At 56.6% G+C, this 57,671-nt stretch carries 52 protein-coding genes, 2 tRNA genes and 1 other RNA gene (2 of these 55 cut by a window edge); 41 read left to right on the top strand and 14 right to left on the bottom strand.

The genetic code is table 11. The features are described from left to right. From Q0753_RS08120 to purF, 4 genes are all read left to right on the top strand, one after another. Positions 1-815: the 3' portion of a replication-associated recombination protein A gene (locus Q0753_RS08120; protein WP_298719295.1), read on the top strand. It extends 511 nt beyond the left edge of the window; the window shows 815 of its 1,326 coding nt (coding positions 512-1,326); the start codon falls outside the window, past its left edge; it ends in the stop codon at positions 813-815. A gap of 97 nt (positions 816-912) precedes the next feature. Further along, positions 913-2,211 (top strand): serine--tRNA ligase, encoded by a 1,299-nt coding sequence (serS, locus tag Q0753_RS08115; RefSeq protein ID WP_298719293.1) that lies wholly within the window; start codon positions 913-915, stop codon positions 2,209-2,211. A 168-nt stretch (positions 2,212-2,379) separates the two neighbouring features. Further along, complete coding sequence (locus tag Q0753_RS08110; RefSeq protein ID WP_298719340.1) at positions 2,380-2,868, top strand: CvpA family protein; 489 nt, start codon at positions 2,380-2,382, stop codon at positions 2,866-2,868. Positions 2,869-2,888: 20 nt separating this feature from the next. Beyond that, complete coding sequence (gene purF, locus Q0753_RS08105; RefSeq protein WP_298719291.1) at positions 2,889-4,409, top strand: amidophosphoribosyltransferase; 1,521 nt, start codon at positions 2,889-2,891, stop codon at positions 4,407-4,409. A 68-nt stretch (positions 4,410-4,477) separates the two neighbouring features. Here purF and Q0753_RS08100 read toward each other — a convergent pair whose 3' ends face one another. Then, positions 4,478-5,083, bottom strand: coding sequence for a Yip1 family protein (locus tag Q0753_RS08100; RefSeq protein ID WP_298719289.1), 606 nt, complete (start codon positions 5,081-5,083; stop codon positions 4,478-4,480). Positions 5,084-5,661: 578 nt separating this feature from the next. On the opposite strand from Q0753_RS08100, the gene Q0753_RS08095 reads away from it, so the two are divergent. Continuing rightward, on the top strand, positions 5,662-8,313 hold the full coding sequence (locus tag Q0753_RS08095) for an EAL domain-containing protein (protein ID WP_298719287.1): 2,652 nt from the start codon (positions 5,662-5,664) through the stop codon (positions 8,311-8,313). Between the two features lie 81 nt (positions 8,314-8,394). On the opposite strand, the gene Q0753_RS08090 is transcribed toward Q0753_RS08095, so the two are convergent. The 3 genes from Q0753_RS08090 to smpB form a co-directional block, all read right to left on the bottom strand. Next, positions 8,395-9,966, bottom strand: coding sequence for a sensor domain-containing diguanylate cyclase (locus Q0753_RS08090; RefSeq protein ID WP_298719285.1), 1,572 nt, complete (start codon positions 9,964-9,966; stop codon positions 8,395-8,397). A gap of 192 nt (positions 9,967-10,158) precedes the next feature. Next, positions 10,159-10,518, bottom strand: a transfer-messenger RNA (tmRNA) gene (gene ssrA / locus Q0753_RS08085). A gap of 42 nt (positions 10,519-10,560) precedes the next feature. Further along, positions 10,561-11,046: an SsrA-binding protein SmpB gene (smpB, locus tag Q0753_RS08080; protein WP_298719283.1), complete on the bottom strand. Its 486-nt coding sequence runs from the start codon at positions 11,044-11,046 to the stop codon at positions 10,561-10,563. A 136-nt stretch (positions 11,047-11,182) separates the two neighbouring features. On the opposite strand from smpB, the gene Q0753_RS08075 reads away from it, so the two are divergent. Together Q0753_RS08075 and Q0753_RS08070 are read left to right on the top strand one after the other, a co-directional pair. Next, complete coding sequence (locus Q0753_RS08075; protein WP_298719281.1) at positions 11,183-11,632, top strand: SRPBCC family protein; 450 nt, start codon at positions 11,183-11,185, stop codon at positions 11,630-11,632. Further along, positions 11,607-11,954: an RnfH family protein gene (locus Q0753_RS08070; protein WP_298719279.1), complete on the top strand. Its 348-nt coding sequence runs from the start codon at positions 11,607-11,609 to the stop codon at positions 11,952-11,954. Before Q0753_RS08075 ends, Q0753_RS08070 begins: the two co-directional genes overlap by 26 nt. Before the next feature lie 38 nt (positions 11,955-11,992). On the opposite strand, the gene Q0753_RS08065 is transcribed toward Q0753_RS08070, so the two are convergent. Beyond that, positions 11,993-12,331 (bottom strand): outer membrane protein assembly factor BamE, encoded by a 339-nt coding sequence (locus Q0753_RS08065; protein WP_298719277.1) that lies wholly within the window; start codon positions 12,329-12,331, stop codon positions 11,993-11,995. Positions 12,332-12,529: 198 nt separating this feature from the next. Here Q0753_RS08065 and udp point away from each other — a divergent pair, with 198 nt between their 5' ends. After that, the gene (gene udp, locus Q0753_RS08060) at positions 12,530-13,288 is read left to right on the top strand and encodes a uridine phosphorylase (protein WP_298719275.1); all 759 of its coding nucleotides are present in this window, start codon (positions 12,530-12,532) and stop codon (positions 13,286-13,288) included. 460 nt (positions 13,289-13,748) lie between these two features. Here udp and recN read toward each other — a convergent pair whose 3' ends face one another. Beyond that, positions 13,749-15,413 carry a DNA repair protein RecN gene (gene recN / locus Q0753_RS08055; RefSeq protein WP_298719273.1) on the bottom strand — a complete coding sequence of 555 codons (1,665 nt, stop codon included), beginning with the start codon at positions 15,411-15,413 and terminating at the stop codon, positions 13,749-13,751. A gap of 177 nt (positions 15,414-15,590) precedes the next feature. Continuing rightward, entirely contained in the window at positions 15,591-16,475 is an 885-nt protein-coding gene (nadK, locus tag Q0753_RS08050; RefSeq protein ID WP_298719271.1) for an NAD(+) kinase, read from the bottom strand. Positions 16,476-16,660: 185 nt separating this feature from the next. Here nadK and grpE point away from each other — a divergent pair, with 185 nt between their 5' ends. From grpE to greA, 4 genes are all read left to right on the top strand, one after another. Then, entirely contained in the window at positions 16,661-17,263 is a 603-nt protein-coding gene (gene grpE / locus Q0753_RS08045) for a nucleotide exchange factor GrpE (RefSeq protein ID WP_298719268.1), read from the top strand. 136 nt (positions 17,264-17,399) lie between these two features. After that, entirely contained in the window at positions 17,400-19,331 is a 1,932-nt protein-coding gene (dnaK, locus tag Q0753_RS08040; protein ID WP_298719266.1) for a molecular chaperone DnaK, read from the top strand. A gap of 92 nt (positions 19,332-19,423) precedes the next feature. Beyond that, a complete protein-coding gene (dnaJ, locus tag Q0753_RS08035) occupies positions 19,424-20,557 on the top strand; it encodes a molecular chaperone DnaJ (protein ID WP_298719264.1) in 1,134 nt (377 codons plus the stop codon). A gap of 134 nt (positions 20,558-20,691) precedes the next feature. Further along, a complete protein-coding gene (gene greA, locus Q0753_RS08030; protein ID WP_298719262.1) occupies positions 20,692-21,168 on the top strand; it encodes a transcription elongation factor GreA in 477 nt (158 codons plus the stop codon). Positions 21,169-21,223: 55 nt separating this feature from the next. Here the strand turns inward: greA and Q0753_RS08025 are convergent, their stop codons facing one another. Both Q0753_RS08025 and yhbY read right to left on the bottom strand, forming a co-directional pair. Beyond that, the gene (locus tag Q0753_RS08025) at positions 21,224-21,853 is read right to left on the bottom strand and encodes a PilZ domain-containing protein (protein WP_298719260.1); all 630 of its coding nucleotides are present in this window, start codon (positions 21,851-21,853) and stop codon (positions 21,224-21,226) included. A 106-nt stretch (positions 21,854-21,959) separates the two neighbouring features. Further along, entirely contained in the window at positions 21,960-22,256 is a 297-nt protein-coding gene (gene yhbY / locus Q0753_RS08020; RefSeq protein ID WP_298719258.1) for a ribosome assembly RNA-binding protein YhbY, read from the bottom strand. An 84-nt stretch (positions 22,257-22,340) separates the two neighbouring features. On the opposite strand from yhbY, the gene rlmE reads away from it, so the two are divergent. From rlmE to pnp, 14 genes are all read left to right on the top strand, one after another. Beyond that, on the top strand, positions 22,341-22,970 hold the full coding sequence (gene rlmE, locus Q0753_RS08015) for a 23S rRNA (uridine(2552)-2'-O)-methyltransferase RlmE (RefSeq protein WP_298719257.1): 630 nt from the start codon (positions 22,341-22,343) through the stop codon (positions 22,968-22,970). Positions 22,971-23,014: 44 nt separating this feature from the next. Beyond that, complete coding sequence (gene ftsH / locus Q0753_RS08010; RefSeq protein ID WP_298719255.1) at positions 23,015-24,967, top strand: ATP-dependent zinc metalloprotease FtsH; 1,953 nt, start codon at positions 23,015-23,017, stop codon at positions 24,965-24,967. A gap of 68 nt (positions 24,968-25,035) precedes the next feature. After that, on the top strand, positions 25,036-25,869 hold the full coding sequence (folP, locus tag Q0753_RS08005; protein WP_298719253.1) for a dihydropteroate synthase: 834 nt from the start codon (positions 25,036-25,038) through the stop codon (positions 25,867-25,869). 4 nt (positions 25,870-25,873) lie between these two features. Further along, complete coding sequence (gene glmM, locus Q0753_RS08000) at positions 25,874-27,199, top strand: phosphoglucosamine mutase (protein WP_298719251.1); 1,326 nt, start codon at positions 25,874-25,876, stop codon at positions 27,197-27,199. A gap of 218 nt (positions 27,200-27,417) precedes the next feature. Next, positions 27,418-27,753, top strand: coding sequence for a preprotein translocase subunit SecG (gene secG, locus Q0753_RS07995; RefSeq protein WP_298719249.1), 336 nt, complete (start codon positions 27,418-27,420; stop codon positions 27,751-27,753). A gap of 9 nt (positions 27,754-27,762) precedes the next feature. Further along, positions 27,763-27,849 (top strand) — tRNA-Leu (locus Q0753_RS07990). A gap of 57 nt (positions 27,850-27,906) precedes the next feature. Further along, positions 27,907-27,983 (top strand) — tRNA-Met (locus Q0753_RS07985). Between the two features lie 190 nt (positions 27,984-28,173). After that, a complete protein-coding gene (gene rimP / locus Q0753_RS07980; protein WP_298719247.1) occupies positions 28,174-28,632 on the top strand; it encodes a ribosome maturation factor RimP in 459 nt (152 codons plus the stop codon). Between the two features lie 14 nt (positions 28,633-28,646). Then, a complete protein-coding gene (gene nusA / locus Q0753_RS07975) occupies positions 28,647-30,149 on the top strand; it encodes a transcription termination factor NusA (protein ID WP_298719246.1) in 1,503 nt (500 codons plus the stop codon). Positions 30,150-30,168: 19 nt separating this feature from the next. Then, positions 30,169-32,865 carry a translation initiation factor IF-2 gene (gene infB / locus Q0753_RS07970; RefSeq protein WP_298719244.1) on the top strand — a complete coding sequence of 899 codons (2,697 nt, stop codon included), beginning with the start codon at positions 30,169-30,171 and terminating at the stop codon, positions 32,863-32,865. 83 nt (positions 32,866-32,948) lie between these two features. Further along, entirely contained in the window at positions 32,949-33,377 is a 429-nt protein-coding gene (gene rbfA, locus Q0753_RS07965; RefSeq protein WP_298719242.1) for a 30S ribosome-binding factor RbfA, read from the top strand. 2 nt (positions 33,378-33,379) lie between these two features. Continuing rightward, complete coding sequence (gene truB, locus Q0753_RS07960; protein WP_298719241.1) at positions 33,380-34,315, top strand: tRNA pseudouridine(55) synthase TruB; 936 nt, start codon at positions 33,380-33,382, stop codon at positions 34,313-34,315. 160 nt (positions 34,316-34,475) lie between these two features. Beyond that, complete coding sequence (rpsO, locus tag Q0753_RS07955; protein WP_298719240.1) at positions 34,476-34,745, top strand: 30S ribosomal protein S15; 270 nt, start codon at positions 34,476-34,478, stop codon at positions 34,743-34,745. A gap of 795 nt (positions 34,746-35,540) precedes the next feature. Next, complete coding sequence (gene pnp / locus Q0753_RS07950; RefSeq protein ID WP_298719338.1) at positions 35,541-37,760, top strand: polyribonucleotide nucleotidyltransferase; 2,220 nt, start codon at positions 35,541-35,543, stop codon at positions 37,758-37,760. A gap of 175 nt (positions 37,761-37,935) precedes the next feature. On the opposite strand, the gene Q0753_RS07945 is transcribed toward pnp, so the two are convergent. Further along, positions 37,936-38,886: a LysR family transcriptional regulator gene (locus Q0753_RS07945; protein WP_298719239.1), complete on the bottom strand. Its 951-nt coding sequence runs from the start codon at positions 38,884-38,886 to the stop codon at positions 37,936-37,938. 237 nt (positions 38,887-39,123) lie between these two features. Between Q0753_RS07945 and Q0753_RS07940 the strand changes: the two genes are divergently transcribed. Genes Q0753_RS07940 through Q0753_RS07930 form a run of 3 tightly spaced genes read left to right on the top strand, consistent with a single transcriptional unit; the run spans position 39,124 to position 42,813 of the window. Continuing rightward, positions 39,124-40,281: a M20 family metallopeptidase gene (locus Q0753_RS07940; protein ID WP_298719238.1), complete on the top strand. Its 1,158-nt coding sequence runs from the start codon at positions 39,124-39,126 to the stop codon at positions 40,279-40,281. Positions 40,282-40,295: 14 nt separating this feature from the next. Further along, a complete protein-coding gene (locus tag Q0753_RS07935; RefSeq protein ID WP_298719237.1) occupies positions 40,296-41,693 on the top strand; it encodes a YfcC family protein in 1,398 nt (465 codons plus the stop codon). Positions 41,694-41,706: 13 nt separating this feature from the next. Next, positions 41,707-42,813: a mandelate racemase/muconate lactonizing enzyme family protein gene (locus tag Q0753_RS07930; protein ID WP_298719236.1), complete on the top strand. Its 1,107-nt coding sequence runs from the start codon at positions 41,707-41,709 to the stop codon at positions 42,811-42,813. A gap of 128 nt (positions 42,814-42,941) precedes the next feature. Here Q0753_RS07930 and yegQ read toward each other — a convergent pair whose 3' ends face one another. From yegQ to Q0753_RS07910, 4 genes are all read right to left on the bottom strand, one after another. Next, positions 42,942-44,348, bottom strand: coding sequence for a tRNA 5-hydroxyuridine modification protein YegQ (gene yegQ, locus Q0753_RS07925; RefSeq protein ID WP_298719233.1), 1,407 nt, complete (start codon positions 44,346-44,348; stop codon positions 42,942-42,944). Positions 44,349-44,469: 121 nt separating this feature from the next. Then, on the bottom strand, positions 44,470-44,817 hold the full coding sequence (locus tag Q0753_RS07920) for a NirD/YgiW/YdeI family stress tolerance protein (RefSeq protein WP_298719232.1): 348 nt from the start codon (positions 44,815-44,817) through the stop codon (positions 44,470-44,472). Positions 44,818-45,079: 262 nt separating this feature from the next. Beyond that, the gene (gene gap, locus Q0753_RS07915; protein ID WP_298719231.1) at positions 45,080-46,075 is read right to left on the bottom strand and encodes a type I glyceraldehyde-3-phosphate dehydrogenase; all 996 of its coding nucleotides are present in this window, start codon (positions 46,073-46,075) and stop codon (positions 45,080-45,082) included. 226 nt (positions 46,076-46,301) lie between these two features. After that, positions 46,302-47,096, bottom strand: coding sequence for a DUF2989 domain-containing protein (locus Q0753_RS07910; RefSeq protein WP_298719229.1), 795 nt, complete (start codon positions 47,094-47,096; stop codon positions 46,302-46,304). Positions 47,097-47,239: 143 nt separating this feature from the next. Between Q0753_RS07910 and Q0753_RS07905 the strand changes: the two genes are divergently transcribed. The 12 genes from Q0753_RS07905 to Q0753_RS07850 all read left to right on the top strand — a co-directional run. Continuing rightward, positions 47,240-48,670 (top strand): glyceraldehyde-3-phosphate dehydrogenase, encoded by a 1,431-nt coding sequence (locus Q0753_RS07905; RefSeq protein ID WP_298719227.1) that lies wholly within the window; start codon positions 47,240-47,242, stop codon positions 48,668-48,670. 109 nt (positions 48,671-48,779) lie between these two features. Beyond that, the gene (locus tag Q0753_RS07900) at positions 48,780-49,058 is read left to right on the top strand and encodes a DUF1315 family protein (RefSeq protein WP_298719226.1); all 279 of its coding nucleotides are present in this window, start codon (positions 48,780-48,782) and stop codon (positions 49,056-49,058) included. A 257-nt stretch (positions 49,059-49,315) separates the two neighbouring features. Further along, the gene (locus tag Q0753_RS07895) at positions 49,316-50,269 is read left to right on the top strand and encodes a DUF523 and DUF1722 domain-containing protein (protein ID WP_298719225.1); all 954 of its coding nucleotides are present in this window, start codon (positions 49,316-49,318) and stop codon (positions 50,267-50,269) included. Then, a complete protein-coding gene (locus tag Q0753_RS07890) occupies positions 50,259-51,104 on the top strand; it encodes a MerR family transcriptional regulator (RefSeq protein WP_298719223.1) in 846 nt (281 codons plus the stop codon). The genes Q0753_RS07895 and Q0753_RS07890 overlap by 11 nt, the downstream gene beginning before the upstream one ends. Continuing rightward, a complete protein-coding gene (phrB, locus tag Q0753_RS07885) occupies positions 51,076-52,485 on the top strand; it encodes a deoxyribodipyrimidine photo-lyase (RefSeq protein ID WP_298719336.1) in 1,410 nt (469 codons plus the stop codon). Before Q0753_RS07890 ends, phrB begins: the two co-directional genes overlap by 29 nt. Beyond that, complete coding sequence (locus Q0753_RS07880) at positions 52,482-52,904, top strand: nuclear transport factor 2 family protein (RefSeq protein WP_298719221.1); 423 nt, start codon at positions 52,482-52,484, stop codon at positions 52,902-52,904. The genes phrB and Q0753_RS07880 overlap by 4 nt, the downstream gene beginning before the upstream one ends. After that, the gene (locus Q0753_RS07875) at positions 52,901-53,629 is read left to right on the top strand and encodes an SDR family NAD(P)-dependent oxidoreductase (protein ID WP_298719219.1); all 729 of its coding nucleotides are present in this window, start codon (positions 52,901-52,903) and stop codon (positions 53,627-53,629) included. Before Q0753_RS07880 ends, Q0753_RS07875 begins: the two co-directional genes overlap by 4 nt. Beyond that, positions 53,626-54,873, top strand: a complete 1,248-nt coding sequence (locus Q0753_RS07870) for an FAD-dependent oxidoreductase (protein ID WP_298719217.1) — start codon at positions 53,626-53,628, stop codon at positions 54,871-54,873. The genes Q0753_RS07875 and Q0753_RS07870 overlap by 4 nt, the downstream gene beginning before the upstream one ends. Further along, positions 54,870-55,589, top strand: a complete 720-nt coding sequence (locus Q0753_RS07865) for a DUF1365 domain-containing protein (protein ID WP_298719216.1) — start codon at positions 54,870-54,872, stop codon at positions 55,587-55,589. Before Q0753_RS07870 ends, Q0753_RS07865 begins: the two co-directional genes overlap by 4 nt. An 11-nt stretch (positions 55,590-55,600) precedes the next feature. Continuing rightward, on the top strand, positions 55,601-56,854 hold the full coding sequence (locus Q0753_RS07860) for a cyclopropane-fatty-acyl-phospholipid synthase family protein (protein ID WP_298719215.1): 1,254 nt from the start codon (positions 55,601-55,603) through the stop codon (positions 56,852-56,854). Beyond that, positions 56,824-57,309, top strand: coding sequence for a DUF2878 domain-containing protein (locus Q0753_RS07855; protein ID WP_298719214.1), 486 nt, complete (start codon positions 56,824-56,826; stop codon positions 57,307-57,309). Before Q0753_RS07860 ends, Q0753_RS07855 begins: the two co-directional genes overlap by 31 nt. Continuing rightward, on the top strand, positions 57,306-57,671 hold the 5' portion of the coding sequence (locus Q0753_RS07850) for a chalcone isomerase family protein (RefSeq protein WP_298719212.1). Its footprint extends 126 nt past the window's final position; the window shows 366 of its 492 coding nt (coding positions 1-366); its start codon is at positions 57,306-57,308; its stop codon lies beyond the right edge, outside the window. Before Q0753_RS07855 ends, Q0753_RS07850 begins: the two co-directional genes overlap by 4 nt.

Raw genomic sequence — 57,671 nt, 5'->3', positions numbered from 1 at the left:
AGCAGATGATTGCTCAGGCGTTGTCCGACGAACACGGACTGGCCGGGCAGGGCATAGTACTGGCCGACGGGGTGCAGCGGGCGCTGGCCGAGCTGGTGGACGGCGATGGTCGCAAGGCGCTGAATTATCTGGAGCTGCTGGCAGACATGGCCGAAGACGTCGAGGGTCTTCGCCGTATCGACAAGACGCTGCTGGCGGAGGTGACCGGCGAGCGGCTGGCCCGGTTCGATAACCAGGGCGATCTCTATTACGACCTGATTTCGGCGATACACAAGTCGATTCGCGGCTCCAACCCGGACGCCGGCCTGTACTGGTATGCGCGCATGATTACCGCCGGTTGCGATCCGCTCTATATCGCCCGTCGTCTGCTGGCCATCGCCTCGGAAGATATCGGTCTGGCCGACCCCAAGGCGATGGAGGTGGCGCTGGCCGCCTGGGACTGTTTTACCCGGGTTGGCCCGGCGGAAGGAGAGCGCGCCATCGCCCAGGCCATCGTTTATCTGGCCTGTGCCCCCAAGAGCAATGCGCTCTATACCGCCTGGAAAGCGGCGCTGAAAGATGCCCGCGAACTGCCCGATTATGAGGTGCCGGTACATTTGTGCAACGCGCCGACCAGATTGATGAAAGAGCTGGGTCACGGCGCCGAATATCGATACGCCCACAACGAGCCGGGTGCCTATGCCGCCGGCGAAGTGTATCTGCCGGAGGCGCTGACACAACGGCGTTATTACGAGCCCAGCGAGCGAGGCTTCGAGCAAAAGGTCAGGGCCAAGCTGGACTACCTGAGCAGTCTCGACGAGCAGGCCGGTGGCTAGTTGGCTCCCACCCCGCTAAGCTGATAAACTTGACATCGATTTAGTGACTTCCGACCCTGCGTATGACACGCAGTACAAGCATCAAATAAGGTAACTCATGCTGGACTCCAAATACCTGCGCGGCGATATCGCCGACACGGCGGCGCGGCTGGCAAGCCGTGGTTTTACACTCGACATCGACCTGTTCAACGGCCTCGAAGAAAAGCGGAAGTCTCTGCAATCCCGTACCCAGGAACTGCAGGCCGAGCGCAATGCCCGCTCCAAGGCCATTGGCCAGGCGGCGCGCAGCGGTGAAGACATAGCCCCGTTGAAGGCGGCGGTCACGGCCATCAATGACGAGCTGGACGGCTGCAAGGTTGAGCTGGACCAGTTGCTGAGTGAAATTGAAGCCTTCGGTGCCGCCATTCCCAACCTGCCGCACGAGTCGGTGCCGGTCGGTAAAAGCGAAGATGACAACCAGCAGGTTCGGGTCTGGGGTGAGCCTACCGCCTTCGATTTTGAACCGCGTGACCATGTGGCGCTGGGCGAAGCGCTGTCCGGTCTGGACTTCAAGGGCGCGGTCAAGATCTCAGGCTCCCGCTTCGTGATCATGCAGGGCCAGATTGCCCGCATGCACCGGGCCCTGGCGCAGTACATGCTGGACTTGCACACCAACGAGCACGGTTATATCGAGTGTTATGTGCCTTATCTGGTGAACAGCGACAGTCTATACGGCACCGGTCAGCTGCCCAAGTTTGCCGCCGACCTGTTCCATACCGCCATCGAAGGGGAAGGCGACGAAGCCGGCAAGACCCGCCGTTTCTCGCTGATCCCGACGTCCGAAGTACCGTTGACCAACATCGGTCGGGACGAGATCTTCGATGCCAAGGAGCTGCCGCTGAAATTTACCGCCCATACTCCCTGCTTCCGCTCCGAAGCGGGATCCTATGGCCGCGATACCCGCGGTCTGGTGCGCATGCATCAGTTCGACAAGGTGGAAATGGTACAGCTGGTTCATCCGGATCACTCCTGGGATACCCTGGAAGAAATGGTCGGCCACGCAGAGAAGGTACTGCAGGGCCTGAATCTGCCCTACCGGGTGATGGCCTTGTGTACCGGTGACATGGGCTTTGGCGCCGCCAAAACCTACGATCTGGAAGTGTGGCTGCCGGCCCAGAACACCTACCGTGAAATTTCGTCGGTATCCAACTGTGGTGATTTCCAGGCGCGCCGCATGCAGGCGCGGGTACGGGGTGCCGATGGCAAGCCCCAGTTGCTGCACACCCTGAACGGCTCCGGACTGGCCGTGGGCCGTACCCTGGTGGCGGTACTGGAAAATTACCAGCAGGCAGACGGCCGCATCGCGGTGCCCGAGATCCTGCAGCCTTATATGGGCGGTCTGCAGTACATCGGTTGAGCCTGATGACTTGAGTCAAGCAAGCCGGGGCCATGCTCCGGCTTTTTTACGGGATTTTCAGACAGAATTTAGTTTTATCTTGAATGAAATTTATCCGCTTTTTCTTCGCCTTTTGCCACCCTCCTTTGGTAGAATGCGCGGCATTCAAGAGGTTCCCGGCAATACATGATGGTTTGGATAGACTACGTAATTCTCGGCATTATCGGCCTTTCTGCACTCATCAGCCTGGTCAGGGGATTTGTGAAAGAGGCGATGTCACTCGCTACCTGGTTGGCTGCTTTCTTCGTTGCCAGTCGCTTCTACGCCGATCTGGCCGTTCATCTCGATATCTCCGATCCCTTATTCCGCAACGGCGCAGCCATTGCCATCCTGTTTGTATTAACCCTGATCCTGGGCGCACTGATTAATTACGTTATCGGTGAGCTGGTGACCAAAACCGGGCTTTCTGGTACCGATCGGGTACTGGGCGTCTGTTTCGGGGCAGTGCGGGGCGTGCTTGTCGTAGCGGCCCTGCTGTTATTTATCGATACCATGACCGCCTTTTCACAGAGTCTGTGGTGGCGTGAATCCCGGTTGATTCCGGAGTTCGGTATCGTGATCCAGTGGTTTTTCAGCCTGGTGCAAAATTCATCCAGCTTTTTACCCCCCAAGCCATAGTGAATTGAGGAAATTAGGACATGTGTGGGATTGTCGGTATTCAAGGCACGACCCCGGTAAATCAGGCGCTGTATGACGGCCTGACGGTACTTCAGCACAGAGGTCAGGATGCTGCCGGCATCGTTACCATCTCGGGAAATACCTTCCGCCAGCGCAAGGCCAATGGTCTGGTGCGGGATGTATTCGAAGAGCGTCATATGGAGCGATTGATCGGCAACGTAGGCATTGGCCATGTGCGTTATCCTACCGCCGGCAGCAGCAGCGTTGCCCAGGCGCAGCCCTTCTATGTGAACTCTCCCTTCGGCATTGCCCTGGCGCATAATGGCAATCTGACCAATGCCCGCGAGCTGAAAGAAGAGCAGTTCCGGGTGGCACGCCGTCATATCAACACCACTTCCGACTCCGAAGTGCTGCTGAACGTACTGGCGCATGAGCTGGACCAACAAACACAAACCCTGCACCTCGAGCCGGGCCATGTGTTTGCCGCCGTGAGCAAGGTGCATGAAAAAATTCGCGGTGCCTACGCCACAGTGGCGGTGATTATCGGCCATGGCATGCTGGCATTTCGCGATCCCAACGGCATTCGTCCGCTGGTACTGGGCAAGCGTGACGCCGAAGACGGCAGCACCGAATACATGGTGGCGTCCGAAAGCGTGGCGCTGGATGCGGTCGGTTTCAGCCTGATCCGTGATGTCGCGCCGGGCGAGGCCGTGTATATCACCAAACAGGGTGAGCTGTTCAGCCAGCAATGTGCCGCCGAGCCGCAGCACCACTCCTGTATCTTTGAATATGTGTATTTCGCACGGCCCGATTCCTTTATCGACAAGGTATCGGTTTATGGTGCCCGGGTACGCATGGGTCAGAAGCTGGGTGCCAAAATCGCCCGGGAGTGGGAAGACCTCGACATCGACGTGGTGATCCCGATTCCCGAAACCTCCTGCGACATCGCGCTGGAAATTGCCCACAACCTGCAATTGCCTTATCGCCAGGGGTTCGTGAAGAATCGCTATATCGGCCGTACCTTCATCATGCCCGGCCAGCAGCAGCGTCGGCAATCGGTACGTCGCAAGCTCAATGCTATTCCGTCGGAATTTGCCGGCAAGAATGTACTGCTGGTAGATGACTCTATCGTTCGTGGTACTACCTCCGAGCAGATTATTCAGATGGCACGGGATGCGGGTGCCAAGAAGGTGTATTTTGCTTCCGCCGCCCCCGAAATTCGCTTCCCCAACGTGTATGGCATCGACATGCCTTCCGTGAACGAGCTGATAGCCTACGGCCGTGAAGTGGAAGAAATCTGTCAGCTGATTGGTGCCGACGGCCTGATTTATCAGGAGCTGGAAGATCTGGAAGATGCGGTGCGCCATTTCAATCCGGAGCTGCGCCGCTTCGAGACCTCGGTCTTTACCGGTGAGTACGTGACTCAGGATGTGAACCAGGAATATCTGGATGAGTTGAATGCGTTACGTAACGACAACAGCAAGCAGAATGACAGTATCGACAACAGTCATCTGGAAATCTATAACGAAGGTCAGTCGTAATAACGACCGGCAATAAAGCAAAAAAAAGGGGTCCTCGGACCCCTTTTTCAATGCAGTGGCAACAGGACTCAGTGGGTGTAAATCGGGCCAAAGCCCCAGCTCCAGACGATAACGGAGCCAACCATGATGCACACCAGCAGCACCAGGCCACAGGTCACCACCGAGCTGGCGTAGATAAAGCCGCGCTCTTCGGGAATATGCATGATGATGGGGACGCCGGAATACAGTAAATAGACCGAATAGCTCAGCCCCGCCAACCCGACCATCATCAGAAAGATGGGTTCGGGATAAAACAGGCCCAGCCCGGTCATGAACAGGGGCGTGGCGGTATAGGCGGCGAGTTCCATGCTCTGGGTAAAACTCGGATTGGCGCCAAAGGTTTTTGCCATCCAGAACGTCAGATAGGCGAGGGCAAAGACACCGCCGATCAGGGTGAAGTACATACCGACAGACATCACCAGCGCGCTTTCTGTGGTGAGCATGATGGTACTATTGACGCTGGATCCGAAATTCCAGCCAATCATGCTGGCAGAGATATAGGCACATGCCGAGGGTATCAGGGCGATAAACATCAGGTGTACCAGGCTGTAGCTCAGGCTCTCGTGGTGGTGGTCTATGGTATGCCATTCTTCTTTGGGGTGCGCATAAAGACCCCAGATATGGTTTAAAATCATAGCGTTATCCCCTCAAACGTCTTCATTGCCAGACGGCTCCTGCCAGGTGGCTGACCCAAGAATAAAACGGATTGCGTCCGTCCTTTCCTCTAACTAGTTATTGGCCAGAGTCCCATGAACGTCAAGTTTGTCTACGTATTAACCACAGGTTTGCTGCCTGGTTCAATCTTTGGCGAGGACATTCGGATGTCATCCCGTCAGGCTGCTATGGAAAAAGCTCCGCTGCTCCTGCACGCGGGAAGATCCGGTATTCAGAGATAGCCAGCCCGGCTCCTTGAGTTCGGACCGCATCAAAATGGACGAAGCGCTCCGATATGACAATAAACTTGTTTATCGGCTGCAGTCTGAGTAATAAGGATGACAGCTCGGTACCGGGACAGACTGATGCATTTTGCGAATTAACGGGTGTATCGGTTATTTTTTTGCTTTTATTTGCCATAACGCCATGAGCTTTATATGGGTATTAGGCAGGGCTTCTGTTAAACTTTTATGACTACAACTTAGCAATAGATTAATAATATGACCGAATCTGTTATTTCCCGGTCTCTACCAACGCTTCCCCAGTCATTTTTCTCCTTATGCTGATCTCCGTTATTGAGCAGGCCATTCTCATTCTTGCCTCGGGCTGGCTGCTGACCATGAACATTCGTCGGGGGCAGCAATATCCCCGACTGATGGTGCTGACTACCGCTTTCTGGTTTGCCGCTATCGCCATAGCCTGCATGTCGTTACCCTTTATGCTTGGCCCCGGCGTGCTGCTGGATGTTCGCGATGCGGTGTTTTTTGTCGCCGGTTTATTTGGTGGCCCTCTGGCGGGAGGGTTGGCGTTGCTGATGGCTGGCGGGTTCCGGTTTTGGCTGGATGGTGCGGGTGTGTTCCCCGGTATTGCGGGCATGGTTATTGCACTGACTGCAGGCCTGGGTATGCGCTATGCACTTCAGCAGGGCTGGATACGACTGAATGTGTGGTCATTGTTGCCGGTAACGCTGCTGTTGAATGTAATAAAGATGGGGCTGCTTTATCTGATGGTGGAGCCGCAACAGCAGCCACATATTTTATCCCTGACCCTGCCGTTCCTCATTATCGTGGTTCCACTGACACTGATTCTGGTCTTCATTCTCAAGGATGCAGAGCAGAGAGGACGTGAGCAACAGGCCTTGCGCGAGAGCAAGGCTAGGCTGATAGCCATTACCAGTGCGCTGCCCGATACCATGTGCGTTATCGATGAAGACGGATGCTACCTGGATGTGATGGCAGAAAATACCAACGAGCTTTATGCGACCACCGGCAGCATGGTCGGTAAAACGGTATGGGATATATTCCCTGACGAACAAGCAGAAGCCTTTCTGACCTTTATTCGCCGGACCTTGAAGCTGAACACGGTCAATACCCTGATTTATGACATTGAGACGAGTGGCGGGCCGCGCACCTTTGAATGTGTAGCACAAATACTGAAAAGCCAGCCCGGTGACAAGGCGGCGGTGGTGACATTGAATCGGGATATCAGCGCCCGGATAAAAAATGAAACGGAGCTACGTATCGCGGCGGTGGCTTTTGAAAGTTTTCAGGGCATGCTGGTCACCGATAAAAATAACCGTATCTTGCGAATAAATCGGGCCTTTAGCGAGATCACCGGATACACCCAGGAAGAGCTGATAGGAAAAACGCCGGCGATATTCAGCTCCGGCAAGCATGACGGCGAGTTTTACCGTCAGATGTGGCACAGCATCAATACCCGGGGTCACTGGCAGGGTGAAATTTGTGACAAACGCAAGTCCGGCAAACTGTACCCTCAGTTGTTGTCGATCAGTGAGGTCAAGGATGCTCAGGGACAACGTAGTCATTATGTGGCCCAGATTAACGATATTACCGATCGGAAAAACGATGCCGAAAAAATCAATCACCTGGCATTTTATGACGTATTGACTGGCCTGCCGAATCGCCGCCTGTTGCTTGAGCGTATCACTCAGACGCGGTTAAAAAGTGTTGAATACGGCAGGCTTGGCGCCATGATTTTAATCGATCTTGATAACTTCAAAAATATTAATGATCTCTGGGGACACTCCGTTGGCGACAAGCTTTTGCTGCAGGTCGCAGGTCGGTTGCGAGAAGTGGCAGGCCAACAGGATACACTCGCCCGGTTAGGAAGTGATCAGTTTGCGCTCTTGCTCGATGCCCAATTCGAAAATCAGGCGCAGCTGATGGACAGCCTCGAGCATATCAGTCATGCCTTGCTGGACAGTCTCGATCAGCCTTATGCTCATGAAGAGTTGAAGCTGCGCAGCAGTGGCTGTCTGGGGGTGGTGATGCTGGATGCCGACAGCCTCTTGGCAGAAGAGCTGTTACGCCAGGCCGAACTGGCGATGTATGAGGCCAAAGCGGCCGGCAAGGGGGAAATTCGTTTCTTCGATCCGGAAATGCAGGAAGTGATTTCCCAGCGGTTGTTACTGGAAGAAGACATCGTTCGTGGTCTGAATGCGGGTGAGTTCAATGTCTATTTTCAGCCCCAGTTCAACGATGATGGCGGCATGACCGGCACCGAAGCCCTGGTGCGCTGGCATCATCCCGAGCGGGGTATTCTGGCTCCCGGTGCCTTTATCGAGGTAGCAGAAGCCGCGGGCTTGATGAACCAGATAGACCATGTTGTGCTGCAGCGTTCTTGCGCGCAAATGGCTTCCTGGGCCCGGTTAGAGGCCTTCAGCAACGTCACCGTATCGGTGAATATCAGCTCCATTCAGTTGTATCAGCCCGGTTTTGTACAAGAGGTGCTCAACATTCTGCAACAAACCGGCGCCAATCCGGCATTGCTCAAGCTGGAGCTGACCGAATCGATGCTGCTTACCGACATGCCGCAGGCCATCTCACGTATGAGGCTGCTCAAGCAGTCCGGTATTCGTTTTGCCATTGATGATTTCGGCACCGGCTATTCGTCGCTGCATTATCTACAACAGTTGCCACTGGATCAGCTGAAGATAGATCAGTCTTTTGTGCGAGGACTGCCAGATGACAGCAACAGCCTGGCTATTATCCGGGCGATTATCGCCATGGCCAAGAGCCTGGAGCTGGAAGTGATTGCCGAAGGGGTAGAAACCGAAGCACAACGAGCCATACTGTTGAATAATGGTTGCCGCCTGTATCAAGGATACTTGTTTGCCCGCCCCGGACAGGCATCGGAGGTAGAAGCGCTGGTGTTTGAGGCCGCTGAACATCACTATCATTATGAAGCGTAAGCCACAGCTATGTTTGACCGGGCAGTGAATCAAACAGCCAGACCAAGATAAGATGGTCTGGCTGTTTTTATGGCGTGATGTTTAGACCGATTCTGTTATCAACGAACGGTTGCGACCTTGTTGCTTGGCCAGGTAGAGCGCCTTGTCGGCCTGCTTCAGTGCCTCGTTGATTGTAAGCGCTGGGCCGGGCCAGTGGGCGATGCCCAGCGAGATGGTAATAAAGCCGGCCGTTGGCATTTCAAAACCGGCGACCTGCAATCGCAGGCGCTCGGCGATATCGAGCGCCAAGGTCAAATCGAGGCCGGGCAGAAAAATCATGAACTCTTCCCCTCCGCTACGACACAGGGCATCCCCTTTTCTGGCATGATCTCTCATCAGTCTGGCCAAGGCCTGTATCACCTTGTCACCGATGTCGTGACCATGGGTATCGTTTACCCGTTTGAAATGGTCGATATCCAGGGTAATGATGGCAAATGGTTGCCGTTCTTCCCGATAATCGTCGAGTACCTGTTGCATGCCCCGACGGTTGAGCAAACCGGTCATGGCATCGGTATGACTGTCGTTATGCAACTGGCTGATTTTATCATTGAGCAGGCCCATTCCCTTGAGAATGGCCCGCTTGAGTTGAGCTGCTTCGAAGTACCAGGAAGGGATACCGGAAATACTCTGCTGTATCTCTTTCTTGTCCATCAGCCTGGCGCCTTTGGCCAATTGCCACAGCGGTAGGGAAATAAAGGTAGCAGACAACCAGATACCGGCCAGGGTAAACAGTACCAGCGGCATGCTCTTGATAAACACATTGATGATATGACCGTCGAGTCCGGCCAGCGTCGCTTGTTTTGGCCTTTGCGCCACCACGCCCCAACCGGATCTGGTTACCGGTGCAAAGCCGGCCAGCATCTCTATGCCCCGAGAGTTGATCGCGGTATGCGAATGCTCTGTGCCGGCGGTGACTTCGTCGATGGCCAGATTATTGGCTACCCGCTGGCCGATACGGTGTGCGTCGGGATGGTAAATCAGGGTTTTATGGCGATCGACCACATAAAGGTAGGAGCCATCCTGGTAATAATGCTTGCCGAGGATAGAGCCCAGTATATTGTCCTGCTGCAGATAGATGGTGCCGGCGATGTAGCCGAGATAGTGACCGTTATCGTTAAAAATAGGGTGCGACAGGCTGATAATGTAGTTGCCGGCAGGAGAGATAAAAGGATCGGTGATCAGCGGTTTTTTGGCATCAATGGATTGTTGTGCTCCGGGTGAAGAAAGCGTGAAGCCTTTAACCTGAAGTGTTTCTGGCGAGGTCGCGACAATCACCGCGTTTGCATCGACGATCACCACCGAATTGAAGCTATCGGACTGTTGGTTCAGACGACGAACTTCATCCATCAGGGCGGACTTATTGTGCATCTGCGAGCCAAGCAGACTCGCGCTGTATGCCAGTTGATCCTGTGCCGACTTGAGAAAAGCATCCGTCATTTCGGCCAGCTTGGCCGCATAGACCCGGTTGGCTTCCAGGGTATTGTTGATCAGCAGGGCATGCTGAACCTTGTAGGTAGCATAAAAACTGTTGCCGAGGGTGATCAGCACGCTGAACACCGCCAGAGCCAGAATCAGGCTACGAAGATTGAGCTTCGGAAGGGAAGTAAGGGACATTAGAATGAAAAGCCTGTAAATAAGCAGCCGGACGCGATGATGTTAGTATTTAAAGGGATTCTAATGAAACACATCGTGCAATGCCACCTTGAGCAGCACCGTATTCAGCGATATATGAGAAACGGTGGGCTAAGGCATGGTAACTATTTGATACCCAATAAAAAGGCCCCTTGCGGGGCCTTTCCAATCGATTGGTGGAGCTGGCGGGATTTGAACCCGCGTCCGAAAAACCTACGTCGTCGGTACTACATGCTTAGTCAGTCATTGAATTCGCCACCTGCTGCGGACAGACACGCCACAGAATGACTAGCCTAAATTGGTTTTAACGCTTCACCCGTCAGGCACGGCTTCCACGCGATTCTGTGAAGGATGACCTTCCAATTCCCTAAGTCACAGACAAGCTAGGGCAGAAGGGCTCTACCAGGTTATTAAGCTGCTAGTGCGTAGTTTTCGTCGTTTGCGACTATTTTTTTGCGATTTTTTAACGAGGCCTATCGCACCTCGGCATGCACCTAGGAGTTCGAGAATCTCGTCGAATCCAGAATCAGCCCCAAGTAAACTTATGGTATTGCAATTCTTACCAAATCACAAGGGTTAGCGATTTTTATGCTTCATCATGCGATCTTTTTCTCGCTTCCAGTCACGCTCTTTGACGTCCTGGCGCTTGTCATGGCTCTTTTTACCTTTTACCAGGCCAATTTCGATCTTTACCCACGACTTGGACCAGTACAGTGCCAGCGGCACCAGGGTATAGCCTTCGCGTTCAACCTGACCGGTGAGTCGATCCAGCTCGCGCCGCTTCAGCAGCAGTTTGCGCGAGCGCATGGGGTCGCATACTACGTGAGTAGAGGCAACGTTTAGTGGCGTAATGGTGGCGGCAAACAAGAAGGCTTCACCGTTTCTCATGAACACGTAAGCATCGGCGATGTTGGCTTTGCCCGCCCGCATCGCTTTCACTTCCCATCCTTGTAGTTCCAGCCCAGCTTCGAATTTTTCTTCTACAAAATATTCGTGCCTTGCCTTTTTATTGAGGGCAATGGTGCTGGAACCGACTTTTTTCTTGGCTTTGTTTTTTGTCATAGTGACGCCATTATACGGGTCCGGTTGAAGGTTTGGAATTGCCTACACGGCAACTGCTTGTTTTTTGTGCGGTAATGGTGGTGAGCCGGGCCAGGATTAATGTTAAAATCAGGCCGTTCTGCTGCCAGGAGAGGTTATGCCCAGTATTACCCGCAGTGCGTTGGTGATGTTCAGCGCAAAACAGATGTATGAATTGGTGAACGATATAAACTCGTATCCGCAGTTTTTGCCCGGCTGCGTGGCCAGCCGTATTGTATCCGAGTCGGCCACTTCCATCACGGCGGCATTGGATGTGGCCAAGGTGGGGATCCGCAAGACTTTTACCACGCGCAATGAACTTAAACCTCATCAGCATATCAGTGTGGAACTGGTGGATGGGCCCTTCAAGACGCTCAACGGAGGCTGGACCTTCACGCCGCTGGATGCGGATGCCTGCAAAGTCGAACTCAAGTTACACTTCGAGTTTACCTCCCGTCTGGTGGAGCTTGCTTTTGGAGGCGTATTTAAAGAGTTGGCCAATGCCATGGTGCATTCATTCAGTGAGCGGGCAAGAGAGGTATATGGCCGTGAGTCTTATTCGGGTTGAAATTGTGTATGCGCTGCCACAGCAGCAGACGGTGCTGAGCATGAGAGTATCGGAAGGGGACAGCGTCAGGCAGGTAATAGAACAATCCGGTATTCTGCAGCAATACCCCGAGATTAACCTGGATAGCAACATGGTCGGGGTATTCGGACGACAGGTTAAGCTGGAACACGCTTTGGTTGATGGCGACAGAATCGAGATTTATCGTCCTTTATTGGCCGATCCCAAGGAGATTAGGCGGCGTCGTGCCGAACAGGCGAAGGAAGAGGGGCGGGCGGACAAGGTCACCGGCGGCCGTCCCGACCCCAAGAGAGCCAAAAAGTAACCGGCCATGGTCTGTGAGTCCCATGACCATAGACTTTGTTACAGACCCTGCTCAAAGGTGGCAGGAGCGGGATAATCGCCGCTGACCGAGACAAGCGCATCGTTGGTAAAGTCCAGAATCAGTTGTTTCTGCTCTACGTCACCCCGGCCCGGTTTCAGATAATGAAGGTACACCCAACGATCATGGTTGAAACCGTCCAGGCTCATGGGATTACCCAGCAGAAAGCGAACCTGCTCCTGGCTCATGCCCTGGCGCAGCTGGGCGACCTGTTTGGCTTCAATGTAGTTGCCCTGGGGAATGTCGACCTTGTACACCAGGCCGCAACCGGCCAGAGGAAGAGTGAGTAGCAAGGGTAAAATCAAGGTTTTGAGTTGCATGGCTGCATTATATCCTGTGTGACTTGTTGGGCATGATAGCTGTTGGCGATGAGCTTGTAAAAGCCGACACCCTCTCAATACTCCGACGATGGGAACTGGCCCCTTGTCAGACCATGGTTCCGTGCCGGCAATGATGGTCATCCGGCACCCACTGTCCTATCATCTTCGTTTTTAACGCTTTCTTTCGGGAGTAAGCCAATGGCAAAGCACGTTTTTCACTTAGGGATAACCGATGAGGATCTGCAAGGCGCAACGCTTGCCATTATTCCGGGGGATCCTGAGCGGGTCGCACGTATTGCCGGCCAGTTGGCCAATGCCCGTCATCTGGCCAGCAAGCGGGAGTTCACCTCCTGGCTGGGCGAGCTGGACGGCAAACCGGTGGTGGTCTGCTCTACCGGTATCGGTGGTCCTTCTACTTCCATTGCGGTGGAAGAACTGGCCCAGTTGGGGGTGACCACCTTTCTGCGTATTGGCACCACCGGCGCGATTCAGAGTCATGTGCAGGTCGGCGATATGATAGTGACCCAGGGTTCGGTACGACTCGATGGTGCCAGCAGCCACTTCGCACCCATGGAGTTTCCGGCGGTCGCCGATTTTGACTGTACCTGTGCGCTGGTGGATGCGGCTCGGGAGCTGGGGCTTGAGCCTTATGTCGGTATCACCGCCTCGTCTGATACCTTCTATCCCGGTCAGGAACGTTACGATACCTATTCGGCCCGCATGTTGCGCAAGTTTCAGGGCAGCATGAAAGAATGGCAGAGCATGGGGGTGCTGAACTACGAAATGGAGTCGGCCACCCTCTTTACCATGTGCTCCAGCCAGGGACTGAGGGCCGGTTGCGTGGCCGGGGTTATCGTCAATCGTACCCAGCAGGAAATTCCCGACGATGTCACCTTGCAGCAGGCCGAGCAGCAGGCGATTGATATCGTCATCGGTGCCGCGCGCCGCCTGGTATGACGAAAAACAGCTTTAAGTCGTAAGCCTGTCTCTTAGTCACAAGTCTGTCAGTCCGTAAAGTAGGCTCAGAGGCAACTGGGTAGCCTCTTCCGACACGCTAAACCGCATCCCTGCGACGCTCAGCACATGACGTCCGACCGCCAAGGATGGCGGGAGTGTCAGCATTGCAGGAGCTTTTGTTGACCTGTCATGTGATGGTCGGCCGAGGCTATCCCAGCCGCCTCTTTTTAGGCGCCGAGTCGTCGGTGAGCACCACTGACAGACCACTCCGCTGCCGACGGGAGGGCAAAGGGTGTCTGCTCAACCGACCATCCGCGCCAAGGATGGCGCGGTTTGAGCCCCCAGGGAGGGGTTTACGGCGTGTCGACTGAGCAGTGCGCTTTGCCTGATGGCCTCATTAAGTTCAACAAAAACTTGTGACTATGAGACAGCCTCACGCCTCACGCCTCACGCCTCACCTTCAACTGACCAGTAGTTCCCGGGCATTGGCCAGGGTGTTGCTGGTAATTTTGTTGCCGCCCAGCAACCGGGCCAGTTCCTGCAGCCGGCTTTGTTCATCGAGTTTCTGCATTCGAGTCTGGGTGTCGTTGTCGGCGCTGTCTTTGCTGACAAAATAATGCTGGTGGCCATTGCCGGCCACCTGGGGCAGGTGGGTGATCACCAGTACCTGGGTGGAGTCACCCAACTGACGCAGCAGTTTGCCGACCACCGCCGCCGTCGGACCGCTGACACCTACATCTACCTCGTCGAAGATAAGGGTAGGGGTCTCGACCTTCTGGGCGGTAATCACCTGAATGGCCAGGCTGATACGCGACAGTTCACCACCGGATGCCACCTTGGCCAGCGGGCTCATGGGTTGGCCCGGGTTGGTGCTGACCAGAAATTCGACCCGATCGATACCCAGCGGGGAGTAACCGGCGCCGTTATCCGCGGTTACGGTAATTTCAAGGCGACCATGCTCCATGCTCAATTGATGCAGGCTTTGGGTGATCTGCTGATTCAATGATTGGGCATAGCGTTGTCGGCTCTGACTGAGCCGTTCCGCCGCTTGCAGAAACAGTGCTTTGCTCTGCTCCACTTCATCATCCAGCTCCTGCAGGCGGCTGTCGTTATGATCCATTTCCGCCAGCCGGATTTTTATCTCTTGATGAAAGTCATGCAGGGCAACCGGCTGTACATGATGCTTGCGTGCCAGCTCCATCACCTTGCCGAGCCGTGCTTCCACCTCATGCAACCGTTCCGGATCCAGCTCCAGTCGGTCCAGATAACGGCTCAACTCGCCGTGACCTTCTTCCAGCTGGATCAGGCTGCTTTCTATCATTTCCTGTACCGGACCGAGCCGGTTGTCCATTTGATTGAGCTCAATCAATACCTTCAGTCCCTGGCGCAACAGCTGCAGGGCGTTGGTTTCTTCACTGTCAGCCAGCACATTGAGGGCCAGCTGACAGTCGTTGAGCAGCTCGGCGCCGTTGGCCAGGCGTTTGTGCTCGGCTTCCAGAGTCGGGAACTCATCCTCGGCCAGGGCCAGTTCATCCAGCTCGGCTACCTGATATTCCAATAGTTGGCGCTGGGCCTGCCACTGGGCCTGCTCACTTTGCAGCTGTTTGCGTTCGTTACTGAGCTGGCGCCATTGCTGATATTGCCTGCTGACCTGTTCTATCAGCCGGTGATGGCCGGCATAGGCGTCGAGCAGACCGCGTTGATAGTCGGACTTTTGCAATGCCTGGTGGGCGTGCTGCCCATGAATGTTGATCAGCAGGGCACCGAGGGCCTTGAGTTGAGACAGGGGCACCGGAGTACCGTTGATATAGCCGCGAGAACGCCCTTCGCGGCTCAGGGTACGGCGCAGAATGCATTCGCCCTGCTCATCCAGCTCTTGCTCGCTCAGCCAGGTCTTGACGCGTGGCAGCTTGTCGATACGAAAACGGGCGCTGATGTCGGCCTTGTCGGCACCGGGGCGTACCGAGTCGGCATCGGCACGCTCACCCAGTGCCAGGGCGAGGGCGTCAATGGCGATGGATTTACCGGCACCGGTCTCTCCGGTAATGCTGGTCATGCCTGGACGCAAGTCCAGCTCAAGGAAGGAAACAATGGCAAAATTGCTGATGGTGAGCTGAAGCAACATGGTGGAACCCCTGCACAAAACGATGCTGTATAGAGATACAGTATACTGTTGTTTTGTACAGTTCAAGTTGGTAGTGAGGCGTGAAGAGTAAAGGGTGAGGGCAAGGAAGCAAATTCTGCAATGTTCCTCACCCCTCACCCCTCACCTCTCACCCCTCACCTCTCACCCCTCACAGGGTTAAAACAGTTTGCTGCCCCAACCGAGTTTGCTGCGCAGCACTTCAAAGTAATTATGACCACGAGGGTGAAGCAGTTTCAGCTTGTAGGGACTCTTGTTGATATGAATTTCGTCACCGGGTTGCACCGCCAGCGAGACATGACCATCGCAGCTGATCAGCATCTGTTCGGTCTTGTTGTTGGGAGACAACACCAGTTTAACCTGCGAGTCGGCATCGATAACGATGGGACGGCAACTCAGGGTGTGAGGAAACATCGGTACCAGGGTAATGGCGTTGAGATTGGGAGTCACGATGGGGCCGCCGGCAGACAGCGAATAGGCGGTAGAGCCGGTGGGGGTGGCCACTATCATGCCATCGGCGCGCTGGCTGTACATGAAATGCCCGTTGATATAGACCTCGAACTCGATCATGTGGGCGATTTTACCCGGGTGCAGTACCGCTTCGTTCATGGCGGTATTACTGGCCTTGAGCTGGCCGTGCCGGTGTACCTGGGTTTCCAGTAGAAAGCGCTGCTCGGCCTGGTAGTCGCCGGCCAGCAGGCGTTCAAGCGGTTGCTCGAAGCTGTCCGGAGACAGGTCGGTCAAAAAGCCCAGATTACCCCGGTTAACGCCGACCACGGCCACATCGAAGCGGGCCAGTACCCGGGCGGCTCCCAGCATGTTGCCGTCACCGCCCACCACGATCGCCAGATCGGCTCGCTCACCCAATTCGACCATTTCCAGCAATTCAGCCTGATCCAGGCGCAGCTGTTCGCCGACCCGGCGTTCTATCACTACCTTGAGACCCAGGCCGACAATATGATTATACAGCGCCACCAGTGTCTGATTGGCGCCTTCGTGATCGGGCTTGCCGATAAGCGCTATGGTATTGAATTCGGTTTCCATTGATATATTGACCCGACTGAGTAGGCAATGCGGTCATCTGTTCCCTGACCGAGACATGGAGCCATTCTAAATAACCCGATGGCGGTGTGCCACCGACCAGATCGCTATCGTCAAAATATTCTCTTGAAATATGATCTGCAGCCCCCATATAGGCTGCAGGTCAGTAAATATATACGGGAGATAACATGAGCAAGAAACAACATCAGGTTGACGCGGAGCAAGCCGCCGAGCAGGAACCGCTGACGGTAGACACCGAAGCCGGCGCCAACGCCGAGGCAGCCCAACCGGATGCGGCTTATGTAACCGAGCTGGAGCAAAAGCTGGCAGACGCCACTGCCAGCGCCCAGTCTGAGAAAGACAACGCCTTGCGCGCCCTGGCGGAAATGGAAAACCTGCGCCGCCGCGCGGCACAGGATGTAGAAAAAGCACAGAAGTTTGCGCTGGAAAAGTTTGCCGGCGAGCTGCTGCCGGTGATCGACAGCCTGGAACGCGCACTGGAGCATACCGATAAGGAAAGTGATGCTGTTGAGGCGGTGTACGAAGGGGTTGAGCTGACGCTGAAATCCTTGCTGAACACGGTGGAAAAATTTGGCGTCTTGCCGATTGACCCCCAGGGTGAGGCCTTCGACCCCAACAAGCACCAGGCCATGAGCATGGTGGAAAGCGGCGACGTCGCCCCCAATTCGGTACTGGCCGTCATGATGAAAGGCTATGAGTTGAATGGCCGGGTGCTTCGCCCTGCCATGGTGATGGTGGCCAAGGGGCCTGCCATCGATACTCAGGCTTGATTCGAGCCAAAATATCGGCTTTTGCCTAAAAAAATGTGATGCGAGTCTTGAAAGCCACTAGCGGCAACCACATATAGGCTCTAAAGCAAAACACGAAACGCTTACGATTGAATTCAAGATATTGAGAGAGGATTTTATGGGTAGAATCATCGGCATTGATCTGGGTACCACCAACTCTTGTGTTGCTATCCTGGACGGGGATACCCCGCGGGTTATAGAAAACGCCGAGGGTACTCGTACTACTCCCTCCATCATCGCCTATACCGATGACGGTGAGACGCTGGTTGGCCAGCCCGCCAAGCGCCAGGCGGTGACCAACCCGCACAACACCCTGTTTGCCATCAAACGTCTGATCGGCCGTCGCTTTGAAGATGAAGAAGTGCAGCGTGACATCAAAATCATGCCGTTCAAAATCATCAACTCCGACAACGGTGATGCCTGGGTTGAAGCAAAAGACAAAAAAATGGCACCGCCGCAGATTTCTGCCGAAGTGCTGAAAAAGATGAAGAAAACTGCCGAAGACTATCTGGGTGAAGCGGTGACCGAAGCGGTTATTACCGTACCGGCCTACTTCAACGATGCCCAGCGTCAGGCCACCAAGGATGCGGGTCGTATCGCCGGTCTGGACGTGAAGCGCATCATCAACGAGCCGACTGCTGCCGCCTTCGCCTACGGCGTGAACAAGGCGCAGGGTGACCGCAAGGTGGCGGTATACGATCTGGGTGGCGGTACCTTCGATATCTCCATCATCGAAATCGATGACATGGACGGTGAAAAAACCTTTGAAGTACTGGCAACCAACGGTGACACCCACCTGGGTGGTGAAGACTTCGACAACCGCCTGATCACCTATCTGGTGGAAGAGTTCAAGCGCGAGCAGAACTTCGATCTGCGTAACGACATGCTGGCGCTGCAGCGTCTGAAAGAAGCGGCCGAAAAAGCCAAGTGCGAGCTGTCTTCCGCCCAGCAGACCGAGGTGAACCTGCCCTACATCACGGCTGATGCCACCGGTCCCAAGCACCTGAACATCAAGCTGACCCGCGCCAAGCTGGAGTCACTGGTAGAAGACATGGTCAAGAAGTCGCTGGATCCGGTACGTACCGCACTGAAAGATGCCGGTCTGTCCGTGTCCGACATCGACGATGTTATCCTGGTGGGCGGTCAGACCCGTATGCCTCTGGTGCAGAAGGCCGTTAGTGACTTCTTCGGTCAGGAACCACGTAAAGACGTGAACCCGGACGAAGCCGTGGCCGTGGGTGCTGCCATTCAGGGTGCCGTACTGTCCGGTGACAAGAAAGACGTACTGCTGCTGGACGTGACTCCGCTGTCACTGGGTATTGAAACCATGGGTGGCGTGATGACCGCGCTTATCGAGAAGAACACCACGATTCCGACCAAGAAGTCCCAGGTGTTCTCTACCGCCGACGACAATCAGTCTGCCGTGACCATTCACGTGCTGCAGGGTGAGCGCAAGCGCTCCGGCGACAACAAGTCGCTGGGTCAGTTCAACCTGGAAGGTATTCGTCCGGCACCGCGTGGCCTGCCGCAGATCGAAGTGACCTTCGACATTGATGCCGACGGTATTCTGCACGTGTCTGCCAAAGACAAGGACACCGGCAAAGAGCAGAAGATCACCATTCAGGCCTCTTCCGGTCTGACCGAGGAAGAGATCGAAGCCATGGTGCGTGCGGCCGAAGCCAATGCCGCCGACGACAAGAAGTTTGAAGAGCTGGTACAGGCCCGTAACCAGGCCGATGGTCTGGTGCATGCCACTCGCAAGCAGCTGGAAGAAGCGGGTGAGGCCCTGGCCGCCGATGACAAGAGCGCCATCGAGACTGCCCTGACCGAACTGGAAACCGCCGTTCGCGGTGAAGACAAGGCAGAGATCGAAGCCAAGCAGCAAGCGCTGATGGAAGTGTCTCAGAAGCTGATGGAAGCGGCCCAGGCCAAGGCTCAGGCCGATGCGTCCGACGCAGGTGAGCAGCCACAGGGGGCTTCTGCTTCCGGCAAGGCCGATGACGATGTCGTTGACGCCGAGTTTGAAGAAGTCAAAGACGACAAAAAATAAGCTAAACCCAGCGTATTAACGCTGCCAGTGGCGGGCGTTGGGATTCCAACGCCCGCCTTTGTGTGAACAGGACTCAGGTAAGCAATCAGCCTATGTCGAAACGAGATTATTACGAAGTGCTCGGGGTTTCCAAGGAAGCCGACGAGCGCGAGATAAAAAAAGCCTACAAGCGGATGGCGATGAAATATCATCCCGACCGTAACAAGACCGATGCCGACGCCGGCGACAAGTTCAAGGAGGCCACCGAGGCCTACGAAGTGCTGACCGACGAGCAGAAACGTGCGGCTTATGATCAGTTTGGTCATGAGGGCGTCAACGGCCAGCAAGGCGGTCATGGCTTTGGTGGTGGCGGAGCCGACTTCGGTGATATTTTTGGCGACGTGTTCGGTGATATCTTCGGTGGCGGTCAGCGTCGTCAGCAGCGTGCGGCCCGTGGCTCGGACTTGCGCTACAACATGGAGCTGACGCTGGAAGAAGCCGTGCGGGGCGTGACCAAAGAGATCAAGGTACCGACCCTGGTAGGCTGTGACGTCTGTGACGGCAGCGGTGCCAAAGCCGGCACCCAGGCCAAGACCTGTCCGACCTGTCACGGCCATGGTCAGGTACAGATGCGTCAGGGGTTCTTTACCGTGCAGCAGCCGTGCCCCCAGTGCCGGGGCAAGGGCAAGATCATCAGCGACCCCTGCCACAAGTGTCACGGTGAAGGCCGTTATCAGAAAACCAAGACGCTGTCGGTTAAAATCCCGGCGGGCGTCGACACCGGTGACCGTATTCGGTTGTCGGGTGAAGGCGAGGCAGGCGAAGCCGGCGCGCCGACAGGTGATCTGTATGTGCAGATGCACGTGCGCGACCATGAAATATTCGTGCGCGATGGTAACAACCTGTTCTGCGAGGTGCCGATCGGCTTTACCGCCGCCGCCCTGGGTGGAGAAGTGGAAGTGCCGACGCTGGATGGCCGGGTCAAGCTCAAAATTCCGGCAGAAACCCAGACCGGTCGACTGTTCCGCCTGAAAGGCAAGGGCGTGCGCTCGGCCCGTAGCGGTCAGATGGGCGATCTGGTGTGCAAGGTCTATATCGAGACGCCAGTCAGTCTGACCGACGAGCAGAAAGAGCTGTTACGCAAGCTGGAAGACTCTTGTGGCGGCCTGGCGGCCAAGAAGCACAGACCCAAGACGGAAGGCTTCTTCGAAGGGGTGAAGCGTTTCTTCGATGATTTGACCCGCTAAGCCCACTGTATTAATCTGGCTGTCTGATATGACAGCCAGATGGCTGAAACGGAATTATTTATGATACGAGCCCTGTGCCGGTTTCCGGCGGGGCTCTTGTTGTTTTATTGTCTGAAAGGAACCGGGTTTCCACTATGAAGCAAACACCGATGACCATTCGCGGTGCACAGAAACTGCGTGAAGAACTGGATCACCTGAAGTCTGTGCTGCGCCCGCAAATAATCGCATCCATTGCCGATGCCCGTGAACACGGCGATCTGAAGGAAAATGCCGAATATCATGCTGCGCGTGAACAGCAGGGATTCTGCGAAGGACGTATTCAGGAGATTGAGGCCAAGTTGTCCAATGCCCAGATCATCGACATTACCAAGCTGCCGAACACCGGCAAGGTGATTTTCGGCGCCACCGTCGAGCTGTTCAAAGTGGATGACGAGAAAGAAATTACCTATCGCATCGTGGGTGATGACGAGTCGGACATCAAGGCCAACATGATTTCGGTCAACTCTCCGATTGCCCGCGCCCTGATTGGCAAGGAAGTGGACGATGTGGCTGTGGTTAAAACACCCGCCGGAGAAGTCGAATACGAAGTGATCAAGGTCCAGTACCTGTAATACGCCGGGCTGCGATAATGACGTCCGGCCACTGTGGCCATGACAAAGGCAGGAGCTATGGCTTCTGCCTTTTGTTTATTTGCTCCAGAAACCCCCTGAAGACGAAGTCCGACAAGGCCCGGCAATCGGCCATGGACAGCTCGAATCGTACTGCGGTTAACCAGAAGTGAGACCCTTTGTGCTGACGCACCAGCTTGAGCGTCAGTCTCAGCTCCTGATCTTGCCCCAGCGTCAACAATACCCTCTTGTGCTGACCGCGGCCGAACAGCGAGCGGCGTGACAACAGGCGCATGCCATTGGTGGACAGATCCCTGATTTCCGCCGCCAGCGGGCGGCCATTGGGCTGTCTGAGTTGCAGACACTGAGGATGGGGTAAGCGCCAGGCCCGAGGGTGACCGCCGTTGGTGATGATGCTGGGGGAGCTGAGTTCGGCCTGCTCCTGGCTGGCAATCGGGTGTTTCAATGCCACCGGAAAGCTCAGTTTTATTCCGCCAAGTTCCAGCTTCAGCTCGAGGGTCGAGGCTTGCTCGAGCAAGGGCGCGATATGAGCATCGAGCATCAGCGGCAGGCTAAGCAGAGCCTGCGAGCTTTCCTGATGGCTGACCTCGTTCAACAGCTCGAGTTCTTCGTCGGTAAGATAGCGGTGGCTGGGCATGACAATCACACAGTGGGAGCATATGCTCAATCATAGTGCTGTTGAGGGCAGAACAAGAAAAACAGAGGGAAATATCGGAAAGTGAAAGCGGGTAGGGCAAAAGGGCCGGGCGATGAACCCAGCCCTTGCCGACGGCTCAGGCTCTGGGCAGGCTGATTTTTTTCTCTTCGCCGGCACGATACAACGTCAGCATGTGGCCGATATTCTGAACTTTTACCGCGCCGGTTTCACGAACGATGGCGTCCATGATCAGCTTTTTGACTTCCCTGTCTTCGGCGGCAACCTTGACCTTGATCAGTTCGTGGAAATTCAGGGCCAGATCGATCTCGGCCAGTACGCCTTCAGTCAGGCCATGCTGGCCAAGCAATACCACCGGCTTCAGGCTGTGGGCCATGCCTTTGAGGTATTGTCTTTGCTTATTAGTCAGGGTCATTGCAAAATGCTTCAGTTAATAGGTTGAAAGGGGACTATTGTACCCCCATCTAAGCTTCAATGGTAATAGCAGAGCGATAATTTAATGACTAAGAAAAAACGCTCGGCCAGCTCGACGCGCTGGCTCAAAGAGCATTTTGACGATAAATATGTACAACAGGCGCAAAAAAAAGGCCTGCGCTCGCGTGCCGTATTTAAACTGGAAGAATTGCAGGGGCGCGATCGTCTGCTCAAACACGGCATGACGGTGGTGGATCTGGGCGCGGCCCCCGGAGGCTGGAGTCAGTATTCGGTTGAACAGGTCGGTTTGAAGGGCAAGGTCATCGCCTGTGATTTGCTGGCCATGGACCCCATTGCCGGGGTCGACTTCCTGCAAGGCGACTTTCGTGACGAGGAAGTACTGAATGCGCTGCTGGAACGGGTAGGGGAAGACAAGGTCGATGTCCTGTTATCGGACATGGCACCCAACATGAGCGGTACCCCCGAGGTCGACCAGCCCAGATCCATGTATCTGGTGGAATTGGCACTGGATATGTGTCGTCAGGTGCTCGCACCCAAAGGCAGTTTTGTTGTAAAAGTGTTTCAGGGAGCCGGCTTCGATGAATTTCTTCTGGATGTTCGCCGGTCTTTCAGTTCGGTAAGGGTAAGAAAACCCGACTCGTCGCGACCCCGATCGCGAGAAGTCTACATTGTGGCTACAGGTTTTAAACTGTAGTACCCTGTCAAAGTCATAAACTGTCAGCCGGTGAGGTTAGTAATTTGAGTGACATGGCGAAAAATTTGATCCTGTGGTTGGTCATAGCCGTGGTGTTAATGTCGGTATTCCAGAGCTTTAGCCCGAGTGAGCCGAGTGGACGCCAGACGGACTATACCACCTTTGTACAGGAAGTAGCCCAAGGGCAAATTCGTGAAGTGCGTATGGATGGCAAGACCATCAACGGCGTAAAGCGCAGTGGTGATCGTTTCACGACTATTCTGCCTGCGCAGGATCCTCAGCTGCTGAATGATCTGCTGAACAACAACGTGCGGGTCGTGGGCGAAAAGCCGGAAGAACCGAGCCTGCTGACGTCTATCTTCATTTCCTGGTTCCCCATGCTGCTGTTGATTGGCGTCTGGGTGTTCTTCATGCGTCAGATGCAAGGCGGCGGCGGTGGCAAGGGTGCCATGAGCTTCGGCAAGAGCAAGGCTCGCCTGATGAGCGAAGATCAGATCAAAACGACCTTCGCCGATGTGGCCGGTTGTGATGAAGCCAAGGAAGACGTGACCGAGCTGGTGGATTACCTGCGTGATCCCAGCCGTTTCCAGAAGCTGGGCGGGCGCATTCCCACCGGTATTCTGCTGGTGGGCCCACCCGGTACCGGTAAAACCCTGCTGGCGAAAGCCATTGCCGGTGAAGCCAAGGTGCCTTTCTTTACCATTTCCGGCTCTGATTTCGTGGAAATGTTTGTCGGTGTGGGCGCGTCACGGGTACGTGACATGTTCGAGCAGGCGAAGAAATCTGCTCCCTGTATCATCTTCATCGATGAGATAGATGCCGTCGGTCGCCAGCGTGGCGCCGGTCTGGGTGGTGGTCACGACGAACGCGAACAGACCCTGAACCAGATGCTGGTAGAGATGGACGGCTTTGAAGGTAATGAAGGCGTTATCGTCATTGCCGCGACCAACAGGCCTGACGTGCTGGATCCGGCTTTGCTTCGTCCCGGCCGTTTCGACCGTCAGGTGGTAGTCGGTCTGCCCGATGTGCGTGGTCGTGAACAGATCCTCAAGGTGCACATGCGCCGTGTGCCGCTGGGTGACGATGTCAATGCCAGCGTCATTGCCCGTGGTACCCCCGGTTTCAGTGGTGCGGATCTGGCCAACCTGGTGAACGAAGCCGCGCTGTTTGCGGCTCGCTCTGCCCGTCGACTGGTATCGATGGAAGAGTTTGAAAAAGCCAAAGACAAGATCATGATGGGCGCCGAACGCCGCTCCATGGTGATGTCCGAGTCCGAGAAAGCGATGACCGCCTATCATGAAGCGGGCCACGCCATCGTTGGTCGTATGGTCCCCGAGCATGATCCCGTGTACAAGGTATCGATTATTCCTCGTGGTCGCGCCCTGGGGGTGACCATGTATCTGCCCGAACAGGATCGCTTCAGCTACAGCAAGCAGCATCTGGAGTCGATGATTTCCAGCCTGTATGGCGGTCGTCTGGCGGAAGAAATCATCTATGGTTTCGACAAGGTGACAACCGGTGCTTCCAACGACATCGAACGGGCGACCGAAATTGCCCACAAGATGGTGACCCAGTGGGGTCTGTCGGAAAAACTGGGTCCTTTGCTGTATGCGGATGAAGAAGGCGAAGTCTTCCTCGGCCGTACTGCCGCCAAGGTCAAGCACATGTCCGATGAAACCGCCAATGCCATCGATGCCGAGGTAAAAGACGTCATTCATCGCAATTTCGAGCGCGCCAAGCAGATACTGATGGACAACATCGATATTCTGCACGCCATGAAAGATGCCCTGATGAAGTACGAAACCATCGATGCCAAGCAAATCGATGATCTGATGGCACGTCGTGATGTGCGGCCACCGGCAGACTGGAAAGAAGAGTCTGACGACAAGCCGCAGGGACCGACGGCCAGCACCGGTGACAAGGATGCAGAGCAGACTGACAAAGACAAGTCCGGCACTGCGGATTTGAATAAGCCAGGTGATGCCACCAGCAACTGATAATTTATGATAAATTAGGCCCCGGACATCGCTGTCCGGGGCTTTTTATTTTGTGGGAACCTGTCGTTATGCTGTTATCAAGCGCATCCAGAAGTCTGGACTTATCCTCACCCCGTATCATGGGGATCCTTAATCTGACGCCCGACTCTTTTTCGGACGGCGGCCACTTTGTGGGTCATGATGCCGCCTTGCGCCATGCCTTGCAGATGGTCAAGGATGGCGCCACCCTGATTGACGTGGGCGGCGAGTCGACCCGGCCCGGCGCCGATGCGGTGGCCGAGCAGCAGGAGCTGGATCGGGTGATTCCGGTGCTGGAGCTGTTGCGCAAGGAGCTGGATTGCTGGATATCCATCGATACCAGCAAGGCGGGGGTCATGAGGGAGTCGGTCAGGGCCGGTGCGGATTTGATCAACGACATTCGTGCCCTGCGCGAGCCGGGTGCCTTGCAGGTGGCCGCCGACAGTGGTGCCGCCGTCTGCCTGATGCATATGCAGGGTCAGCCCAGAACCATGCAGCAGGCACCGGATTATGAGAATGTTACTCTCGAGGTGGCGGATTTTCTGCGGCAACGACTGCAGGCCTGTGAGAACGCGGGCATTCCCCGCGAACGACTCTGCCTGGATCCCGGCTACGGCTTCGGCAAGCGACTCGAACACAATTATGAGCTGCTGGGCAAGGTCGGTGAGCTGCATGCCCTGGGCCTGCCCTTGCTGGTCGGGATGTCACGCAAGTCGATGCTGGGACAATTACTGGATCGCGAAGTTGACCAACGTCTGGCCGGCAGCCTGGCGGCGCATTTGTTTGCGCTGAGTCAGGGCGCGCAGATATTGCGAGTGCATGATGTAAAAGAAATGTCCGATGCCATGCGGGTATGGCAGCAGGCAGCACAATATCAGGGATAATATAATGAGCAGAAAATATTTTGGCACCGACGGTATTCGCGGACGGGTCGGGGACTACCCCATCACCCCGGAATTTGTAATGAAGCTGGGTTGGGCCGCCGGCAAGGTGCTGTCTCGCACCGGTACCAAGAAGGTGCTGATTGGCAAAGACACGCGCATTTCCGGCTACATGCTGGAGTCGGCATTGGAAGCGGGTCTGTCTGCCGCCGGCATACAGGCGGCACTGCTGGGCCCGATGCCGACCCCGGCCATCGCCTATCTGACCCGTACTTTTCGTGCCGAAGCCGGTATCGTGATCAGTGCCTCTCACAATCCCTATTACGACAATGGCATCAAGTTCTTCTCTCATGACGGCACCAAGCTGCCGGACGAGGTGGAGCTGGCGATAGAAGCCATGCTGGATCAGCCGATGGACTGTGTTCCCTCCGAGCTGTTGGGCAAGGCCAGCCGCATCAACGATGCCGCCGGTCGCTATATTGAATTCTGCAAGAGCACCTTTCCTTCCGAAATGCACCTGGACGGCCTGACCATGGTGCTTGATTGCGCGCACGGTGCCACTTATCACATCGCCCCGGCGGTATTCGAAGAGCTGGGCGCCAGGGTGATCCGCACCGGCGTGCAGCCGAACGGCATCAATATCAACGATCAGGTCGGTTCAACCGCACCGGCGGCCCTGATTGCCGCCGTACAGCAGCATGGCGCCGACCTGGGCATTGCCTTCGACGGTGACGGCGACCGACTGGCGATGGTGGATCATACCGGCGCCTTGCTTGACGGTGATCAACTGCTGTATATCATGGCACGAGATGCCCATCGCCGAGGCACCCTGAACGGTGGCGTGGTGGGCACCCTGATGAGCAACATGGCACTGGAGCTGGCTCTGGCGGAGCTCGATATTCCGTTCAAGCGGGCGAAAGTAGGCGACCGTTATGTGATGGAGCTGCTGAAAACGCACGGCTGGAAACTGGGCGGCGAAAACTCCGGCCATGTCATCAGCCTGGATCACAACAGCACCGGTGACGGCATAGTTGCCTCATTGCAGGTGTTGCGTGCCATGGTCGATGAAGGACGCAGCCTGCATGAACTGGGGCAGGAGCTGACCTTGTATCCCCAGGTGCTGATCAATGTGCGCTTTCAGGCGGGTACCGATCCACTGGCCGACAGCGAAGTACTGCGGCGGGTGGCGAGTGCTGAAGAGCAGCTGGCCGGTGCGGGCCGCGTCTTGTTACGCAAGTCCGGTACTGAACCCCTGATTCGGGTGATGGTAGAAGGGGCCGACGCCGAGCTGGTACAGCGTCTGGCACAATATATTGCCGATGCGGTAGCATAATCCTGCGTGAGGCGTGAGGCGTGACGTTCCCCTCACGCTTCTCACCTTACACCTCACGGCTAAAAACGGTTGTTCAAGCATCGTTTTGTCTTCTTTTTATTCACTTGAATCTATTTTTTAAAATTGCGCTTGTATCCCGGCAAGGGTCTGGCTAGTATTAGCCCCGCTCCGGACAGCAGTCTGATGCGGGGCTCAGACGTCAAGCAAAGGTAAAGCTGATGTACGAAATTCTTTTAGTGGTGTATCTGCTTATCGCACTGGCATTGATTGGTCTGGTGTTGATTCAGCAAGGTAAGGGCGCCGATATGGGTGCTTCTTTCGGAGCAGGTGCGTCGAACACGGTTTTTGGCTCCGGCGGGTCGGGTAATTTCCTGACCAAAGCGACTACGCTGCTGGCAGCAGGCTTCTTTGTAGTGAGTCTGGTACTGGGCAATCTGTCCAGCAACAACACTCAGCAAGGAAGTGAATGGGAAGACCTTTCTGTACCACAGGTAGAAGAAAGCGTTATCCCGGGCGATGTTCCTGCCGTTAACAGCAGCGACGTTCCCGAATAAAAGGTTTTTGCCGAGGTGGTGGAATTGGTAGACACGCTATCTTGAGGGGGTAGTGCCTGTATGGGCGTGCGGGTTCAAGTCCCGCTCTCGGCACCAAGTTATAGTTAAGTTGAGATTCAGTCTCGAATTAACTATACTCTCGCACGGTTCGGACGCGGGGTGGAGCAGTCTGGTAGCTCGTCGGGCTCATAACCCGAAGGTCGTCGGTTCAAATCCGGCCCCCGCAACCAATCCTCACGTTTATCGCACACTATTCAATAGTCGGTACGGTGAACGGTCGCTGCGAGGCGACAGTCAGGGTACAGGTGAATAGCCCCGATTTGAAGATCGGGGCTTTTTGTTATCTGCACTTCAGCGCCGGTGTTACCGGTGCACATTCACTGGGCTGCGAGCCCTTTTTTTGTTTTCGGAGGGGTAGCTTTGGCTACATTGGAACAACGATTGACCGATATGCTGTCAGAGCCCGTAGAGGCTCTGGGCTTTGAATTGCTGGGGCTCGAGTTTGTACGCGCCGGCCGGCATTCGACCTTACGTTTGTACATCGACCATGAAAACGGTATTGAAGTGACTGATTGCGCCGAAGTCAGTCGGCAGGTCAGTGCCGTGCTCGATGTGGAAGATCCCATTTCTACCGAATATGATCTGGAGGTGTCTTCTCCGGGTATGGCTCGCCCCCTGTTCAAGCCGGCCCATTATCAGGCCCTTATCGGCCAGCAGGTAGAGTTATCCCTGCGCATGGCGGTGAACAATCATCGTAAACTGACCGGGCTTCTGGTGTCGGTAGACGACACCATGATCAGGGTGGAGGTGAACGGAACCGAATTTCCCATCGCCTTCGCCAATATCCAAAAAGCGCATCTGGTTCCGAACTTTGACTAACGAGGCAGTCGGACATGAATAAAGAAATATTGCTGGTTGTTGACGCCGTTTCTAACGAAAAGGCCGTGCCTCGCGAAAAGATTTTCGAGGCACTGGAAACCGCCCTGGCTACGGCCACCAAGAAAAAATATGAAGGCGAAATCGCAGTTCGGGTCGAAATCGATCGCAAGAGCGGTAATTTTGTTACCTATCGTCGCTGGCAGGTGGTGGAAGATCAGGAAGCCCTGACCAACCCCTACGGTGAAATCACCCTGGAAGCGGCACAGATTGACGAGCCGGAGATCCAGATTGGCGATTATGTGGAAGACGAGATCGACTCGGTCACCTTCGATCGCATCACCACCCAGACCGCCAAACAGGTTATCGTACAGAAGGTACGCGAAGCCGAGCGCATGCAGGTGGTGGAACAGTTCCAGGATCAGGAAGGCGAAATCATTACCGGTGTGGTCAAGAAGGCGACCCGGGATAACGTGATTCTGGATCTGGGCAGTAACGCCGAAGCGGTGATTTTCCGCGAAGACTTGCTGCCGCGGGAATCATTCCGTTCCGGCGACCGTATTCGCGGTCTGTTGTATGCGGTTCGTCCTGAAGCCCGTGGCGCCCAGCTGTTTGTCAGCCGCAGCCACCCGGACTTTCTGAAAGAGCTGTTCCGCATCGAAGTGCCGGAAATCGGCGAAGAAATTATCGAAATCATGGCCGCCGCCCGGGATCCGGGGAGTCGTGCCAAGATTGCAGTCAAGACCAACGATCGCCGCATCGACCCCATCGGGGCCTGTGTCGGCATGCGTGGCGCCCGGGTACAAGCCGTATCCGGCGAGCTCAGCGGTGAGCGGGTCGATATAGTTCTGTGGGACGACAACCCCGCCCAGTTTGTGATCAACGCCATGGCACCGGCAGATGTCGCCTCTATCATCGTCGATGAAGATGCTCATTCCATGGACATCGCGGTGGAGTCCGGCAATCTGGCTCAGGCCATCGGCCGTAACGGTCAGAACGTTCGGCTGGCAGCTCAGCTGACCGGCTGGGAACTGAACGTGATGACGGTGGAAGATCTGCAGAGCAAGCATCAGGTAGAAAGCGACAAGATCATGAATCTGTTTGTTCAGGACCTGGACATCGACGAAGATTTCGCCGCCTTGCTGATGGAAGAAGGCTTTTCTTCTCTGGAAGAAATTGCCTATGTGCCGGTCAGCGAGCTGTTGAGCGTCGAAGGCCTGGATGAAGAGACGGTGGAGGTGCTGCGTACTAGAGCCAAGGATGCCCTGACCACTCGGGCCCTGGCGCAGGAAGAATCATTCGAAGGGGTGGAGCCGGCAGAAGACCTGCTCGCACTGCCCTCCATGACCCGGGAGCTGGCGTATTCGCTTGCCGCCCGAGGTGTTGCGGATCTGGAAGAATTGGCAGAGCAGGGCATTGACGACCTTGAAGGAATTGAAGGTCTGAATGAAACCCTGGCAGGGGAGCTGATCATGGCGGCCCGAAATATCTGCTGGTTCGGAGACCAGAACGAAGAATAAGATCAGCGGAGGTAAATGAATGGCAGAAGTTACATTAACGCAGCTCGCCAGCGACATCGACACATCGGTTGACCGCCTTGTACAGCAGTTTCGCGAAGCCGGCATGGAGAAATCCACCGCCGACACCGTATCGGAAACCGAAAAGGCCGCCTTGCTGACGTTTTTAAAGAAACAGCATGGCGCTGACGATAAAGAGCCCAAGCGGATGACGCTGCAGCGCAAGACCATCAGCACCCTGAGCGTGCCGGTGGTCGGCGGCAAGAGTAAAGCCGTACAGGTTGAGGTGCGCAAGAAGCGCACCTATGTAAGACGTGACTCGCTGGAAGAGCAGCAGCGTCAACAGGAAGCAGAAGAGCAGGCGCGTCTGGAAGCAGAAGCACAGGCCCGGCGTGAGGCCGAAGAGCAAGCCAAACGCGAAGCCGAAGAGAAGGCCAAGCGTGAGGCAGAAGAACAAGCCAAGCGTGATGCGGAAGAAAAAGCCCGCCAGGCTCAGCTGCAAGCTCAAAACACCACAGAGCGGGGGGCAACCAAGCCCCAAGGCAAAGAGCAGAAGAAGGCGGACGATATGGCGAAGAGCGAAGCAGAAAAATTGAAGCAACAGCGTGAGCAGGAAGCCTTGCGCAAGGCCGAGCTGGACGCCCAGAAAAAGGCCGAAGAAGTACGCAAGCTGGCTGAAGAAAATGAAAAACGCTGGGCAGAAGAAGCCGCGGCGAAGAAGCCGGAAGACGCGGATTACCATGTCATGACCAACGAGCATGCCAAGGCCGCCGAAGACGAAGCCGATAAGACCGAAGAGCAGAAAGCGCGCCGTAGTACCGGCGGCAAGAAGCGCAAGGGTGGCAAAAACAAGGAAGATCGCGAAAATCGCGAAAGCCGCAACGAGCGTCTGCGTAAAGGCAAGCGCGCCAAGGTGATGACGCCCAACTCGATGAAACACGGCTTCCAGAAGCCGGTGCAGGCGGTTAACCGCGATGTCGAAATCGGTGAGACCATCAGCGTGGCCGAACTGGCCAACAAGATGGCCGTCAAGGGTGCCGCCGTCATCAAGACCATGATGAAGATGGGTGCCATGGTGACCATCAACCAGGTGATCGATCAGGAAACCGCCCAGCTGGTGGCGGAAGAGATGGGCCACAAGGTGGTTCTGCGTCGTGAAAACGAGCTGGAGCATAAGGTACTGTCGGATCGGGATACCGATGCCGAACGTCAGACTCGTGCGCCGGTGGTGACCATCATGGGTCACGTCGACCATGGTAAGACCTCGACCCTGGATTACATCCGTCGGGCCAAGGTGGCGGCCGGCGAAGCCGGTGGTATTACCCAGCATATCGGTGCCTATCACGTCGAAACCGACAACGGCATGATTACCTTCCTGGATACTCCGGGTCACGCCGCCTTTACCTCCATGCGTGCTCGTGGTGCCAGCGCCACCGATATCGTTATTCTGGTGGTGGCAGCGGATGATGGCGTGATGCCGCAGACCGTTGAAGCGATTCAGCACGCCAAGGCGGCGGGCGTACCGCTGATTGTGGCGGTGAACAAGATGGATAAGCCGGAAGCGGATATCGATCGGGTCAAGAGCGAGTTGTCTCAGCACGGCGTCATGTCGGAAGACTGGGGCGGCGAAAACATGTTCGTCTTTATCTCGGCCAAAACCGGTCAGGGTATCGATGAACTGCTCGAAGCCATTCTGCTGCAGGCGGAAGTACTGGAGCTGAAAGCCGTATACGACGGCATGGCATCCGGTGTGGTTATCGAATCCCGTCTCGACAAGGGTCGTGGTCCGGTTGCCACCGTGCTGGTACAGGAAGGTACGCTGAACCAGGGCGATATCGTACTCTGTGGTCTGGAATATGGCCGTGTTCGCGCCATGAGAGACGAGCTGGGTCGCGACATCAAGACCGCGGGTCCGTCCATTCCGGTTGAAATCCTGGGTCTGTCCGGTGTACCGGCAGCCGGTGATGAAGCTACCGTGGTGCGTGACGAGAAGAAAGCCCGTGAAGTGGCGCTCTACCGTCAGGGCAAGTTCCGCGAAGTGAAACTGGCACGTCAGCAGAAAGCCAAGTTGGAGAACATGTTCGCCAACATGACCGAAGGCGAAGTAGCCGAAGTCAACCTGGTACTGAAGGCCGATGTTCAGGGCTCCATCGAAGCGATTTCCGAATCGCTGCAGAAGCTGTCCACCGACGAAGTCAAGGTCAAGATCATTGGTACCGGTGTGGGTGGAATCACCGAAACCGACGCCAGCCTGGCGGCAGCGTCCAACGCCATCATAGTGGGCTTCAACGTGCGTGCCGATGCCTCTGCCCGCAAGATGATTGAAGCGGAAGAGATCGATCTGCGCTACTACAGCGTGATCTATGAACTGCTGGATGAAGTGAAGCAGGCCATGACCGGCATGCTGGCACCGGAGTTCAAGCAGGAAATCATCGGTCTGGCTCAGGTACGTGACGTGTTCCGTTCACCCAAGTTTGGTGCCGTGGCCGGTTGTATGGTCACCGAAGGCAACGTCAAGCGCAGCAACCCGATTCGGGTATTGCGCGACAACGTGGTCATTTACGAAGGCGAGCTGGAATCTCTGCGTCGCTTCAAGGACGATGTACAGGAAGTGCGTAACGGCATGGAATGTGGTATCGCCGTGAAGAACTACAATGATGTACGTGTGGGCGACCAGATTGAAGTCTTCCAAATCGTGGAAGTACAGCGCACCCTGTAAGGGCGACCTGTACCAGGAACCCCGGTTTCAGTACTGATAAATAAATGGGGGCCTTTGGCCCCCTTTGTCTTGGAAAGAGAATTATGGCCAGAGAATTCAGCCGTGCCCGCCGGGTAGGTCAGGAATTGCAGAAAGAAATTGCGATGATCCTGCAGCGGGAAATCAAAGATGATCGTCTCAAGCTGGTGACGGTATCCGGTGTCGAGTTGTCTCGGGATCTGAACTACGCCAAGGTGTTTGTTACCTTTCTGGAAAATGATCCGGAAAAAATCGAGCAGGGCATGAAGGTGCTTAAAGATGCCAGCGGCTTTATTCGCAGCCTGGTGGGCAAAGCCATGCGTCTGCGAGTCACGCCCGAATTACGTTTTGCCTACGACCAGAGCCTGGTCGAGGGGATGCGTATTTCTACCCTGGTTTCCAGCACCATTGCCGAAGACAATCGTCGTATGCAGGGCGGTAGTCAGGCAGATCAGGACCAGGATCAAGAGCAAGATCAAGAGAAGAAGGACTGAAGATGGGGCGTCAGCGTCGATTTCGTGGCCGTGAGGTAGACGGCATTCTGTTGTTGGACAAGCCAGCCGGCATTACCTCCAACGATGCCCTGCAACAGGTCAAGCGTATTTATGCCGCCGCCAAGGCGGGGCACACCGGTGCCCTCGACCCGCTGGCAACCGGCATGCTGCCGATTTGCCTGGGCGAAGCCACCAAGTTTTCCCAGTTTCTGCTGGAAGCGGACAAGCGTTACCGGGTGGTTGCCAAGCTGGGCGAGCGCACCGACACCAGCGATGCCGACGGCGAAGTGGTCGAGACCCGTCCGGTCAACGTCGCCATGGGCGATCTGATCGAGGCGCTGGATCGTTTTCGTGGCGAGAGCCAGCAGATTCCGTCCATGTATTCCGCGCTCAAATATCAGGGCAAACCCCTGTACCAGTATGCCCGTGAAGGCATCGAAGTGCCGCGGGAGTCCCGGCCCATCACCGTCTATGAGCTGACCCTGATCCGCTTTGAAGGCGATGAAGTGGAGCTGGAAGTACACTGCAGCAAGGGCACCTATATCCGTACCATCGTCGATGATCTGGGTGAAGTGCTGGGCTGTGGCGCCCACGTGACCGTGCTGCGTCGTCTTGCCGTGGCCGGGTACCCGAGCGACCGCATGCTGACGCTGGAGCAGCTGGAATGCATTCTCGAAAACTGCCGCACCCAGGAGATAGCGCCTCGCCTGGAGCTGGATCCGCTGCTGTTGCCGATGGATACCGCCGTCTCCACCCTGCCGGAAGTGAACATGTCCGAGCTGGTGGCCGGTTATATCAATCAGGGGCAGGCGGTGCAGGTTTCCGGCGCGCCGCTTGAAGGTTTTGTACGCATGACCATGGGTGACGAACATCGCTTTATCGGCGTCGGTGAAATCGACGAAGACGGTAAAGTTGCCCCCAAGCGCCTGGTGCGCTGAAACCACGACCTTGTCAACAGCAACGGGTCTTGCCGGGCTCGTTGCTGTTGCCGGCATTTTCTGGTTGCCAACATCGGCTTAACTGGTAGAATGCGCAGCTCGCTTTCCGGCTGAATTAGTGATCGGCTGGAAAAAACATTCATCTCTTTGGAGTAATAAGATGTCACTAAATGCTGAAACCAAAGCCCAGATCGTTGCTGATTTTGCTCGCGGCGAAGGCGACACCGGTTCACCTGAAGTTCAGGTTGCCCTGCTGAGCGCCCAGATCAACCACCTGCAAGGTCACTTCAAGCAGCACATCCACGATCACCACAGCCGTCGTGGTCTGCTGCGCATGGTATCCCAGCGTCGTAGCCTGCTGGACTACCTGAAGCGTAAAGACGTTGCGCGTTACAGTGCACTGATCGCCAAACTGGGTCTGCGTCGTTAATCGAGCATCCGGTTCAAGAAAAAGGGGCTTCGGCCCCTTTTTTGTTGCCTGATTTTTAGTGTGAGGGGTAAGGGGTGAAGCGTCAGGAGAAAAACACCGTGCCTGTGGGTCCGTTGTTTTGCGCCTTACTTGCTAATACCAATCTAAGTAAAAATGTGATCTATTTGAAACTGGATACTCGAGAAAACAGAGCCACCTCCCACGACACGCCACTGATAAATGACACTCACCGTTTCAGCCTGCTGCGAACATTCACTGGATGTTCGGTCAGGCTGCAACTGTTCGTCACAGCGAGACAAGCTCGCCCCTGAGGGCTCGGGAAATGCCGTCCGACCGCCAGGGATGGTGGGAGTGTCTGCATTGCAGGAGCCTTTGCTGGCCATGGCATTTCACGGTCGTGGCAGTCGATCTCTGTTGCCTCTTCTCGAGCACCGAGTTGTCTGTAGGCGACGCCAACAGGCAACTCCTTGGCATCAGGGAGGATAAAGGGATCTGCTCCGCCGACCCTCCGCGCCAAGGATGGCGCGGCGGAGCCTCCAGGGAAGGATTCACGGCGTGTCGGCGGAGCGGGCCCTTTGTCCGACCTTTGCAGGGTAACCAAATAGATCAATTATTTAATCCCTTTGGTATGAAGCGTGAGAAGAAAAACATCGGGCCTGTGAGTTCGTTGTTTTACGCCTCACCCCTAACACTTTACTCCTCACGTGCGCACCTGTTTTTCCCGTGCGTTTCTGTCCTTTAAACGGGAATCAAGTATACTGTGCCGGTAAATTAAAAGACCAAACATATTAAGGAATCTACAACGTGAATCCTATCGTGAAAACCTTCCAGTACGGCCAGCATACCGTCACCCTCGAAACCGGCGTCATGGCGCGTCAGGCGAGTGGTGCCGTCATGGCCAGCATTGATGATACCGCCGTTCTGGTGACTGTCGTTGGCAAGCGCGAAGCCGATGAAAGCAAAGACTTTTTTCCGCTGACCGTTAACTACCAGGAGCGTACCTACGCTGCCGGCCGCATTCCGGGCAGCTTCTTCAAGCGTGAAGGCCGCCCAACGGAAGGTGAAACACTGACCTCGCGACTGATTGACCGTCCGATCCGTCCGTTGTTTCCCGAAGGATTCAAGAACGAAGTACAGGTGATCGCCACCGTGGTCTCGGTGAACCCCGATATCGCGCCCGACATCATCGCCATGCTGGGTACCTCTGCGGCCCTGGCCATTTCCGGTATTCCGTTTGCCGGTCCTATCGGCGCCGCTCGCGTCGGTTACATGAATGGTGAGTACGTGCTGAACCCGAGCATCAGCGAGCTGGAAAACAGCGAGCTGGATCTGGTCGTTGCCGGTACCGCCAACGCGGTATTGATGGTGGAGTCCGAAGCCAACATTCTGCCCGAAGAAGTGATGCTGGGCGCCGTGGTTTACGGTCACGAGCAGCTGAACACCGCCGTGCAGGCGATCAACGAGTTTGCCGCCGAAGTGGGCACCCAGCCCTGGGACTGGCAGCCGAAGGCCGAGAACGAAGGCCTGAAAGCCCAGATTGCCGAGCTGGCGACCACCGAGATGGGCGAAGCCTATCGCATCACCGACAAGAGCGCTCGTCGCGACGCCATTGGCGCCATCAAGGCCAAGGCATTGTCGGCCGTGCTGGCCGCTCATCCCGAGCAGGGTATCAAGGAAGTGCAGGAACAGCTGGGCAAGCTGGAGAAGCAGATTGTACGCGGTCGCGTGGTACGTGGTGAGCCCCGTATCGATGGTCGTGAACCGGACATGATTCGTGCCCTGAACGTGGCCACCGGTCTGCTGCCCCGTACTCACGGCTCCGCCCTGTTTACCCGTGGTGAAACTCAGGCTCTGGTTGCCGCCACCCTGGGCACGGAGCGTGACGCTCAGCTGATTGACGAGCTGACTGGCGCCCGTACCAACCGCTTCATGCTGCACTACAACTTCCCCCCCTACTGTGTGGGCGAAACCGGTATGGTCGGCAGCCCCAAGCGTCGGGAAATCGGTCACGGTCGTCTGGCCAAGCGTGGCGTTGCCGCCGTAATGCCGAGTGCCGACGTATTCCCGTACACCGTACGTGTGGTATCTGAAATCACCGAGTCCAATGGTTCTTCTTCCATGGCTTCCGTGTGTGGTACTTCACTGGCGCTGATGGATGCGGGTGTGCCGATCAAGGCGTCCGTGGCCGGTATCGCCATGGGTCTGGTGAAAGAAGACGCCGGCTTTGTAGTACTGTCCGACATTCTGGGTGACGAAGATCACCTGGGCGACATGGACTTTAAAGTGGCCGGTACCACTCAGGGCATTACCGCGCTGCAGATGGACATCAAGATTGAAGGCATCACCAAAGAAATCATGGAAGTGGCGCTGAAGCAGGCACGCAATGCTCGTCTGCACATCCTGAAGGTGATGGATGAGGCGATGCAGGCACCGCGTGCCGAGATCTCCGATTTCGCCCCGCGCATCCACATCATCAAGATCAACCCCGAGAAGATTCGTGATGTGATCGGTAAAGGCGGCGCCACCATTCGTGCCCTGACCGAAGAAACCGGCACCACCATCGAGCTGGATGACGACGGTACCGTCAAGATTGCCGCCGTGGACGGTGAAGCCGCCAAGCTGGCCATTCGTCGTATCGAGCAGCTGACTGCAGAAGTGGAAAGCGGCACCATCTACGACGGTCAGGTCGTGCGTCTGGCCGACTTCGGTGCTTTCGTTAACATTCTGCCCGGTAAAGATGGTCTGGTTCATATCTCCCAGATCACCGAAGAGCGGGTCAAGAACGTGTCCGATCACCTGACCGTGGGCGACACCGTCAAGGTCAAGGTACTGGAAGTGGATCGCCAGGGCCGCATTCGTCTGTCCATCAAGGAAGCGAAAGAGCCGGTCGCCGCCGAAGCGCCCGCTGCCGAAGCAGCCAAGGTTGAAGAAACCAAGGTTGAAGCAGCCAAGGTGGAAGCGGCACCTGCCGAAGCCACCAAGACCGACGCAGCACCGGCCGACAAGGCCGAGTAACGTCGTCATGGCCTGACAGGCTAATGTAGAAAGATAAAAAGCCGGGATAACTCCCGGCTTTTTGGTTTTTGTTCTTCCTGGCGATAATCAGGCCGTCAGCGGCGTTGCATGAGGCTGACGGGTGTCTTGCTGCGCGTTAAGGTGGCGCAGCAGTAGCCTCAATACCAGTAGGCTTTTACTGAACAACGAAACTCGTTGATGAATGCTCAACGATAGATACTTGTTCTTCTGCTTCACTCGCCAACTGATCTGCATCCATGGCAACACGGCATAACAAGTCTACCTCGGGCGATTTACAGCCTTTACGCCAGGCCAGCATCAGCGGGCAATAAATAGGGAGATCATCCAGTTCGTAGGCAATGAGATTATCATCACCCGCGGCCAGAATGCTCGGCATGATGGCGTAGCCCATACCCGTGGCCACCAGGCCGCGAATGGTGATGTCATCGTGACATTCCTGCACGATATTTGGCGTGATGCCCGCATCTCGAAAATGCCGATCGATACGATCGTAGCTGCCCGGGGTCGAATCACGCTTGAAGCGTATGAAAGGGGCCCCATCAAAGTCGCGCAGCGATGTGGGTGCCTTCTCCGGCAAACCGGGGTGACGACGTGTGATCACCGCCATGCGGAATGTACCGATGGGCAGGGTATCCAGCAGTGGTTCATCGTCCGATTCGATGAACAGCAGGCCGGCATCGATGCTGCCCTGGATGATGGCCGTGGTCTGAGGGCCGGATAACATGGACTCGAGTGCAAGCCGGATATCCGGATACTGCGTACGAAACCGACTGATCACTCCCGAAATACTGGGAATGTAAGGGTGAATGGTGGTGATGCCGATGGACAGGCTGTCGGCATACCCTTCTGCGATGGCTTTTGTTTTCTTGGCAACATTATCAACGTCGGCCACCAGGCGCAGGGCATTGTCATACAGGAATTCTCCTGCCCGGGTTAATACCACCCCCTTGTGATTTCTATCGAGCAGCCGGGTACCGATCCCTTCTTCAAGCAGACGGATTTGTCGTGTCAATGCCGGCTGGGCAATGTGAATTTTTCTTGCTGCCGCAGTGATTGAACCTTCATCGACGACCGACAGAAAGTACTTCAGTTTTCTTATATCCATATTGTTATTTCGCCCCAAACAGCCTGTGGCATATCAAAAAGGCATGACACCATCGAGAACAAGTATTTTTCGGCCTTTAATTCATTGAATATGATGAAAAACGCTGCGTAGTGCAACAGCACAAACGGCTGTTTAATGGACTTTTCCCCTGGCGACGTGTTGCTTGCCAAGAGGATGATAGTCAGTTATGGAAGACCAGGCCGTTTCCAGGCTATGGCCAATAGAGGGATCTATTTAATGAAAGAGCGTGATATAGAACGCATGATTGCCTTTCGGCGTGAGCTGCATCGTTTTCCCGAGCTCTCCTGTCACGAGCAACAGACAGCCGAACGGGTGGTCGGCATGCTGCGTGAAATCGGTGTCGACGAGGTGCATCAGGGCATCGGCGGCCACGGCGTGGTAGGCATCATCAACGGTTTGTCTGCCGGTCGCAGTGTCGGCTTGAGGGCCGACATGGATGCCCTGCCGCTGGCAGAAGACAACACCACCGAATATTGTTCCCGCCATCAGGGGGTTATGCATGCCTGCGGGCATGATGGTCACACGGCGATGCTGCTCGGTGCCGCCCTCGACCTGGTTCAAAACCGTCCAGCCTCCGGTCGTGTGGTGCTTGTCTTTCAACCGGCCGAAGAGCTAGGCACCGGGGCGCCCGCCATGCTTGACGATGGCTTGCTGGAGCGCTTTCCCATCGAAGCGATGTTTGGCATGCACAACTGGCCCGGGGTCGAGACCGGGCGCTTCGTGATACACGATCGGCCCCACATGGCTTCGAGTGATGACTTCGAAGTGCAGTTCAACTCCGAAGGCGGCCACGGCGCCATGCCCCACCTGACCACTGACCCCGTTTTTGCTGCCGGGTTATTCGTAACCGCCCTGCAGCAGGTAATCAGTCGCAATATCAATCCCGAGGATATCGCTGTCGTCAGTGTCGGCAGTCTTCAGAGCGGTCATGCCAGCAATATTATTCCGGCCATGGCCAGGCTAAAGGGCACTGCCCGCAGTTTCAAGCCCGATGCCAGACGGCATATCGAACAACGTATCCACGAGATCGTGAAAGGCATTGGTCTGGCGACCGGGTGCCCCCCGACCATTGACTACCGGCTATCGACCCCGCCGGTGGCCAATGACCCGGCCTGTTCTGCCCTCGCGCGCAGCGTGGTCGAGGAGTTGTGGGGAGCATCCCAGCTGGTGGACCATCCGATCAGCATGGGCGCCGACGACATGGGCGCTTTCCTGGAAAAGGTACCTGGCGTTTATGCGTGGATTGGCAACGGGTGCGGTGGCTCGGCCCCGCGGTTGCATCAGCCCGATTATGACTTCAACGACGACATTCTGGACAAAGGCAGCTGTTTTCTTTCCCATGCCGCTCGACGTTTTCTCGACAGCAATCAGTGAATCCAGGGGGTAATATGAGTCATCTAGAAAGAGCTGCCGAGTTCGAGGCAGCACCACGCCGGCAGCTCGGTTTTCCACATATCTTCGTGGTCTTGTTCACTTTCATCTGTGTCGCGGCCGCGATGACCTATCTGATCGATGCAGGCAGCTATGAGCGGGTGCTCTCCGAACAGGGCAAAACGGTGGTGATACCTGGCAGCTATGCCGCCATTGATGGCCAGCCAGCGACCTTGCTCACGCCGTTCATCGCGGTATTCGAGGGCATGAAGGAAGGCAGCAGCATCATCTTCTTTATCTTTATCTCCGGGGGCGCCTTCGGGGTGCTCAAGGCGACGGGAGTGCTGCAGAAGCTGGTGGCCAGTATCAGCCGCAGCCTGTCGGGTCATGACATCATCCTGATCCCGTTGTTGATGCTGCTGTTTGCCATCGGCGGCGCCACCTTTGGTCTCGCCGAGGAAACCATCGCCTTCATCATCATACTGGCGCCGATGATGAGGATGCTGGGTTATAACTCCATGGTTGCCGCTGCCGTTCCGCTGGTGGGTGCCGGAGCCGGGTTCTCCGCGGCGTTCATGAATCCCTTTACCGTCGGCGTGGCCCAGGATATTGCCCAGCTGCCGATGTTTTCGGGCATGGGCCTGCGGGTCGTTTACTGGCTGGTATTTGTCGGCGTGAGCATCGCTTTCGTGACCTACTATGCCGCCAGGGTGAAATCGCCACCCGTGCCTGGAGCGGCAGCAAGTCAGGATGTGCTCGACGAAAGTCCCCTGAGTCATTCCGATCGCTTGATCCTGTCGGCCTTCGCCGGTTCTATCCTGCTAATCGCCTATGGCGTCATCCGTCATGGCTGGTATATCGGCGAAATGTCCGGGGTGTTCCTGCTGATGTGCATGCTGGTCGGGGCCTTTGCCCGCATGAGCCCCAATGAGATCGCCGAGCAGTTTGTCAATGGACTAAAGGACATCGCCATGGGGGCTCTGGTGGTCGGTTTCGCTTTCGGTATCCTGATCGTGCTCAAGAACGGCAGCATCCTCGATACCATTCTCTACCATCTCGAACAACTGATTGGCGGCATGCCACCCGTGTTGACGGCCGTCGGCATGTTTCTGGTACAGATGCTGCTTAACTGCCTGGTCCCCTCCGGCAGTGGCCAGGCCGCCCTGACCATGCCGCTTATGGTGCCTCTTGCCGATCTGGTGGGTGTCACTCGCCAGACTGCGGTACTTGCCTTCCAGCTGGGCGACGGGATCACCAATATCATCACTCCCACCTCCGGCTACTTTATGGCAGGGTTGTCGGTGGCCGGTGTTTCCTGGAGCAAATGGATCAAGTGGATTCTGCCATTGTTTCTCATACAGCTGATGCTGGCTGCCAGCATGGTTACCCTTGCCTATTATATTTCCTGGTCTTGAAGGACGTTTTCCTATGCAGATTAAACAAATCACCGTCTATGGCATTCGCTTGCCACTCAAACAGCCATTTAAGATCGCCTACGATACCTATGAAGATATCGAAAGCATCCTGGTCAGGATCGAATCGACTTCGGGAGAAGTGGGGTGGGGGGAAGCGGTTGTCGACCAGCATGTCTCGGGGGAAACCTGGCGGGCAGCTCGACAGGTCATCACCAGAGAATTGGCGCCGCTCGTGATCGGGCGCCCAATCGACAGTATTGGCGCTTTCCACAGCATGGCCGAGGCGCGTATCCGCCATAACCCTTCTGCCAAGGCCGCTCTGGATATTGCCCTGCACGATCTGCTGGCCAGACACTGCAAGGTTCCCCTCTATAGCCTGCTGGGGGGACGTTATCATGCTCGCCTCGAACTGCCCTGTGTGATCAGCATGCTGGCACCGGAGGAGATGGCGCGCCAGGCGCGGGAAGCTTGTGATCGCGGCTATGCATCAGTCAAGATCAAACTCGGTGATGCCCCAGAGCTGGATGTCGAACGCATCGCCCGCGTCCGGGAGGCGATGGCACCGGGCGTAGCCCTGCGAGTGGACGCCAATCAGGGCTGGAGTGCCAAGCAGGCTCTGCAGATTATTCGTCAGGCTGCGCCTTATCAGGTGGAGTGGTTCGAGCAACCGGTCTCCATTGAAAATCTGGATGCACTGGCCCGGATCACCCAGGCCACCGAAGCGGTTATCATGGCTGACGAGCCCATTCACGGCGTGCGTGACATGCTTGAGGTGGTTCGCCTCCAGGCGGCGGACATGGTCAATATCAAACTGATGAAGTCCGGGGGATTACACGCCGCCCGCGCCATGGCCGAGATCGGTCTCGCCGCAGATATTCCCTGCCAGATCGGTTCCATGGTGGAGTCATCGGTTGCTACTTTGGCGGGCGCGCACCTGGCGATGGCCCATTGCAACATAGTGGCTAACGACATGGTGGGGCCGGCCATGATTGCTCGTGATGTTGCCGACATGCCCGGCAACGAGACCCATATTGAGTTATCCGACGCCCCCGGTCTTGGCATCTGGATCGACGAAGACAGAATCAGGGCTCTCAGTACCTTTGAGGATAGAATCGATTGAGTACATGAAAAGAGATCCAGTTGTTATAAGTTAGCTTCTCAAAACACATAAGTGACGCAGAGGTGATATCGCAACCAAAAAGCCGGGATAATTCCCGGCTTTTTGGTTTTTCTTCTTCCTGGCGATAATCAGGCCGTCAGCGGCGTTGCATGAGGCTGACGGCTGTCTTGCCGTGCGCCCAGGTGGCGCAGCAGTATGCCGAAGTCGACGTTGACCGATGCGGACAGCGGTAACCAGACCACGTGGCCGCTGCCGGGGGCAACCTCGACCTGCTCGCCTTTACGGTTTTTCAGCTGCTCAAGGGTAAAGGTGATATTACCGGCGGGCGTCATCAGCTCTAGTTGATCACCGACGCTGAATTTGTTCTTCACCTCCACTTCTACCCAGTCGCCATCACGACGGGTGATATCGCCGACAAACTGCTGGCGGGTCGATACCGAGTGGCCGGTGTCGTAGTTCTGGTAGTCGCTGTGGGCGTGACGCTTGAGAAAGCCTTCGGTGTAACCGCGATGTGCCAGGTTTTCCAGCGTGTTCATCAAGGTGGCGTCGAAGGGCTTGCCGGCCACCGCATCGTCGATGGCCTTGCGATACACCTGGGCGGTGCGCGCCACGTAATAGAATGACTTGGTGCGGCCTTCTATCTTCAGCGAGTGCACGCCCATTTGGGTGAGGCGCTCCACATACTGCACCGCACGCAGATCCTTGGAGTTCATGATATAGGTGCCGTGCTCGTCTTCATAGGCGGCCATGTACTCGCCGGGGCGGTTGCTTTCTTCCAGCAGCACCGGCTGATCGTGCGGGGCGCCGGCACCCAGGGTGGGCTCGACCTGTTGCACTTGTTCTACTGGCTGCACCATGATCGGCTCTTGCCTGTGAACTATCTGGCCGGCGTCGTCTTCCCTGGCCTCATGCACCTTGTATTCCCAGCGACAGGCGTTGGTGCAGGTCCCCTGGTTGGGATCGCGCTTGTTGATGTAGCCGGACAGCAGACAGCGGCCGGAATAGGCCATGCACAGGGCGCCGTGTACAAATACTTCCAGTTCGACGCTGGGGCAGTTGGTGCGAATTTCTTCAATTTCTTCCAGCGAGAGCTCGCGCGACAGTATCACCCGCTCGATGCCGTAGTCCTGCCAGAACTTGACCGAGGCCCAGTTGACGGCGTTGGCCTGTACCGACAGATGAATGGGCATGTCGGGGAAGTGCTCGCGCACCAGCATGATCAGGCCGGGATCGGACATGATGAGTGCATCCGGGCCCATTTCGACCACCGGTTTCATGTCGCGCAGAAAGGTTTTCAGCTTGGCGTTGTGGGGCTGAATGTTGACCACCACATAGAATTTCTTGCCCAGAGCATGGGCCTCATCGATGCCGGTCTTGAGGTTTTCGTGATTGAACTCGTTGTTGCGTACCCGCAACGAATAGCGGGGCTGGCCGGCGTAGACCGCATCGGCACCATAGGCGAAGGCATAGCGCATATTCTTGAGCGAGCCGGCGGGGGAAAGTAATTCGGGTATGAACGGTTTAGTAGTCAACATGGGTTCTCGTCTGATGTCAGGTCAGCGGGCCACCACCAGATGGTGGCCGGGGAGGGTATTTTACTCCCCCGAGCCGCCAATATCGAGCAGAGACGGCAAAGCCGGATTGCAGCGAAAGCGGTCAATAGGCCAGGTCCATGTGTTCGACGTCCAGTTCGGCACCGTCGTCGTCATCCTGATCGAGTTCTCCGCAAAGGGTCAGGCGGGTGCGGGAAGTCGCTTGAATATGACGCCATTCGTCATCGTCTATGTCCATCATCATGACGCCGGTGCCATCCTGAAACAGATATTCCTCGTCGTCCAGCTGTTCAATAAGATAGCCGGTGAGGCATATTTCGCTGTCATCTTCCATATAGTGCGCCTGAGCTACGCTCACCCAGGGTTGGCGATAGTAGTGGTCAGATCCGGCCTGAACCGTGCCGGTCAGCGCAGATAACCCGAAGATGGCGGCAATCAGTATCTTGTTCACGAGGTGCTCCCGTTTGTAGTAGAGCGCCCGATAGTAACCGCAACCGAATGGCCTGGTCTCAGGTCCGCGCCGGCCCGACGATTTATCGGGCCAAATACGGGTTCGATCAGACAATTTTGGTCACAGTACCGACGTGAGGGGAGAGGCGTGAGGCGTTAGGGGGAAGACAGAAAATGGCTATAAAAAAAGAGCGGGGCTTCACGAGGGAAAGGGGCAAGGTTGGTTTTACCCCTTGCCCCTCACACTTTACAAGAATGCAGGTTTATTTCGAGATATGGGCGATCAAATCCAGCACCTTGTAGGAATAGCCCATTTCGTTGTCGTACCAGCCGACCAGCTTGACGAAGTTGTCGTTGAGGGCAATGCCGGCGCTGGCGTCAAACACACAAATACAGGGTTCGCCGAGGAAGTCGGTCGAGACCACGGCGTCTTCGGTGTAGCCCAAGATACCGTTCAGTTCACCTTCGGCCGCCGTCTTGAAGGCGGCGCAAATGTCGGCATAGCTGGTCGGCTTTTCCAGACGTACGGTCAAGTCCACCACAGAGACGTTGGGGGTGGGTACCCGGAATGCCATGCCGGTGATCTTGCCGTTCAGCTCCGGTATCACCTTGCCCACCGCCTTGGCGGCGCCGGTAGAGGAGGGGATGATGTTCTGACCGGCGCCCCGGCCACCGCGCCAGTCTTTTTGCGACGGGCCATCGACGGTGTTCTGGGTGGCGGTGGTGGCGTGAACCGTGGTCATCAGGCCTTCGACAATGCCGAAGCGGTCATTGACCACCTTGGCCAGCGGCGCCAGGCAGTTGGTGGTGCAGGAAGCGTTGGAGACTATGTCTTCGCCGGCATAGCACCGATGGTTGACGCCCATCACGAACATGGGCGTGCCGTCTTTCGACGGCCCCGTCATCACCACCTTTTTGGCGCCGGCCTGAATATGTTTGCGGGCTTTCTCATCGGTCATGAAAATGCCGGTGGCCTCGGCCACCACATCCACATCGAGCTCACCCCAGTTCAGCGCGGCGGGATCACGCTCGGCGGTCACCCGAATGGGCTTGCCGTTGACGATAAGCATGCCGCCTTCCATCGCCACCTCGCCCTTGAAGCGGCCGTGGGTCGAGTCGTATTTCAGCATGTACGCCATGTAGTCTGCGTTCTGCAGATCGTTGATGGCCACTACTTCCATATCGTCGCGCTCACAGGCGGCCCGTAACATCAGTCGACCGATGCGTCCGAAACCGTTGATAGCTACCTTGATCGTCATAAATTCACCTGATATTTGAAGGATAAAAAGAGGAAGGATGAAAAAGCTGTTGGTAACGTTACAAAAAAAAGAGAAACCGTCAATCGAGTATGATCAGGATCACAGCTTCTCTTGCGCAGGATCATGTTGAATGATGACGGGCTGCTGTTTCAGGCTGGCCGATGAGCCATTTCATGGCCCGAACCATGCCCTGCCGGCGCATCCACCATACCCAAATATAACAGGGTTAGCTTCGACGATAGGTGCCGGTTTTCAGCTGCCGAATGATGGTGTCGACTTCTTGCTTCATTTGTTGTTGCTGCTCCTGGTCGAAGCGGGCATAAGCGTCGATGCGCTCCAGATTCAGCTTGTCCGGATGTCCCAGATGACTCAGCACCCGGCTCCAGATCCAGAGCTCGCGATAGCGTCGTTCGCGGGTATAGAGCGTCAGCAGATCGGCGATAATATCGGTATCTATGGTGGCGTCGGCGTCATAAAGACTCAGGGCGCGGTGCAAGGCCCGCATGGCCGCCGGTCTATCGCGAATAATGAGCAATTCCGCCAGCTCCTTCTGCAACTCGGGTTGCTGCATCTGTGGCCGGTCGGCCAGTGCAATGAAGCGGGCTTTCGCCTGATGATTTCCCCTATGCTGCCAGTGCCAGAGCAGCAGATAAGGATACTCCGAGCTTTCGGTCTGCTGCTCGAGCTGTGCCAGGGCGGCTTTTGCCTTGATCACCGCTTCCAGCTTGTCGTTTTTACGTTCTTTGCGCTTGGTATACTCGATGGCCAGCAGAGGATCCAGGCAATCGTGATAGATTTTCAGATTGACCATCAGCGCATGGGTGTTGGCATCATTCGGCGTGCCTGCCTGCTGCCGTCGCGCCCGGATCAGACCCGAGCGTTCAAACTTGCACCAGCTGTCTTCATGCAGATCAACACAGAATTGCGGTGTTGTTTCGCAGATGGTTTGGATGCGATCTTGCTCACATGCTGTTAAAAATAGCGGGGTCATGAGTATCAAAAAAGCGCGTTTGGTATTCATATGAGTATCTTATTGCCTGTCCTTAGTCTGGTAATCATACCCCCTATCCACTAAAATGGGCGCACTTAAATAGAGCTGATGCGGCATGATTTTTGCCCGCTTCAATACTAATGACAGTTACCTGAAATAAAAGGATTCGGTCGATGACCCACGAGAGTTACCTTTCCGCCTGGCAGCAAAGCCAGGAGCTGGCAGAGTCCATGCAGCCCCTGATCGGCAAACTGTATCGCAACCAGGGGGTGGAAATCTGCGTTCATGCACGTCCCCTGCTGAATGCCTCTACCATTGAGATTATCAAGGCTCATCGTGTGGTGAGTCGCCACGAAGGGAAGGCCCTGTTGGTCAGCCAGAGCTACCCGGTGCTGAAAGCACTGAGCGAGCTGGATCTGGCCCCGGCCAGCATCGATCTGGGCAAGCTGGCGGTCAGCTACTGGCAGGATCACCAGGACGAGTCCGGCCTGGCCGATTTTCTGCGCAGCGAGCTGGCTTCTGCCCTGAACACCGACCATGACAACAAGCCGACCGACGTGGTGCTGTACGGTTTCGGCCGTATCGGCCGCCTGCTGGCACGCCTGCTGATCGAGCGCTCCGGTGGCAACCATGGCCTGCGTCTGCGCGGCATCGTGGTACGTGGTTCGGTTGATGATCTGGAAAAGCGTGCCAGCCTGCTGCGTCGTGATTCCGTGCATGGTCCCTTCAACGGCTCCATTGAAGTCGATACCGAAAACCACGCCATTATCGCCAACGGTACCTATATTCAGGTAATTTACGCCAATAGCCCGGCAGAAATCGACTACACCCAGTACGGTATCAACGATGCGTTAATCGTCGACAACACCGGTATCTGGCGCGATGAAGCTGGCCTGGGCCTGCATCTTCAGGCCAAGGGTGCCGCCAAGGTGCTGCTGACCGCACCGGGCAAGGGCGATATCAAGAACATCGTGTTCGGTGTCAACGACAACATGATACTGCCGGAAGACCGCATCATGTCTGCCGCATCCTGTACCACCAACGCCATTACTCCGGTACTGAAGGCGGTAAACGATGCCTACGGTGTGAAGAATGGTCACGTGGAAACCGTGCATTCCTACACCAACGATCAGAACCTGATCGATAACTTCCACAAGGGCGATCGTCGTGGTCGCAGTGCCGCACTGAACATGGTACTGACCAGCACCGGCGCCGCGTCTGCCGTGGCCAAGGCACTGCCGGAACTCAAGGGCAAGCTGACCGGCAACGCCATTCGTGTGCCGACGCCGAACGTGTCCATGGCGGTGATTAACCTGAATCTGGATAAAGCCACCACCGCCGAAGAGCTGAACGAGTATCTGCTCAAGGTGTCTCTGGACTCACCGCTGCATAACCAGATTGACTTCAGCACCAGCAGCGAGCTGGTCTCCACCGACATGGTGGGCTCTCGTTTTGCCGGTATCGTCGACTCGCTGGCGACCATCGCCGAAGACGACCGGGCCGTGCTCTACGTCTGGTATGACAACGAGTTTGGTTACAGCTGTCAGGTCGTGCGCGTGATGCAAAAAATGGCCGGTATCGAACTGATGGATCTGCCCGCCTGAGGACAGAGACAGGCAAAGCAGTGCCGTAACAGTTGAGAAGGGGCGGCCATGGGCTGCCTCTTTTTTTTCGCGACGGTAGCATGGCTACCGTTCAAGAGGAGAAAGTGTCATGTCATCTTTTCAGCAAGCGATCCAGAATATGCCCGAAGAGGTGTATCAGAAGCTCAAGACGGCGGTTGAACTCGGCAAGTGGCCGGATGGCGCCGCACTGACCCCCGAGCAGAAGGAAAGCAGCATGCAGGCGGTGCTGCTGTGGCAGGCGATGCACAACGACAATCCCGAGCACATGACCATCGGCAAGGGAGGCGAGCTGGTGATGAAAAGCAAATCCGAGCTGCGTCGCCAGTTTCGCGATGATGCCGAGATCACCCGCCAGAAACTGAACTGAGCCTTGTAGGCCCCACTTTAGTGGGGCAGCGGTATTACGTTACGCTTGCCCGACTTCAGTCGGGCCTACAGAGCGTCACTCCGGGCTTGCCCCGGAGTCCATAACGGTTTGCACCGTGCAATCCCCAATCCCCAATCCCCAATCCCCAATCCCCAATCCCCAATCCCCAATCCCTTTGAAATTTTTCTTGTACAAGCTTGATCTTGTTGTACAACAAGGTCTATCTTGTAAGACATAGTTGTACAAGAGGAATGAAAATGTACAAGTTTGATCCCAAGGTAATACGCGTCGGCATCAGCGGTTGTCTGACCGGGCAACAGGTGCGCTTCGACGGTGGTCACAAGCGTTCCGATTTCTGTACCGAGCAGCTGGCCAGGTTCGTGGAGTTTGTGCCCTTGTGTCCGGAAATGGCCATTGGCCTGGGCACACCCCGGCCCAGCATTCGGCTGATAAACCAAGACGAGCAGATTATCGCGCAAACGGCCAAAGGTGACGATGTGACGTCGGCGCTGCGCGACTATGGCCGTACCATGGCGCCACAGTTCGATGGCCTCAGTGGCTACATCCTCTGTGCCAAATCACCCAGCTGCGGTATGGAACGGGTGCGGGTGTACCACGAAAGTGGCAAAGGCAATGCCAAGGAAGGCATCGGTATCTATGCCGCCGAGCTGATGCGGGCGCAGCCCTTATTACCGCTGGAAGAAGATGGCCGGCTCAACGATCCGGTACTGCGGGAAAACTTCGTGACTCGCGTGTTTGCGCTGCACGACTGGCAGTGCCTGCGCCACGAGGGCATTACCGCGGCCCGTCTCATCGCCTTTCACAGTCGTTACAAGTACCTGCTGATGGCCCATCATCGTGACAGCTACCAGCGACTTGGCAACTTGCTGTCCGATTTGTCGGTCGATGTCGAACAAACGGCGAATGCCTATATCGAAGGCATGATGCAGGCACTGAGCAACAACGTCAGCCGCAAGAATCACACCAATGTGCTGCAGCACCTGCAGGGCTACTTCAAGCGGGAGCTCAGCCCACGGCAACGTCAGGAGCTGGCCCGCACCATTCATCAATATCGGGAAGGCATCCTCCCCCTGCTGGCGCCCATAACCTTATTGCGTCACTACCTGGAAGAGCACCCCAACGACTACCTGCACCAGCAGGTTTATCTCAATCCCCACCCCGAGGCATTGCGACTGCGTTATGGCATCTGAACCCCTGTACCCGATTCGGGACGTTTCCCGACTGACCGGCATCAACCCGGTCACCCTGCGTGCCTGGCAGCGTCGTTATGGTTTGCTCAAGCCGGCCCGTACCGAGAAAGGCCATCGCTTGTACTCCGATGATGACATCGCGCTGATCCGCCAGATACTGCATTGGCTGGATCAGGGGGTCAGTATCGGTCAGGTAAAAGGCCTGCTGGCCGAGCCCGCCCCGGAGGTCACCGGCTCCAACTGGGAGCAGGCCCGCGAGCGACTGATGACGGCCGCGCAGCAGCTCAACCTTGGCCGCCTGGAAGCCGAACTGCTGGAGTTGACCAGCCTCTATCCGGCCGAGCTGGTGTTACGCCGGGTGGTCGAGCCCTGGTTGCTGGCGCTGGCGCGTCTGCAGCGCCCGGATGCCCAGCTTATCGAACAGAGTGCCCTGTCTTTGCTGAAACGGCTGATGCACCAGTTGCTGACCATTAAAACCGGACCCGTGATAGCGGTAGCCCGGGTGGGGCAGGTGAGAGAGCAGCAGGCGGTGTTGACCCAGTATGAGCTGCAGGGACTGGAATGTCGCAGCCTGGATCTGGGGGTGCTCGATCCGCTGACGTTACCGCTGGCAGAGGGAAGACTCAAATTTGACACTCTGGTGGTAATACTGGGCGCGGGCCTGAGTCAGAGCTGGTTCAACGACATGGACGCGGCCTTTCCACAGCACAGCTTTTTTACCGGTGAACTGGGCACGCTTTATCAGCAGCAAGGCTGGTTGAACCGGCCCTTTGCCGTCACGGTCAGCGAGATTGAGAGGGAGCATGATGCGTCATTTAGTCTGGTTCAGAGCTGATCTCCGGGTGGCGGATAACCCCGCCCTATACGAAGCGACCGCCGGTGGCGCCGAGGTTGAGGCCATCTATATCGACTGCCCGGGCCAGTGGCAACAGCACGGCAGGGCGCCGATACAGCGTGATTTTTTGTCCCGCAACCTGCAGGCACTGAACGAGCAGCTGGCGCACCTGGGTATTTCACTGACGGTGTTGACCGTTGATCGCTTTGCCGAGGTCCCGGCGCTGCTGGCCGAGTGGCTGGAAGAAAGACAGTTCGATGCCCTGTATGCCAACCGGGAACTCGGCATCGACGAGCGTCGTCGCGACAAGGCGGTGCAGCAGGCACTGACGATTCCCTGTCGTGTATATAACGGCGATTGCGTGGTCGATCACGGTAGTCTGACCACGCGCAGCGGCGACATGTACAAGGTGTTTACCCCTTTCGCCAAAAGCTGGTTGGCGCGGGTGCGTGCCAGCGGCTATCGATTTTTGCCGGTGCCGGCGGCGCAGGGCGAGCCGCAGTCCTGCACGCCGCTCGGTCTGAGTGGCGAGCGAATATCGAGTGAAGAGTGGCCGGCGGGAGAAGCCGCCGCCGCCGAGCGGCTGGCGCAGTTTTGTCAGTCGTCGTTGCGGGACTATGGCGAGCAACGGGATTTTCCGGCCGAAAACGGCACCAGCAGTCTGTCGCCTTATCTGGCGCTGGGTGTTCTGTCGCCCAACCAATGTCTGGCGGCGATGGAATACGAGCTTGAACAGTTGCCGTTCAGTCGGGGCGAGCCGGGCTTTGTCTGGCTCAATGAATTGATCTGGCGAGAGTTTTATCGCCACCTGCTAGTGGCGTTTCCGCGATTGTCGATGGAGCGGGCCTTCAAGCCGGACACCGAAGCGTTGCAGTGGAGCCGGGACGACCAAGGATTCCGGGCTTGGTGCGAGGGGCAGACCGGCTATCCCATCGTCGATGCGGCCATGCGCTGCCTGGCGCAGACCGGCTGGATGCACAACCGGCTGCGGATGATAGTGGCCAGCTTTCTGACCAAGGATCTGCATATCGACTGGCGACGGGGCGAAGCCTGGTTCATGTCGACGCTGATTGACGGTGAACTGGCGGCCAATAACGGCGGCTGGCAATGGGCCGCCGGCACCGGCGCCGATGCCGCGCCCTATTTTCGAGTATTCAATCCCGGCACCCAGGGGGAGCGTTTCGATACCAACGGCGACTTTATTCGCCGCTGGGTGCCGGAACTGGCCGGAGTGCCGGCCAAGGTGATTCATGCCCCGCACGACTGGCTGGATACGCATCATCCAGGGCACGGTTACCCTAAACCGATAGTCGATCATGCCAGAGCCCGGCTGCATGCCATCGCCATGTTCGATGCACTGAAAGACCGGGAGGCGGTATGAGCCCGGCGCTGACGGTGTTCTGCCGCGAGTACCAGCGCTTGTCGCCGAATCATCTTGAGGGGCTGTACGACATTTATGCGCCCGACATTCGGTTTTGCGATCCGGCCCACGAAATTCAGGGCATCGCCTCGCTGGTGGCGTATTTCGACACGCTGTTTACGCAGGTGACGGCGTGCCGTTTCGATATCGAGCAGGTGATGGAGCAGGACGGCGAGGCCTTGGTGCGCTGGCGAATGGTGTTTTGTCATCCGCGCCTGAACGGCGGCAAGGAAGTTCAGGTGCCCGGCGTCAGCCATCTGCGCTTTACCGAACAGGTTTATGAGCACACCGATTATTTCGATATGGGCGCCATGCTGTATGAGCAGTTGCCACTGCTGGGTGGCGTGATCCGCGCATTGAAACGGAGGCTTAACCAATGAAACGGGTATTGATTACCGGGGCCAACTCCGGCATCGGGCTGCAGCTGGCCCGGGATTATCGCGCCGATGGCTGGCAGGTAGTGGCCTGTGGCCGCAACCGGGAAAAACTGGAACAGGCACTGGCGGGCATCGATGCCGAATTCTGCGTGTTCGACATGCTCGAGTTCGAGTCCATGCAGCAGGCGGTGAGCGAGCTGGCGCCACTGGATCTGATTATCCTCAATGCGGGCAATTGCGAATACATCGACGATGCCAGTCGCTTTGATGCCGAGCTCTTCGCCCGGGTGGTGAATGCCAATCTGATCGGTACCGCCAATTGCCTGTCTGCGATGATACCCAGGGTCAAGCGGGGCGGGCGGATAGCGGTGGTCAGCTCTTCGGTGACTTTTCTGCCGCTGACCCGGGCCGAGGCCTACGGCGCGTCCAAGGCCGGGCTGGATTATCTGGTGCGCACCTTAGGGATTGATCTGGCGCCGCATCATGTCAAAGTCAGCCTGATCCGCCCCGGTTTCGTCGACACCCCGCTGACCCGTAAAAACGACTTCCCCATGCCCGGCCGGGTGTCACCCGAGCAGGCCAGCGCGGCCATTCGCAAAGGGCTTGCCAAGGGCAAGGCCGAGATCTGTTTTCCCTTTGCTTTCATCACGGTACTGCGTCTGCTGTCCTGGTTGCCACACCGGCTCTGGACCCGGCTGGCACGACGCACGGTAAGGAGTGAACCATGAGCAGCATTGCCGTGATTGGCAGCGGTATTTCCGGCCTGACCAGCGCCTGGTTGCTGAGTGAGCAGCACGAAATCAGCCTGTTTGAAGCCAACGATTATCTCGGCGGTCATACCGCCACCGTCGATGTGCAGCTGGGTGGCATATCGCGGGCGATCGACACCGGCTTTATCGTGTTCAACGACAGAACCTATCCAAACTTCCGGCGGCTGCTGGCTCGTATCGGCATCGAGGCCCAGGCCACCGAGATGAGCTTCAGCGTGCATCAGGCCCGGACCGGGCTTGAATACAACGGTCATACCCTTGGCTCCATGTTTGCCCAGCGCGCCAACCTGTGGCGGCCGCGTTTCTACGGTTTTCTGGCCGAAATAGTGCGCTTCAATTTGCTGTGCAAGAAGATGATCAAGGACGGTACCCTGAGTGATAGCGAGACCCTGGGCGGTTTTCTGGATCGCTACGGCTTCTCCGACTTCTTCAGCGGGCACTACATACTGCCGATGGTGGCGGCCATCTGGTCTTCGTCGCTGGCCGACAGCCGGGATTTTCCGCTGGCCTTTTTTCTGCGCTTTTTCAATCATCACGGCCTGCTCAATCTGGTGGACAGACCCCAGTGGTACGTGGTGCAGGGCGGCTCGCGCAGCTATATTCCGGCGCTGACCGCACCGCTCAGGGATATTCGGCTCAACACGCCGGTGCTGTCTGTGCGTCGGCATTCGAACGGGGTAAGCATCGAAACCGCCGATGGCGTCGAGCATTTCGACGAGGTGATCTTTGCCTGCCATTCAGATCAGGTGTTGAGACTGCTGAGTGATGCCACCGAGACCGAGCAACAGGTGCTGGGCGGGCTGGCGTATCGCGATAACGAGGTGGTGTTGCATACCGACACCCGGCTGCTGCCGCGCGAGCCCCGGGCCTGGGCCAGCTGGAACTACTGGCTGGACGGCGGCGAGGACGCGCTGCCGGCGGTGACCTACAACATGAACATTCTGCAGGGGCTGGACGCGCAACAGACCTTCTGTGTCACCCTCAATCGCAGCCACGCCATAGCTCCGGACAAGATACTGCGTCGTTTCACCTATGCCCATCCGGTGTATAACCGCGAGGCCATCACCGCCCAGCACCGCCGCGGCGACATTTGCGGACAACAGCACACTCACTTCTGCGGCGCCTATTGGTACAACGGTTTCCATGAAGACGGTGTCAGGAGTGCGCTCGATGTCTGTGCCCGTTTCGGAGTCAGCCTATGACCTCGCACAGCGCCATCTATCAGGGTCAGGTACGCCATCGTCGTTATGCCCCGCGCGAGCATCGCTTCAGCTACGGCCTCTATGTGCTGGCGCTGGATCTGGATGAGCTGGAGCAATTGGCGAGCCGCAGCCGGTTATTCGCCTGCGAACGCTTTGCGCCCCTGAGCTTTCGCCGCAGCGATTATCTGGGTGACCCGGCCCTGCCGTTGAAAACGGCGGTGCTGCAGGAGGTCGAACATCTGGGTGGCGACACCGGCGGGCTGAACCGGGTGCTGCTGCTGGGGCAGGTGCGTTGCTTCGGGCTCTATTTCAGCCCGGTGAACCTGTTTTTCTGTTATCGCGGTGAGCAGGCTCGCTACCTGCTGGCGGAGGTACACAATACGCCCTGGAATCAGCGGCACTGTTACCTGGTGGATCTGGAAAGCACGACCCCCACCGACAAAGATTTTCATGTCTCGCCCTTCATGAGCCTGGATATGCAATATCACTGGCGAATAAAACCACCGGCACAGCGGGCGCTGGTACACATCGAAAACCGGGATCCGACGCTGCTGTTTGATGCCACCCTGAGTTTGCGACGCCATCCCTTTGACCGGGCCGTGTTGAAAGCGGCCTTGCTGCAATGGCCGATGATGACCCTGACCATAGTGCGTGGCATTTACTGGCAGGCGATACGGCTGTTTTTAAAACGCATTCCCTACCATTCACATTATTGAAGGAAGCCAAGATGGAAACGACGTTCAACAGGTCGGAACCCAGGCTGCTGGAACGCTGGACGCGCAGTCTGGCATTTTCCCTGCTGGCCGGGCTGAAAGACGCGGGGCTGACCATAGAGGAAGGCCAGGAAACCTTTCAATTTGGTGACCGGGATGCGTCTTTGCAGGCCCGGGTGCGGGTACTCGATCCCGGTGCCTATCGGCGCTTGATGTTCGGCGGCAGCATAGGGGCGGCCGAAGCCTGGGTCGATGGCTGCTGGCACAGTCCGGATCTGACGGCGGTGGTGCAATTATTTGCCCGCAACATTCCGGTGCTCGACCGGCTGGAGCGACGCCTGGGCTGGTTGACCTCGCCCTGGCACAAGCTCAAGCATCGCTTCAATCGTAATTCGCTGACCGGCAGCCGGGCCAATATTGCCGCTCACTACGATCTGGGCAACGACATGTACCGGCTGTTTCTCGATCCCCTGATGCAGTATTCCTCGGCGGTGTTTCCGTCCACGGATGCCAGCCTGGAAGCAGCACAGCAGCATAAACTGCGGCTGATTTGTGACCGGCTCGAGCTCAAGCCCGGCGATCACCTGCTGGAAATCGGCACCGGCTGGGGCGGGCTGGCCTGTTTTGCCGCCCGTCATTACGGCTGCCGGGTGACCACCACCACCTTGTCGGCCGAACAGCTCAAGCATGCCCGCCAACGGGTCGAGCAGGAAGGGCTGGGCGATAGGGTGACGCTTCTGCTGAAAGACTATCGTGATCTCGAGGGGCAGTACGACAAACTGGTGTCGGTGGAGATGATAGAGGCGGTAGGCCATGAATACCTGCCAACCTACTTCGAGTCCCTCAATCGTCTGCTCAAGCCCGAAGGCAAGCTGCTGATCCAGGCCATTACCATGACCGATCAGCGTTATGAACCCTATCGCAAGGGCGTGGATTTTATTCAGCGCTATATCTTTCCCGGTGGCTGTCTGCCCTCGGTCAGCGAAATGTGCCGGCATCTGAAAGAGCAGACCGACATGACCCTGACCCGACTACAGGATTATGGCCATCATTACGCCGAGACCCTCAAGATTTGGGCCGAGCGTTTTCATCAGCTGGAGCCGGCGTTGAAGCGCCTGGGTTACAGCCAGGATTTTCATCGGCTGTGGGCGTTTTATTTCGCCTACTGCGAGGGCGGTTTTCGCGAGGGCACCATAGGGCTGGTGCATTTTGAGGCGGCCAAGCCGGGAGCACGCAGATGTCTAAATGGCAATGGACTCAACTGCTAGCCTTTGAAGGCTTCTGGCTGCTGGCGGTGGCGGGACAAAATAGCTGGAGCGGACTGACTGCGTTACTGCTGGGAGTGCATTTCATGTTTACTCCCAGTCGCCGGGCCGATGTGCGGGTGCTGTGGCTGGCGCTGCTGGGTATGGCGGTCGACCTGCTGCTGACCCTGACGGGAGTGTTTGCTTTCGATCACTGGCCGCTGTGGCTGGGGCTGCTGTGGGTCGGTTTTGTGTTGACCCTGGGGCACAGCCTGCACTGGATGCGGCGCTTTTCGCTCTGGCTGTTGATGATAACCGGCGCACTGGCCGGTGCCGGATCCTACCTGGCCGGCTGGCAACTGGGGGCGGTGAGCCTGCCGCTGGGATTCTGGCCCAGCGCGATGATATTGGCGTTGTTGTGGTCGGCCCTGTTACCGCTGTTGGTACGGCTCGATCAGCGTTTACGGAGGGAAGCATGATGAAAAAAGTTCTGTTGATACTGTGGCTGATGGCCATGCCGCTGCCATTGTGGGCGACCCCGACGTCCGACTTGAATCAGATCGGTCAGGGCAGCATGCGCTGGCTGTTCTGGGAGCTGTATCAGGCCCGTTTTTACAGCGCGGACGGGCAATACCGTGCCGGTGACTTTCCTCAGGCGCTGGCCCTGCGTTATCGGCGCAATATCGACAAGGAAGACTTGCTCGATGCCACCGTAACCGAGTGGCAGCGGCTCGGCATCGACTGGAAACCCCAATGGCGCAACCAGCTGGATGCACTCTGGCCTTCGGTCAGCAATGGCGATGAGCTGGTCGTGCGGGTGGAGGCAACGGGCGTCAGCCGC

This window comes from uncultured Oceanisphaera sp., assembly GCF_947495715.1.
Lineage (GTDB): Bacteria > Pseudomonadota > Gammaproteobacteria > Enterobacterales > Aeromonadaceae > Oceanimonas > Oceanimonas sediminis.
Note: the sequence above shows the minus strand (reverse complement) of the source record. Positions and strands in the feature narration are given on the sequence as shown.

Bases quoted from the DNA above. Each gene is read 5' to 3' on its own strand.
- nusA (WP_298719246.1), top strand. From the start codon at position 28,647: ATGAATAAAGAAATATTGCTGGTTGTTGACGCCGTTTCTAACGAAAAG.
- Q0753_RS08100 (WP_298719289.1), bottom strand. From the start codon at position 5,083: ATGATTTTAAACCATATCTGGGGTCTTTATGCGCACCCCAAAGAAGAA.
- dnaJ (WP_298719264.1), top strand. From the start codon at position 19,424: ATGTCGAAACGAGATTATTACGAAGTGCTCGGGGTTTCCAAGGAAGCC.
- phrB (WP_298719336.1), top strand. From the start codon at position 51,076: ATGCGTCATTTAGTCTGGTTCAGAGCTGATCTCCGGGTGGCGGATAAC.
- Q0753_RS07930 (WP_298719236.1), top strand. From the start codon at position 41,707: ATGCAGATTAAACAAATCACCGTCTATGGCATTCGCTTGCCACTCAAA.
- grpE (WP_298719268.1), top strand. From the start codon at position 16,661: ATGAGCAAGAAACAACATCAGGTTGACGCGGAGCAAGCCGCCGAGCAG.
- Q0753_RS07865 (WP_298719216.1), top strand. From the start codon at position 54,870: ATGACCTCGCACAGCGCCATCTATCAGGGTCAGGTACGCCATCGTCGT.
- Q0753_RS07855 (WP_298719214.1), top strand. From the start codon at position 56,824: ATGTCTAAATGGCAATGGACTCAACTGCTAGCCTTTGAAGGCTTCTGG.
- Q0753_RS07935 (WP_298719237.1), top strand. From the start codon at position 40,296: ATGAGTCATCTAGAAAGAGCTGCCGAGTTCGAGGCAGCACCACGCCGG.
- purF (WP_298719291.1), top strand. From the start codon at position 2,889: ATGTGTGGGATTGTCGGTATTCAAGGCACGACCCCGGTAAATCAGGCG.
- secG (WP_298719249.1), top strand. From the start codon at position 27,418: ATGTACGAAATTCTTTTAGTGGTGTATCTGCTTATCGCACTGGCATTG.
- rbfA (WP_298719242.1), top strand. From the start codon at position 32,949: ATGGCCAGAGAATTCAGCCGTGCCCGCCGGGTAGGTCAGGAATTGCAG.
- Q0753_RS07905 (WP_298719227.1), top strand. From the start codon at position 47,240: ATGACCCACGAGAGTTACCTTTCCGCCTGGCAGCAAAGCCAGGAGCTG.
- glmM (WP_298719251.1), top strand. From the start codon at position 25,874: ATGAGCAGAAAATATTTTGGCACCGACGGTATTCGCGGACGGGTCGGG.
- greA (WP_298719262.1), top strand. From the start codon at position 20,692: ATGAAGCAAACACCGATGACCATTCGCGGTGCACAGAAACTGCGTGAA.
- recN (WP_298719273.1), bottom strand. From the start codon at position 15,413: ATGTTGCTTCAGCTCACCATCAGCAATTTTGCCATTGTTTCCTTCCTT.
- Q0753_RS07880 (WP_298719221.1), top strand. From the start codon at position 52,482: ATGAGCCCGGCGCTGACGGTGTTCTGCCGCGAGTACCAGCGCTTGTCG.
- serS (WP_298719293.1), top strand. From the start codon at position 913: ATGCTGGACTCCAAATACCTGCGCGGCGATATCGCCGACACGGCGGCG.
- Q0753_RS07940 (WP_298719238.1), top strand. From the start codon at position 39,124: ATGAAAGAGCGTGATATAGAACGCATGATTGCCTTTCGGCGTGAGCTG.
- Q0753_RS08095 (WP_298719287.1), top strand. From the start codon at position 5,662: ATGCTGATCTCCGTTATTGAGCAGGCCATTCTCATTCTTGCCTCGGGC.
- nadK (WP_298719271.1), bottom strand. From the start codon at position 16,475: ATGGAAACCGAATTCAATACCATAGCGCTTATCGGCAAGCCCGATCAC.
- truB (WP_298719241.1), top strand. From the start codon at position 33,380: ATGGGGCGTCAGCGTCGATTTCGTGGCCGTGAGGTAGACGGCATTCTG.
- Q0753_RS08075 (WP_298719281.1), top strand. From the start codon at position 11,183: ATGCCCAGTATTACCCGCAGTGCGTTGGTGATGTTCAGCGCAAAACAG.
- Q0753_RS08065 (WP_298719277.1), bottom strand. From the start codon at position 12,331: ATGCAACTCAAAACCTTGATTTTACCCTTGCTACTCACTCTTCCTCTG.
- Q0753_RS07860 (WP_298719215.1), top strand. From the start codon at position 55,601: ATGGAAACGACGTTCAACAGGTCGGAACCCAGGCTGCTGGAACGCTGG.
- smpB (WP_298719283.1), bottom strand. From the start codon at position 11,046: ATGACAAAAAACAAAGCCAAGAAAAAAGTCGGTTCCAGCACCATTGCC.
- Q0753_RS07890 (WP_298719223.1), top strand. From the start codon at position 50,259: ATGGCATCTGAACCCCTGTACCCGATTCGGGACGTTTCCCGACTGACC.
- infB (WP_298719244.1), top strand. From the start codon at position 30,169: ATGGCAGAAGTTACATTAACGCAGCTCGCCAGCGACATCGACACATCG.
- Q0753_RS08110 (WP_298719340.1), top strand. From the start codon at position 2,380: ATGGTTTGGATAGACTACGTAATTCTCGGCATTATCGGCCTTTCTGCA.
- yhbY (WP_298719258.1), bottom strand. From the start codon at position 22,256: ATGACCCTGACTAATAAGCAAAGACAATACCTCAAAGGCATGGCCCAC.
- rpsO (WP_298719240.1), top strand. From the start codon at position 34,476: ATGTCACTAAATGCTGAAACCAAAGCCCAGATCGTTGCTGATTTTGCT.
- Q0753_RS07875 (WP_298719219.1), top strand. From the start codon at position 52,901: ATGAAACGGGTATTGATTACCGGGGCCAACTCCGGCATCGGGCTGCAG.
- dnaK (WP_298719266.1), top strand. From the start codon at position 17,400: ATGGGTAGAATCATCGGCATTGATCTGGGTACCACCAACTCTTGTGTT.
- rlmE (WP_298719257.1), top strand. From the start codon at position 22,341: ATGACTAAGAAAAAACGCTCGGCCAGCTCGACGCGCTGGCTCAAAGAG.
- folP (WP_298719253.1), top strand. From the start codon at position 25,036: ATGCTGTTATCAAGCGCATCCAGAAGTCTGGACTTATCCTCACCCCGT.
- Q0753_RS07870 (WP_298719217.1), top strand. From the start codon at position 53,626: ATGAGCAGCATTGCCGTGATTGGCAGCGGTATTTCCGGCCTGACCAGC.
- gap (WP_298719231.1), bottom strand. From the start codon at position 46,075: ATGACGATCAAGGTAGCTATCAACGGTTTCGGACGCATCGGTCGACTG.
- yegQ (WP_298719233.1), bottom strand. From the start codon at position 44,348: ATGTTGACTACTAAACCGTTCATACCCGAATTACTTTCCCCCGCCGGC.
- Q0753_RS07900 (WP_298719226.1), top strand. From the start codon at position 48,780: ATGTCATCTTTTCAGCAAGCGATCCAGAATATGCCCGAAGAGGTGTAT.
- Q0753_RS08070 (WP_298719279.1), top strand. From the start codon at position 11,607: ATGGCCGTGAGTCTTATTCGGGTTGAAATTGTGTATGCGCTGCCACAG.
- Q0753_RS07910 (WP_298719229.1), bottom strand. From the start codon at position 47,096: ATGAATACCAAACGCGCTTTTTTGATACTCATGACCCCGCTATTTTTA.
- Q0753_RS07895 (WP_298719225.1), top strand. From the start codon at position 49,316: ATGTACAAGTTTGATCCCAAGGTAATACGCGTCGGCATCAGCGGTTGT.
- udp (WP_298719275.1), top strand. From the start codon at position 12,530: ATGGCAAAGCACGTTTTTCACTTAGGGATAACCGATGAGGATCTGCAA.
- Q0753_RS08090 (WP_298719285.1), bottom strand. From the start codon at position 9,966: ATGTCCCTTACTTCCCTTCCGAAGCTCAATCTTCGTAGCCTGATTCTG.
- Q0753_RS07945 (WP_298719239.1), bottom strand. From the start codon at position 38,886: ATGGATATAAGAAAACTGAAGTACTTTCTGTCGGTCGTCGATGAAGGT.